Origin of the sequence: Flavivirga aquimarina (genome assembly GCF_030540835.1) — a bacterium.
Classification (GTDB): Bacteria; Bacteroidota; Bacteroidia; order Flavobacteriales; family Flavobacteriaceae; genus Flavivirga; species Flavivirga aquimarina.
In genome coordinates this window covers 1-43,240 of the sequence record NZ_JAUOEK010000179.1, presented here as the reverse complement: position 1 = coordinate 43,240, position 43,240 = coordinate 1, and the positions used below count along the sequence as shown (strand labels likewise).

At 32.1% G+C, this 43,240-nt stretch carries 43 protein-coding genes; 25 read left to right on the top strand and 18 right to left on the bottom strand.

Translation table 11 applies throughout. The features are described from left to right. Positions 1 to 191: 191 nt before the first annotated feature. From Q4Q35_RS19495 to Q4Q35_RS19455, 9 genes are all read left to right on the top strand, one after another. Positions 192 to 680, top strand: a complete 489-nt coding sequence (locus Q4Q35_RS19495; RefSeq protein WP_303279706.1) for a hypothetical protein — start codon at positions 192 to 194, stop codon at positions 678 to 680. A gap of 80 nt (positions 681 to 760) precedes the next feature. Continuing rightward, positions 761 to 2,191 carry an oligosaccharide flippase family protein gene (locus Q4Q35_RS19490; RefSeq protein ID WP_303279705.1) on the top strand — a complete coding sequence of 477 codons (1,431 nt, stop codon included), beginning with the start codon at positions 761 to 763 and terminating at the stop codon, positions 2,189 to 2,191. Positions 2,192 to 2,223: 32 nt separating this feature from the next. After that, positions 2,224 to 2,658 (top strand): dUTP diphosphatase, encoded by a 435-nt coding sequence (dut, locus tag Q4Q35_RS19485; RefSeq protein ID WP_303279704.1) that lies wholly within the window; start codon positions 2,224 to 2,226, stop codon positions 2,656 to 2,658. Positions 2,659 to 2,694: 36 nt separating this feature from the next. Beyond that, the gene (locus Q4Q35_RS19480; RefSeq protein WP_303279703.1) at positions 2,695 to 3,006 is read left to right on the top strand and encodes a GIY-YIG nuclease family protein; all 312 of its coding nucleotides are present in this window, start codon (positions 2,695 to 2,697) and stop codon (positions 3,004 to 3,006) included. Between the two features lie 72 nt (positions 3,007 to 3,078). Beyond that, positions 3,079 to 4,098: a sugar phosphate nucleotidyltransferase gene (locus Q4Q35_RS19475; protein WP_303279702.1), complete on the top strand. Its 1,020-nt coding sequence runs from the start codon at positions 3,079 to 3,081 to the stop codon at positions 4,096 to 4,098. 60 nt (positions 4,099 to 4,158) lie between these two features. Further along, the gene (locus tag Q4Q35_RS19470) at positions 4,159 to 4,317 is read left to right on the top strand and encodes a GIY-YIG nuclease family protein (RefSeq protein ID WP_303279701.1); all 159 of its coding nucleotides are present in this window, start codon (positions 4,159 to 4,161) and stop codon (positions 4,315 to 4,317) included. A gap of 84 nt (positions 4,318 to 4,401) precedes the next feature. After that, positions 4,402 to 5,763: a tetratricopeptide repeat protein gene (locus tag Q4Q35_RS19465; protein ID WP_303279700.1), complete on the top strand. Its 1,362-nt coding sequence runs from the start codon at positions 4,402 to 4,404 to the stop codon at positions 5,761 to 5,763. Then, entirely contained in the window at positions 5,763 to 6,530 is a 768-nt protein-coding gene (gene lolB1, locus Q4Q35_RS19460; RefSeq protein WP_303279699.1) for a lipoprotein insertase outer membrane protein LolB1, read from the top strand. The genes Q4Q35_RS19465 and lolB1 overlap by 1 nt, the downstream gene beginning before the upstream one ends. Beyond that, entirely contained in the window at positions 6,530 to 7,759 is a 1,230-nt protein-coding gene (locus tag Q4Q35_RS19455) for a murein hydrolase activator EnvC family protein (protein WP_303279698.1), read from the top strand. Before lolB1 ends, Q4Q35_RS19455 begins: the two co-directional genes overlap by 1 nt. Positions 7,760 to 8,129: 370 nt before the next feature. Here Q4Q35_RS19455 and Q4Q35_RS19450 read toward each other — a convergent pair whose 3' ends face one another. The 3 genes from Q4Q35_RS19450 to Q4Q35_RS19440 all read right to left on the bottom strand — a co-directional run bounded on the left by Q4Q35_RS19450 (position 8,130) and on the right by Q4Q35_RS19440 (position 10,085). Next, positions 8,130 to 8,342 carry a DUF6515 family protein gene (locus tag Q4Q35_RS19450; RefSeq protein ID WP_303279697.1) on the bottom strand — a complete coding sequence of 71 codons (213 nt, stop codon included), beginning with the start codon at positions 8,340 to 8,342 and terminating at the stop codon, positions 8,130 to 8,132. Positions 8,343 to 8,571: 229 nt separating this feature from the next. Beyond that, on the bottom strand, positions 8,572 to 9,081 hold the full coding sequence (locus Q4Q35_RS19445; RefSeq protein ID WP_303279696.1) for an acyl-CoA thioesterase: 510 nt from the start codon (positions 9,079 to 9,081) through the stop codon (positions 8,572 to 8,574). 68 nt (positions 9,082 to 9,149) lie between these two features. Then, complete coding sequence (locus Q4Q35_RS19440) at positions 9,150 to 10,085, bottom strand: HU domain-containing protein (RefSeq protein ID WP_303279695.1); 936 nt, start codon at positions 10,083 to 10,085, stop codon at positions 9,150 to 9,152. Positions 10,086 to 10,231: 146 nt separating this feature from the next. On the opposite strand from Q4Q35_RS19440, the gene dprA reads away from it, so the two are divergent. Then, positions 10,232 to 11,335 carry a DNA-processing protein DprA gene (gene dprA / locus Q4Q35_RS19435; protein ID WP_303279694.1) on the top strand — a complete coding sequence of 368 codons (1,104 nt, stop codon included), beginning with the start codon at positions 10,232 to 10,234 and terminating at the stop codon, positions 11,333 to 11,335. A gap of 413 nt (positions 11,336 to 11,748) precedes the next feature. Here dprA and trpS read toward each other — a convergent pair whose 3' ends face one another. Together trpS and Q4Q35_RS19425 are read right to left on the bottom strand one after the other, a co-directional pair. Continuing rightward, on the bottom strand, positions 11,749 to 12,717 hold the full coding sequence (gene trpS / locus Q4Q35_RS19430; protein WP_303279693.1) for a tryptophan--tRNA ligase: 969 nt from the start codon (positions 12,715 to 12,717) through the stop codon (positions 11,749 to 11,751). Between the two features lie 284 nt (positions 12,718 to 13,001). Beyond that, the gene (locus Q4Q35_RS19425; RefSeq protein WP_303279692.1) at positions 13,002 to 13,244 is read right to left on the bottom strand and encodes a GlsB/YeaQ/YmgE family stress response membrane protein; all 243 of its coding nucleotides are present in this window, start codon (positions 13,242 to 13,244) and stop codon (positions 13,002 to 13,004) included. A gap of 66 nt (positions 13,245 to 13,310) precedes the next feature. Between Q4Q35_RS19425 and Q4Q35_RS19420 the strand changes: the two genes are divergently transcribed. Continuing rightward, complete coding sequence (locus tag Q4Q35_RS19420) at positions 13,311 to 14,054, top strand: lysophospholipid acyltransferase family protein (RefSeq protein WP_303279707.1); 744 nt, start codon at positions 13,311 to 13,313, stop codon at positions 14,052 to 14,054. 145 nt (positions 14,055 to 14,199) lie between these two features. On the opposite strand, the gene Q4Q35_RS19415 is transcribed toward Q4Q35_RS19420, so the two are convergent. From Q4Q35_RS19415 to recA, 4 genes are all read right to left on the bottom strand, one after another. Then, a complete protein-coding gene (locus Q4Q35_RS19415; protein ID WP_303279691.1) occupies positions 14,200 to 15,846 on the bottom strand; it encodes a hypothetical protein in 1,647 nt (548 codons plus the stop codon). Then, positions 15,846 to 16,388, bottom strand: a complete 543-nt coding sequence (locus tag Q4Q35_RS19410; protein ID WP_303279690.1) for an RNA polymerase sigma factor — start codon at positions 16,386 to 16,388, stop codon at positions 15,846 to 15,848. Before Q4Q35_RS19410 ends, Q4Q35_RS19415 begins: the two co-directional genes overlap by 1 nt. A gap of 37 nt (positions 16,389 to 16,425) precedes the next feature. Further along, complete coding sequence (locus tag Q4Q35_RS19405; RefSeq protein ID WP_303279689.1) at positions 16,426 to 16,836, bottom strand: hypothetical protein; 411 nt, start codon at positions 16,834 to 16,836, stop codon at positions 16,426 to 16,428. 109 nt (positions 16,837 to 16,945) lie between these two features. Further along, positions 16,946 to 17,944 carry a recombinase RecA gene (gene recA, locus Q4Q35_RS19400; protein ID WP_303279688.1) on the bottom strand — a complete coding sequence of 333 codons (999 nt, stop codon included), beginning with the start codon at positions 17,942 to 17,944 and terminating at the stop codon, positions 16,946 to 16,948. A gap of 553 nt (positions 17,945 to 18,497) precedes the next feature. Here recA and trhO point away from each other — a divergent pair. The 8 genes from trhO to Q4Q35_RS19360 all read left to right on the top strand — a co-directional run bounded on the left by trhO (position 18,498) and on the right by Q4Q35_RS19360 (position 29,071). Further along, the gene (trhO, locus tag Q4Q35_RS19395) at positions 18,498 to 19,526 is read left to right on the top strand and encodes an oxygen-dependent tRNA uridine(34) hydroxylase TrhO (RefSeq protein ID WP_303279687.1); all 1,029 of its coding nucleotides are present in this window, start codon (positions 18,498 to 18,500) and stop codon (positions 19,524 to 19,526) included. A 1-nt stretch (position 19,527) separates the two neighbouring features. Beyond that, complete coding sequence (locus Q4Q35_RS19390) at positions 19,528 to 20,772, top strand: peptidase U32 family protein (protein WP_303279686.1); 1,245 nt, start codon at positions 19,528 to 19,530, stop codon at positions 20,770 to 20,772. Then, on the top strand, positions 20,772 to 21,002 hold the full coding sequence (locus tag Q4Q35_RS19385) for a ferredoxin (RefSeq protein ID WP_303279685.1): 231 nt from the start codon (positions 20,772 to 20,774) through the stop codon (positions 21,000 to 21,002). Before Q4Q35_RS19390 ends, Q4Q35_RS19385 begins: the two co-directional genes overlap by 1 nt. Positions 21,003 to 21,118: 116 nt before the next feature. Then, complete coding sequence (locus Q4Q35_RS19380; protein WP_303279684.1) at positions 21,119 to 22,294, top strand: PSP1 domain-containing protein; 1,176 nt, start codon at positions 21,119 to 21,121, stop codon at positions 22,292 to 22,294. After that, positions 22,281 to 22,766, top strand: coding sequence for a gliding motility lipoprotein GldH (locus Q4Q35_RS19375; protein WP_303279683.1), 486 nt, complete (start codon positions 22,281 to 22,283; stop codon positions 22,764 to 22,766). The genes Q4Q35_RS19380 and Q4Q35_RS19375 overlap by 14 nt, the downstream gene beginning before the upstream one ends. Positions 22,767 to 22,834: 68 nt before the next feature. Further along, positions 22,835 to 25,168 (top strand): penicillin-binding protein 1A, encoded by a 2,334-nt coding sequence (locus tag Q4Q35_RS19370; protein ID WP_303279682.1) that lies wholly within the window; start codon positions 22,835 to 22,837, stop codon positions 25,166 to 25,168. A 236-nt stretch (positions 25,169 to 25,404) separates the two neighbouring features. Next, complete coding sequence (locus Q4Q35_RS19365; protein WP_303279681.1) at positions 25,405 to 27,738, top strand: transglycosylase domain-containing protein; 2,334 nt, start codon at positions 25,405 to 25,407, stop codon at positions 27,736 to 27,738. Positions 27,739 to 27,997: 259 nt separating this feature from the next. Next, positions 27,998 to 29,071 (top strand): PA0069 family radical SAM protein, encoded by a 1,074-nt coding sequence (locus Q4Q35_RS19360; RefSeq protein WP_303279680.1) that lies wholly within the window; start codon positions 27,998 to 28,000, stop codon positions 29,069 to 29,071. 62 nt (positions 29,072 to 29,133) lie between these two features. Here the strand turns inward: Q4Q35_RS19360 and Q4Q35_RS19355 are convergent, their stop codons facing one another. Then, a complete protein-coding gene (locus Q4Q35_RS19355) occupies positions 29,134 to 29,733 on the bottom strand; it encodes a hypothetical protein (RefSeq protein ID WP_303279679.1) in 600 nt (199 codons plus the stop codon). 204 nt (positions 29,734 to 29,937) lie between these two features. Here Q4Q35_RS19355 and Q4Q35_RS19350 point away from each other — a divergent pair, with 204 nt between their 5' ends. After that, a complete protein-coding gene (locus tag Q4Q35_RS19350) occupies positions 29,938 to 30,810 on the top strand; it encodes an AraC family transcriptional regulator (protein ID WP_303279678.1) in 873 nt (290 codons plus the stop codon). A gap of 2 nt (positions 30,811 to 30,812) precedes the next feature. On the opposite strand, the gene Q4Q35_RS19345 is transcribed toward Q4Q35_RS19350, so the two are convergent. From Q4Q35_RS19345 to Q4Q35_RS19320, 6 genes are all read right to left on the bottom strand, one after another. Then, a complete protein-coding gene (locus Q4Q35_RS19345; protein ID WP_303279677.1) occupies positions 30,813 to 31,475 on the bottom strand; it encodes an HD domain-containing protein in 663 nt (220 codons plus the stop codon). 174 nt (positions 31,476 to 31,649) lie between these two features. Beyond that, positions 31,650 to 32,576, bottom strand: a complete 927-nt coding sequence (locus tag Q4Q35_RS19340; RefSeq protein WP_303279676.1) for an AraC family transcriptional regulator — start codon at positions 32,574 to 32,576, stop codon at positions 31,650 to 31,652. A gap of 16 nt (positions 32,577 to 32,592) precedes the next feature. After that, a complete protein-coding gene (locus tag Q4Q35_RS19335) occupies positions 32,593 to 33,585 on the bottom strand; it encodes an acyl-ACP desaturase (RefSeq protein ID WP_303279675.1) in 993 nt (330 codons plus the stop codon). Between the two features lie 9 nt (positions 33,586 to 33,594). Continuing rightward, entirely contained in the window at positions 33,595 to 34,332 is a 738-nt protein-coding gene (locus Q4Q35_RS19330; protein WP_303279674.1) for a lysophospholipid acyltransferase family protein, read from the bottom strand. A gap of 26 nt (positions 34,333 to 34,358) precedes the next feature. Next, positions 34,359 to 34,760, bottom strand: a complete 402-nt coding sequence (locus Q4Q35_RS19325; RefSeq protein WP_303279673.1) for a hypothetical protein — start codon at positions 34,758 to 34,760, stop codon at positions 34,359 to 34,361. 101 nt (positions 34,761 to 34,861) lie between these two features. Beyond that, on the bottom strand, positions 34,862 to 35,272 hold the full coding sequence (locus Q4Q35_RS19320) for a BrxA/BrxB family bacilliredoxin (protein WP_303279672.1): 411 nt from the start codon (positions 35,270 to 35,272) through the stop codon (positions 34,862 to 34,864). Between the two features lie 121 nt (positions 35,273 to 35,393). Between Q4Q35_RS19320 and Q4Q35_RS19315 the strand changes: the two genes are divergently transcribed. The 5 genes from Q4Q35_RS19315 to Q4Q35_RS19295 all read left to right on the top strand — a co-directional run bounded on the left by Q4Q35_RS19315 (position 35,394) and on the right by Q4Q35_RS19295 (position 40,927). Continuing rightward, complete coding sequence (locus Q4Q35_RS19315; RefSeq protein WP_303279671.1) at positions 35,394 to 36,167, top strand: DnaJ domain-containing protein; 774 nt, start codon at positions 35,394 to 35,396, stop codon at positions 36,165 to 36,167. 57 nt (positions 36,168 to 36,224) lie between these two features. Beyond that, on the top strand, positions 36,225 to 36,881 hold the full coding sequence (locus Q4Q35_RS19310; protein WP_303279670.1) for a hypothetical protein: 657 nt from the start codon (positions 36,225 to 36,227) through the stop codon (positions 36,879 to 36,881). Positions 36,882 to 36,888: 7 nt separating this feature from the next. Further along, a complete protein-coding gene (locus Q4Q35_RS19305; RefSeq protein WP_303279669.1) occupies positions 36,889 to 37,212 on the top strand; it encodes a TraR/DksA family transcriptional regulator in 324 nt (107 codons plus the stop codon). Positions 37,213 to 37,355: 143 nt separating this feature from the next. After that, positions 37,356 to 37,895, top strand: coding sequence for an RNA polymerase sigma factor (locus Q4Q35_RS19300; RefSeq protein ID WP_303279668.1), 540 nt, complete (start codon positions 37,356 to 37,358; stop codon positions 37,893 to 37,895). 11 nt (positions 37,896 to 37,906) lie between these two features. Then, positions 37,907 to 40,927, top strand: coding sequence for an energy transducer TonB (locus tag Q4Q35_RS19295; protein ID WP_303279667.1), 3,021 nt, complete (start codon positions 37,907 to 37,909; stop codon positions 40,925 to 40,927). On the opposite strand, the gene Q4Q35_RS19290 is transcribed toward Q4Q35_RS19295, so the two are convergent. Further along, complete coding sequence (locus Q4Q35_RS19290; protein ID WP_303279666.1) at positions 40,920 to 41,687, bottom strand: HEAT repeat domain-containing protein; 768 nt, start codon at positions 41,685 to 41,687, stop codon at positions 40,920 to 40,922. The genes Q4Q35_RS19295 and Q4Q35_RS19290 overlap by 8 nt on opposite strands. 319 nt (positions 41,688 to 42,006) lie before the next feature. Then, positions 42,007 to 43,023: a S66 peptidase family protein gene (locus Q4Q35_RS19280; protein WP_303279665.1), complete on the bottom strand. Its 1,017-nt coding sequence runs from the start codon at positions 43,021 to 43,023 to the stop codon at positions 42,007 to 42,009. Positions 43,024 to 43,240 lie beyond the last annotated feature (217 nt).

Genomic DNA, 43,240 nt, shown 5'->3' with positions numbered 1-43,240 from the left:
GAAAAATTGCAGTTAGAAAATTTGTAAAAAAGTAATATAAACCTATCTTAATTTATAGAATTCTATTTGTTGTGAAGCAGGTTTGAAAAACTTATGTGCTCTTTAAAAAGTCTCCAGACATGTATTTTGGAGGCTTTTTTTTATGGCATTCATTTTGCAAATAGTATATTTATAATATTAAATTAATAAAAATGAAATCATTAAAAAATATACTAAACTTATTATTGTTTTTATTAATCATCGTTGGTTTTTCACAATGCGCAAGTACCCAAAAATTAGAAGATAAGTTGCCCCTAGAAATAGATGATGTTTATTACCAACATTGGGTTTCGGGAGTTAAAGGAGGTGGAGCTGGTTATAATCTATATATTCCAATAAAATCAAATCCTAACCATATCGTTTTGGACAGTCTGTATTTTAAAGGACAGCAAGTAAAGTTAGAATTAAAGAATGAGTCGGTTTTCGTTGGGCGCTTTAAATCTAAAGCCAACAAAAAACACGATATTATTATGAGTAGCGATCCATTAGCAGAATATGGAAATAAAGCCCCAGAAGCGTCTAAAAGCATACCTTTTAAATTGAGTGATGCAGAATGCATAGTTAGTTATAAGAAAGGAAAGAAGACACTGTATTATAAGATTTCAAATATCACTAAAAAAGTATCTGCAAAATACCCCTAATGCACCATTAAAGAGGTGAAACATATCTTTTGGTTTACGTTAGCTAAAAACGTATTTTTAGCAGAATAAAAAACGAATCGTTGGGGCTACTCAAAACCTTTCTTAAAGACACTATTATTTATGGCTTAGCAATTGTATTGCCTCGCCTTATAAATGTTCTTCTGGTTCGTTTACATACAGATGTGTTGCCTAATGAAGCTTACTCAGAGAACACAGAGTTTTACGTCGTAGCGGCCTTTTTCAATGTGATTTTAACCTATGGTATGGAAACCTCTTTTTTTAGGTTTTTTAGTAATAATAAAGAAAAAGGAAAAGTCTTATCAACAGCAATAATTTCAATTGTTTTTAGTACTATAACCTTGGGAATCCTTTTGTTTGTATTTAGAGACTCCATTTCTCAAGTACTACACATTAATACGAGCTTCTATAGTTTACTAATAGGTATTACATTAATAGATACCTTAATAGTTATACCATTTGCCTATTTAAGAGTAACAGGGCAACCCATTCGATTTGCGTCTGTAAAACTTATAAATGTATTTATTATTGTTATACTAAACATCCTTTTCCTGTCTACTACATATGGATTAGAAAGTCTGCAAAACCTATTTAAAGTAGATGAAAAAGTAGAGTATATCTTTATAGCAAATCTTATAGCAAGTACTGTAGTCCTATTACTGGTTTCTCCATATTTCTTTAAAAGTAAGTTACAGTTCGATTTACAAATATTAAAACAACTACTCCATTATGGTTGGCCAATCATGATTGCAGGGCTAGCTTTTGTAATTAATGAGAATTTAGACAAATGGTTATTACCTGTTTATAAGGGAGAATATGTAAATGGAGCTTATAGTGCATGTTATAAGTTAGCAGTATTTATGACACTATTTATACAAGCTTTTAGAATGGGAGCAGAACCATTTTTCTTTAATCATTCAAAAGAAGATAATGCCAAAGAAACATATGCGACGATTCTTAAATATTTTACTATCGCTGGTACATTAGGGCTATTGATTGTCACAGCATATATAGATTGGTTACGACCCATATTTATAAAAAAAGAAAGTTATTTAATAGCATTAGATATTGTTCCTATTGTGTTGTTGGCTAATCTGTGTTTGGGAATTTATCATAATCTATCAGTATGGTACAAGCTTACAGATAAAACCCGTTACGGTATGTATATTTCTATAGTAGGAGCCATTATAACCATAGTTTTTAATGTTGTATATATTCCAATATTAGGTTTTATGGCTTGTGCCTATGCGACGCTTTTAGCTTACGGTATTATGATGCTTCTTTCCTATTTAATAGGAAAAAAACATTATAAAGTTCCTTATGCTATTGGAAGGATAGGGTTTTATCTTGGGTTTAGTACACTATTATCTTTTTTAAGTTTTTATTCTTTTGAAAGAAATATTCTTATAGGAACCGTATTTTTGTGTCTGTTTTTAGTGACTATAGTGTTATTAGAAAGAGATCAATTAAAAAGATTGTTTAATAATAAATAAAGTTTCTTCCCTTTGGGAGGACAGAAGATGGAATGCAAATTAAAATAATAAATAAATCCAACCATACTTTACCACATTACGAAACCATAGCGTCTGCTGGTATGGATTTAAGAGCAGATATTTCAGAGCCAATAACATTAAAACCTTTAGAGCGTATCATCGTAAAAACAGGTTTGTTTATTGAACTACCTATAGGATTTGAAGCACAAGTACGCCCACGTAGCGGACTCGCAGCAAAAAAAGGAATTACCGTTTTAAATGCACCGGGAACCATAGATGCCGATTATAGAGGTGAAATAGGTGTGATTTTAGTAAATCTTTCAAATGAAGAATTTACTATCGAAAATGGCGAACGCGTAGCGCAATTAGTGATTGCAAAACACGAACGCGCAGAATGGATTACTGTAGAAGAACTATCTGAAACGTCGAGAGGTGAAGGAGGATTTGGTAGTACGGGGGTGAAATAAATTCCTGCGTAGGCAGGAATCTCATGATAAAGAAGTATGAAACAATGGTATGTCTATATCATGACAAATAAACCTAATGGAGTATTATATATTGGAGTAACAGATAATATAGAAGAAAGAATAAAAGAGCATAAGTTAAAAGTATATCCTAAATCATTTACAGCAAGATACAATTGCGATAAATTGATTTATTTTGAAGAATTTGAAAAAGGAAGTGAAGCAGAAAAAAGGGAAAGGCAATTCAAAAAATGGAAAAGGCAGTGGAAAATAAATCTGATAGAAGAAATGAATCCAAGTTGGTCTGATCTTAGTATCAATTGGAATTTAAATTTTAATAAATTAAGATAAGAACTATGAGATTCCTGTTTTCACAGGAATAAAGTATAACCAAAAAAGATACCTGCCTACGCAGGCATGCATATGAAAATAATAGTACCAATGGCAGGACGAGGTTCTCGTTTGCGCCCACACAGTTTAACTGTACCAAAACCATTAATTCCAGTAGCAGGGCAACCTATAGTTCATAGATTAGTAAAAGATATTGCAAAAGTTTTAAAGCAACCTATCGAAGAAATAGCTTTTGTTTTAGGTGATCCGGCTTGGTTTGGAGACGATGTGGTTTCAAGTCTACAAGATTTAGCAAAAAGCTTGGGAGCTAAAGCTTCTATTTACCGTCAAGATAAACCATTAGGAACCGGTCATGCCATTATGTGTGCAAAACCATCATTGTCTGGACCAGCAGTTATTGCATATGCAGATACATTAATTAGAGCTGAATTCGATTTAGACCCAGCCGCAGATAGTGTTATTTGGACAAAACAAGTAGACAATCCAGAAGCATATGGTGTTGTTAAATTAAATGAAAATAGCGAAATTGTAGAGTTAGTCGAAAAACCTGAGAACTTTGTAAGTGATCAGGCAGTTATAGGCATTTATTATTTTAAAGACGTAGCCGTTTTAAAAGGAAAATTACAAGAAATTCTTGATGAAAATGTGATGAATGGTGGCGAATATCAAATTAACGATGGTATAAAACGTATGATGGCAGAAGGAAAAGTTTTTAAAACAGGAACAGTTGACGAATGGATGGATTGCGGTAATAAAACCATAACTATTGAAACCAATAAAAGAATGCTAGGCTTTTTAAAAGCAGATAACGATGAACAATTAGTATCAGCCTCAGCAAAACTGGAAAATTCAACTATTGTCGAGCCCTGCTTTATTGGTGAAAATGTTATTCTTAAAGATAGTATTGTTGGGCCTTACGTATCAGTAGGAAATAATACTGTAATTGAGAACTCTAATGTTAAGAATAGCTTAATTCAAACCCATACCACGATTAAAAATGCTAATTTAGAAGATGCTATGATTGGTAATCATGTTAAATATAACGGGGAATACAAATCTGTGAGTATAGGTGATTATTCAGTATTAGAGTAATTCCTGCGGAAGCAGGAATCTCATAGCAAAAATGCATGAAATATTGGTATGTCTATAATTATGACAAACAAACCAGAAGGAGTCATAGGTATAACAGATAATATAGAAGAAAGAATAAAAGAACATAAACTAAAAGAATACCCTAAGTCGTTTACTGCAAAGTATAATTGTGATAAATTGATTTATTTTGAAGTGTTTGAAAATGGAAATGAATCTTAGTTGGTCAGACCTTAGTATAATTGGGATTTAAATTTCAACAGATTAAGATAAAAGTAATGAGATACCTGCCTACGCAGGCATTAAATGAAGTATAAAATATACATATTATTTGTTGTTATCGGAATATTATGCTTTCCGCAGGCTAACTATGCCCAAGTAGATTTTAACAAAAAACCTAATGATGATTTAGGAAATGTAGAAGACGAGTTTCAAGAACATTTCTATGAAGCCTTGAAGCAAAAAGGCATTGAGAATTACGACAGGTCGGTTGAAGCTCTTTTAAAATGTATAGAATTAGATAACTCTGTACCTGTTTTATATTACGAGCTAGGTAAAAATTATGCGAAGCTTAAAAATTTCGGAGCAGCAGAAGAAGCGTTAAAAAAAGCCGTTAATAAAGAACCTGATAATGAGTGGTTTTTAGATGAATTGTATGGGTTTTATTCCTCACAGAATGATTATGATAAAGCCATAGAAACGGTTAAACAACTTGTTAAATACCACCCGGATTATAAAGAAGATTTAGCATCACTTTATCTTAGGTCTAAAAAGTATGACAATGCTTTAGAGCTTTTAGACGAGCTAGATTCAAAATTTGGAATTTCAGTGTCTCGAGATATGATGCGTAACCGAATTTATGAAGTAACGGGACGAAAAAAAGATCAAATAAAAAACCTTGAAATACGTATAGAAAATCATCCAGATAAAGAATCTAATTACCTGGCCTTAATTTTCCGATATAGCGAAAACAATGAAAAAGAGAAAGCCTTTGAGACAGCTAAAGAGCTGTTGAAAATTAATCCGAATTCGCAATTAGTGCATTTAGCACTATATAAGTTTTATTTAGATGATAACGATGCAGAAAAAGCTATTGAATCTATGAAAACAGTAGTTAAAAGCAATGAAATAAAACCAGAAGCGAAACTTAAAGTATTGACAGATTTTGTGAAGTTTGTTGGAGATAACCCACAATATGAGACCGATTTAGTGGAGGCTACAGCCATGGTTAGTGACAATAATAATAGCAAAACACTTATAGAGTTAGGACAGTATTATTTAACTAAAAAAAACAAAGAAAAAGCTTTAGAGTATTTTGAAACCGCATTAAAGTTGGAAACAAATAATTTTGGTGTTTTACGAAATGTCATGTTATTGTATATTGATCTTGAGAAGTACCATTTAGCTGAAGAAAAAAGTAACGAAGCACTTCAAAAGTTTCCGTCTCAACCCCTCTTTTATTTAGTACATGGTGTTGCTTTAAATCAATTAAATCAACCCAAAAAGGCTATTGAATCTTTAGAAACAGGATTAGATTATATTATTGATGATACTAAAATGGAAACAGATTTTTATAATCAGTTGAGTAAAGCCTATACCCTATTAAACAATACAGCAAAAGCAAAAACGTTTAGTGATAAAGCAAAAACATTAGAAAATTCGAATTAATGAAAATACGTTCTCAACTTACTTTATCCCTTTTAGTATTATTGGTATTTAATTGTAAAACATCAAAAACAATTAGCGAAGGTGAGGTTAATTATAAACTTTCTACGAAGCAGTTAATAAAAGAAAACGCAAAACAAGCACCTAACTTTGAAACGCTTAAGTCTACGCTTAAAATAACGTATATACAAAAAGGAAATTCGCAAACACACTCGGTTAGTTTTAGAGCAAAAAAAGATGAAGTCTTATGGATAAGCGCTACGTTTTCAATAGTAAAAGCATTAGTAACACCAGAAAAAGTTAGTTTTTATAATAAACTGGATAATACTTATTTTGATGGTGATTATAAGTATTTAAGTGATTTGCTGGGTACCGAATTAGACTTCCAAAAGGTTCAAAATTTATTGTTGGGAGAAGCTATATTCAATTTAGATCATAGTACTTATAGTAGTTCTGTAGATAACGGAACTTATGTGCTTCAACCCAAAAAACAACGAGAACTTTTTGAAATATTCTTTTTGTTAGACCCATCACATTTTAAAGTGAAATCACAGCAAATATCACAACCAAAAGAGTTCAGGCATTTAGAGATTGATTACGTATCACACCAAGAAGTTGAAAAACAGATTCTTCCGGAAAAAATAAAGGTTATTGCTCTGGAAACTAATGAAGAAACAGTTATAAATTTAGAGTTTAAAAATGTTACTTTAAACGAAGCGTTACGGTTTCCATTTAAGATACCCTCAGGTTTTAAAGAAATAGAACTTTAATGTTAAATAAGATACCCTCATATAAAATACTTTTTTTCCTAACTCTTTTGCTATGTAGTTCTTTTGCTTTTTCCCAAAATAATAAGCAAAAGGAGCTGGAAACACGGCGGCAGGAATTACGTAGAGAAATCCAGAAAATTAATGAATTACGTGCCGAAAATAAATCAAAAGAAAAATCGCAAATATCATTAATACAAGATTTTAATTATAAGATAAGTGTCCTGTCTAACCTGATAAAGGTTACCAACCAGCAAGCTAATTTGTTAACACGAAAAATTAATTCGAACCAAAAAAAAATAACGGAGCTTAGAAGCGAACTAGAAGAGTTAAAGGAGGCTTATGCAGCCATGATAGTTAAATCGTATAAAAGTAAAAATAAACAAAGCAGGATCATGTTTTTGTTATCATCCAATGATTTTAAACAAGCCTATAAACGATTACAGTACATAAAGCAGTATTCCGATCACCAAAAACAACAAGGAGAAACTATAAAGTCTAAAACATTCGAATTACAGGATATTAATAAAGACTTACAAAACCAAAAAGAAGATAAAAAGCGGTTAATTGCCGATAACAAAAAGATTCAAAAATCATTAGAATCAGAACGTAAACAACACGAGGTTTTAATGAAATCTATTAAAAGGAACTTGTCATTATATGCCTCTCAAATAAGACAAAAACAACGAGAAGCCAATAGAATTGATAGAGAAATAGATCGCATTATAAAAGCAGCCATTGCAAAATCTAATAAAAAAGCAGGAAAAACAGCGAGTTCAAAAACTTTTGCGCTTACAGCCGAAGAAAAAGTTTTGGCATCTAATTTTATAGCAAACAAAGGGAAGCTACCTTGGCCAGTTGAGAGAGGAGTTATAAGATTAGGTTATGGTACCCAACGGCACCCTATAGATAAATCGTTAACAATTAAGAGTAATGGGGTACGTATTGCTACGCAAAAAGGTGCTAAAGTTAGAGCTGTTTTTGATGGTGAAGTAAGCGAAATACTTAAAATGAAAAATGTAAACCCCATAGTAATGATTCGCCATGGGGGTTATTTAACTATATACAAGAACTTATCTAGTGTTAACGTTAAGAAAGGGGATAAAGTATCAACTAAACAAGTCATTGGAGAGGTTTTTACAAACCCTTCAAATGGTGAAACCATTTTGAGTTTTACACTATCCAAAGGTATGAATACAGAAAATCCGGCTTCATGGATTTATAAGATGTGATATTATATTTTTAGATTATCAGGGTTTTTCCAAGCTTTAATTTTTTTTCTATTGCCTCAAATTTTCTTGTTTGAATTGCAAAATTATATTTAGTAATAATTTAAAAACACCTCTTTCTTCCAGTTTTTCATTAAAAAACTGGAATTCATTCTCCTCTTAAATTAAGGAGGAGCACAGAAAAAAATAAAAAAGAGTGTTACATGTTAAAATTTAGATTCAAAAATATGAGTTGGACTTGTTCTTCCCTTTTATAAAGGGAGGACAATTTCGATTTATCGAAATTAAGAGGGTTTAAAAAGACCTGCCAGGTTTTTAAAACCTGGCAGGTCTGAAATATTTAACAAATGGGGTTATATCTAAACCACTTTAATTATATCCTAACAACCACATACCCTTTTCTTGTTTTCTTATAGTGGTTTCCATTCCAAAAATAATAACGTTTACCTCTAACTTTTACAATTTTGTAATGCTTAGGAGCTTTTTTTACAACAGTTACATTAGCTGGTTTAGTAACAACACGAGTAGCACAAGATGAAAAACTCATTGTACACAAAACGAAAAATAAAATAATAAATAGTCTCATAGCTTTTAAGATTTGTTTTTACTTTAAGACTTGATTAAGAGTTAAAGGTTTAATAAGAAGGTTATTAAGGGGCTTGGAAAGATATGTATTGTTGTAATATAATATGAGATTTCTACATTACGTTTAGATAAGAAGTAGTAACGGCTATCCTGTCTTGAGTACTTCGCCTATACTATAGTATAAATTGAGATCGAAAGGCTCAGTCAGGCATTATGAAAATCACTTAAATTTACTCAAATAGCGCCTTTAATTCCGTAGCCTCATTTGGTTTTATTTTTCCGGCTAATAAAAGGCTTAATTGTTTACGGCGCAATGCAGCATCAAAGCGTTCTTTCTCTAAATCGGTTTCTGGAGTTATTTCAGGAATCGCTATTGGGCGTCCGGTATCATCAACAGCCACAAAGGTATAAATAGCCTCGTTAGCTTTCGTTTTATCACCAGACTCTCTATCTTCTGTCCACACATCAATAAACACTTCCATAGAGGTTTTAAATGCACGAGACACTTTAGCTTCAACAGTAACGACACTTCCTAAAGGGACTGCCCGATTAAAAGCGACATGGTTAACAGAAGCGGTTACTACAATACGTCTGGAGTGGCGTCTTGCAGCAATACTTGCAGCGCGATCCATTCGTGCCAGTAATTCACCACCAAATAAGTTATTTAAGGGGTTGGTTTCACCGGGTAAAACCATATCGGTTAGGATGGTTTTTGATTGTTCAGGAGTTTTTGCCAGCATCGTAATGAATTTAATAATGCGACAAAGTTAAGTATTAAAGCAGTAAAATATTAGTGAATTCGTAAAAACTAATCTAGTTTTCTAACATGTAACCAAGCATCTCTATTATGAGTTCTCTTAATGACTCTCAACGCTTTTAAAGCCTCGAGTCTGTTTTCATAACTTGCATAAACAACTTGATGTAAACCATATCTATTAGCACCAATTTTTCTGGCTTTAAAACCAGCTTCTTTTAGTTGTGCTATTTTTTTATCACAGTTTTCTTCTATTCTAAAGGCGCCAGCAACAATATGATAATTTCCGGTTTGTTTATCGACATTTAGAGTAATGGCAGGAAGTGGGTTTAAATTAAATGTTGCCTGCTGTATTTTAGTTTCTAATTGCTGTGTTGCTTCTTCTTGAGCTAATTGATTGTGCGTTTCAATCTGATTTATATAATAATTAGACCCAACAAGACCGCCAAGTGCTAAGGCAATAAAAGCAATAGCAGCATATTTTAGGTATGGTCTGGTTTTACGCTTTTCTGGAGTAATTGTAATAGGAATTACTTTTTCAATGCTTTCAACCTTTTCTTTGTAAACCTCACGATTTACTGTTGGTGATACAAATTGAGACAGACCAAAAGAATCTGTTAAATAGTTGAGGTGATTAGAAGGTTCAAACAAAATTTTACCTTCATTATTAAAAACGATATCTCCAATATTTTTAAACGTGAGCGTTTCACCTTGTGTTAAATAAGATTTTAATACTTTAACCCGTTTTGCGATTTTTTTATTGGCAACTTCGAAAGGAATTTTCTCTATATCGGCAATATAATGTGCTAATAAACCATCATTTTTTTGAATTTGCTCATTAAATGACACCGTTTTTTTAGGCGGATAAAAAGCATTTGTACTGCCATGAATGGTTGCAGATGTGCGTTGTGTTAAAAAAGCTCCAAACTCTGGAATGGTAACACACTCATATCTATATAATAAGTCGCTGATGTAGGTTTCTAATTGCATAAAAACAAAGTTAGAAAATTATGCTTTCAGATAAAAATTTAACTTGAAGTTATTATTAACAAGATAAAATTCTTTTATTGCAGATCAATTTATGTATGTAACGTCTTACAATTTGAATAATGTAATTTTAAAACTAAGAGTATAGAATGACAGAAAATGATTTGCTTTATACTTTGGCTCTAAATCATGTACCAAATATTGGTGATATAACCGCAAAACGCCTTATCTCACATTGTGGTTCTGCCGAGGCAGTTTTAAAGGAAAAGAAGCAAAATCTACTTAAAATTGATGGTATAGGGCGTATTATTCTAGGTGACTTATTTGAAACACACCATTTAGAGGCCGCGGAAAAAGAAATAGACTTTATAAAGTCGAATGGAATTAAAGTGTCCTATTTTGAAGAAACAAGTTATCCTGAAAAACTAAAACATTGTATTGATGGACCTATTTTACTATTTCAATCGGGTACTATTAATTTAGAACAACAACATATTATTAGTATTGTTGGTACTCGAAAAATTACAACTACTGGCATGGCGTTTTGCGAGGCTTTGGTCGAAAATTTAAAACCTTACAATCCCATTATTATATCTGGTTTTGCATACGGAACAGATATTACTGCACATAGGGCAGCTATAAAAAACAATCTGCAAACAGTTGGTTGTTTAGCACATGGATTAAATCAAATGTATCCTCAAGTACATAAAAAGTATAAGGATGATGTGGAAAAAAACGGAGGCTTTTTTACCGATTTTTGGAGCAGTGATGCATTTGACAGAAATAATTTTTTAAAACGAAATAGAATCATTGCTGGTTTAAGTGAAGCAACCATTGTTATAGAATCTGCCAAAAAAGGAGGAAGCTTAGTTACCGCAGATATTGCAAATTCTTATAATAGAGATGTATTTGCCGTTCCGGGAAGAACTACAGATAGTCAGAGTATTGGATGCAACAATTTAATAAAACATCAAAAGGCACACATGCTTACTACGCCTTTAGATGTTCCTTATATCTTAAACTGGCAATTAGAAGAAGACAAGAAACCAGTTATACAAAAACAATTGTTTGTTGAACTAGATACTACAGAAAAAACCATCTATTCGTATTTAAAAGAAAATGAAAAGCAACAATTGGATGTCATAGCGATTCATTGTAACATGCCTATTTTTAAAATAGCAAGTGTATTGCTTACTATGGAACTTAAAGGTGTTGTAAGACCTTTACCAGGGAAATTGTTTGAGGTTGTCTAATTCCTGTGAAGGCAGGAATCTTTTTAATTTAAACTTAAATTTTCAATAGTAGATTCCTGCTTTCGCACACTATTGTCCGGTTTGTTATTGTAAGTACTCAATTTTGATTAAGTAGAGTTGATAACATTTTAACAATTACCTGATTAATAGTATATTAAGTGAAACATAAAATGCTAATTAATTTTGAAAATAACTAACGTGAATTCAAATCTTGAAATCTTAAAAGATTTGAAAAGTACTATTAAATATAGAAGTTTCAAGCATTGAAAAAAAATAAACCGGACGCTAGTGTGCTTTCGCAGGAATGACAGAAAACATTTCAGACAAACCTTTTATAGAGATTCCTGCTTTCACTTCGACTTTAGTTTATGCTGAGCATAGCCGAAGTACTCAGTGTGACACGCAGGAATGAGTTAATACCCAACCTTTTCTCGAACTCTATTTAAAACCTCGTCCGCTACTATTTTTGCTTTTTCAGCACCCAAAGCTAAAGCCTTATCAACTTCATTAAGATTATCCATGTAGTAATTATAACGTTCGCGTTGTTTAGCAAATGTTTCAACAATCAATTCAAATAAGGCTTGTTTCGCATGTCCGTATCCATAACCACCATTTTCATAATTGGTTTTCATAGTCTCAATTTGCTCGTCGTTCGCTAATAAACTATAAATAGCAAAACAATTACAGGTTTTCCAATCTTTTGGCTCCTCTAATGGCGTACTATCGGTTTGAATGGTCATTATTTGTTTTCGTAGTTTCTTATCATTTAAAAAGATATTGATAGTATTGCCTTTGCTTTTACTCATCTTTTCACCATCGGTTCCGGGAATAAGCATCGTATCTTTTTGTATATCGGCTTTAGGTAATACAAACGTTTCACCAACTTTAGCATGAAAGCGAGATGCCACATCTCGTGTCATTTCAATATGTTGCTCTTGATCTTTTCCAACAGGAATAATCTCTGCATCATACAACAAAATATCTGCTGCCATAAGCATGGGGTAGGTAAACAGTCCGGAATTTACATCTTCCAATCTATCGGCTTTGTCTTTAAAACTATGTGCAAGCGTTAAACGCTGATATGGAAAGAAACAGCTTAAGTACCAGGTTAGTTCTGTTACTTGAGGAACATCACTTTGTCTGTAAAACACACTTTTTTCAATATTTAAGCCAAAAGCCAACCATGTAGCCGCTGTAGAGTAGGTATTTAATTTTAGTGTTTCTGCATCTTTAATTTGTGTTAACGAATGCAGATTTGCGATAAATAAATAAGACTCATTTTTAGGATTTTCAGCCATTTTAATTGCTGGAATAATTGCTCCTAAAATATTTCCTAAATGTGGTGTGCCTGTACTTTGTATACCAGTAAGTATTCTTGCCATATTTTCATTCCCACAAAAGTGGGAATCTTAATTAAAATTAAACTTAGATTTTATTCTTCGAGCAAAGGTAAATTTTTTAACCCTAATTCTACAATATAACTTTACTATGAATATTGAAATTACGATAAGGCTGAATATTTCTTTAACTCTAGTTATGGTACAGTATAGACCTGCCAGGTTTTTAAAACCTGGCAGGTCTGAAAACAGACTTATGCTATTATGATCGACCAACAATAAAAAAAGTGGCGCGAGCCACTTTTTATAAATATATGTAAGCTTAAAAGCTATTTTTTAAATAAGCCTGCAACAAATAATATTACTGAGGCTCCTATGGCTCCAGTTAAAATATCGCCAACGATACCACCCATAAGAGAGATGTTTAGTTTAGCAAACAGCCAATTACCAACAATGCCGCCAACAATACCAATAATAATGTTTAAAAGTAGCCCAAAACCACCACCTTTCATTAGTTTTCCAGCTAACCAACCTGCAATAGCTCCAATTAATAATGAATAAAGTAAACTCATAATTTAGTAATTTTAAAGTTATTATCTTTTAAAGATAATCAATTTATAATAGTATTTTTGATACACGTGAAAATTGTAAAATACATATTTTGGATATTTTACCGTATTTGGTTTTACATTCTTGTAGCATTACCAATACTTATTTTATTTCCTATTCTTTTATTTTCTATTTTAAAAGAATCATGGTATCCGTTCTTTTTTAAGATTGCCAGAGTTTGGGCTAAAGTAATTTTATTTGGCATGGGGTTTAGGCTTCAAATTAAGCGAGACCAAACACCTAAAAAAGGTAAGAGCTATATGTTTATAGCCAACCATACCTCAATGGCAGATATTATGCTTATGTTGGTTTCGATTAAAAATCCATTTGTATTTGTTGGAAAAAAAGAGCTTGTTAAAATTCCTCTTTTTGGTTTTTTTTATAAACGTACCTGTATTTTGGTCGACAGAAATTCTCCTAAAAGCAGGCAGGCCGTTTTTTTAAGAGCACAGCGTAGATTACAATCCGGTTTAAGCATTTGTATTTTTCCAGAAGGGGGCGTTCCAGAAGAGGACATAGATTTAGATACATTTAAAGATGGTGCTTTTAGGTTGGCAATAAACCATCAAATACCCATCGTGCCATTAACTTTTGCGGATAATAAAAAGCGATTTTCATATAAATTTTTTAGCGGCAGTCCGGGAAGAATGCGTGCTAAGGTTCATAAATTTTTATCTACAGAAAATTTAACGATCGATGATACCAAGCTTTTAAATGAAAAGGCTAGAAATATTATATTAAAACAACTACAAGTTTTTAATAACAATAAATAAGGCATTTAACTAGAAGTGGGTATTTCAACACTTAAATATTATTTGCATTTTAATTAAACAAAAAACTGCTCAGGGGATGAGCAGTTTTTTTTCGATATTGACTTCCGAGCTTAATGAAAATCAATATCCAGATCTAACCAAAAACCTAGAATTTAATGGCGAACCCGGTGTAAACCCCTATAAAGTAAGGTTTAAAGTCGCCAGATGTATTATTAAATGTGTTAATTTGATATTTAAACATAGGCTCTAAATTCAAGTCTATTTTTTTAGACATTTGATAATTTAGACCCAATCCAAAATTAGCACTATAACTTATTTTGTTTATATTATTTGCTTTACCTAAAAGTTTTCTTTCGCCACCTTCTACCTCGGAGTATATTTTATTATTATCTAAAAAGAATGAACTAAAGCCACCAATAAGATTAACTCCTAATTTTTTGTTTGAAAGTGCGTATTGAAATTCCAAAGGAATCTCGATGTAGCCCATATCTTGATTAATAGAAATGTTATTTGATGATGGAAACGATTCGGGAGCGTCATTAGATGTGAAACTTTCACTACTAACAAGAGAGACCTTTTCTGGAGCGCTACTATTGTCAATATTAGTTTCAATAGCGTCGACATTTTGTAATGCAAGACTACTTGAGGTTTTACCTATAGTTTGAAAAATAACGGCACCGTTAGTATTATATCCCAAATTAACTTTATTAATACCAGAACGGATACTTAGCTTTTTGTTAATAGCATAGCTAGTAGAAATACCATAGCTCATATTAAGTTCACCACTTTTAGAATTATTATTGAATTGAGAACCTCCTATTGAAGAGCCTTTTCCTAAAGTATTAAAATAAACAGGTGCAGCATTTGGGGCGATACTCCACCTATTTGATTTCTCCTCTTCTTCAATAATATCTTTGGTTTTGTCTATGGCTTCTTCTATAGTAAGATTATTTTCTTCTACTGGATCATTGTTAATCACGACTTCTATATTTTCTTTTTCGGTTTTTGTGATGATATCACTGTTTTTTGAAGTACCATTAATGATTTCTTTTGTTCGTTCTTGATTAATTAATGCTGTATTTTTTTGTTGTACCGTTGGTCTGTCCTTTTCAGAATCGGAAGCCACAGCAGAACTATTGTTTATAGTATTTTGAAGTTTTTCTATATCTTTATTTTCTTCAGAATGTTCTGTAAAAGCTATATTGTTTTCCTCTTTATTAAGAGTTTTATTACGATCATTTTTTTCACTAGAATTACTTGCTACGACATGGTTGTTTTCTGTATCTAATAATTTATTAATAACATTTTGTGCTTTCTCGGCAGAACTGTTGGATGCTTTTTTGCCTTTATTATTTGAAGAAGATGTTTCTGCAATTGACGATTCTTTTGAAGGGGTTATTTTATTAGGTGAAGGTTCTTCTGTTTTGGTTTGCGATGATGTATTATCTAAATGGTTATTTTCATTAGAATCTGCATTAACAATAGTAGCATCTTCATCTACCTTATTCAAACGAGTAGAATTGTCTTTTTCAGGCTTTGTGTTTTCAGTATCTGTTACCTGAATGGCTGGAGTTTTGTCATTATTATTAAAATAAATAGTTCCAATAGTTAGTAAAAGTAATAATAATGCAGCAGCACCTGCATAGCGCCACCAAATAGGAATGACACGATGTTTTTTCTTTTTCTGTTTAAGCTTAGCTTCTATATTTTCCCAGACGGCATCGCTAGGAGTTGCTTCAAAATCTTTGAAGCTTTCCTGAAACAACCTATCTATATGTTTTTTATCACTCATTATAATGATTGTAAACTTTGTATCGCCTTATAATTCTCAATAGTCTCCTTCAAGCTATGTCTGGCACGCGCCAAATTAGATTTTGAAGTCCCTATATTAATGTTTAGCATATCGGCTATGTCTTTATGCGAATAACCATCTAATACATACAGGTTAAAAACCAACCTGTATCTATCGGGTAATTGTTGAATAATTTGCAAAAGATAATCAATGGATACTTTATCCTCATCAATTTCTAATTCAACATCCTCAATTGTATTTTCATTTATAATATCAAAAACCTTTTCGTTTCTGTATCGTTGTAATACTGTGTTTACAGTAATGCGTTTTAACCAACCTTCAAAAGAACCCTTGTTCTTATATTGTTCAATTTTTTTAAAAATTGTTAAAAATGCGTCTTGCAGATTATCTTCCGCTTCTGCATGGTTTCGCGAATACTTTAAGCATAAAGAGAATAATTTACTCGAAAAGAGTTTATATAATTCTCCCTGTGCTTTAGTATCATTAATTTTACAATTTTCTATGAGTTGGTTTAAACTCAAAATTAAACATGTATTTTATTAAATTAATACTTAAACTCTACTCAATTACTGGCACTTCAATTGTTAAATATTGATCTTCTCCATCTGTGTCTTCTCCTTGCCAAAACTTAAAAATATAAGAGCCGTTACTTGTAACTATAAAGTTAAAAGTTTCTTCTACCAATTCGTCGTCCAGAGTGTTACAATCATTACTTTCAAAAACATAATTTATAGGTGCAACTGTACGTTCATTGTTTTCTTTTAAATAATAAAACTCTTTAAAAGCATGACAAGTTGATGGTCTAAGATAAGAGACCGTAATTGGATATGTCTCTCCTAAAGTGAATTCATCAGGAATATCAACACTATCAACTGGTAAAATTTCAAAACTATAATTTGCACCATCATCATCAAGACTGCATGAAGCAAATAATAGCGCCGCAAAACAAAAAACAAAAAACTTTTTCATAGGTAAATATATTTAGGGGTTAAATACATGTTAGCTCTATATAGATGCGTTAGAAATGAAAAGGTTGCGTATAAAATTAAAAAATCCCGAATTAACGGGATTTTTATAATTATTCTGTCACTATTTTCCTAACTTTTCCTTCGAGTTCGTCCATGAGTTCGGGGTTGTCTTTAATAAGAGCTTTTACCGCATCTCTCCCTTGCCCTAATTTAGTGTCGTCATAACTAAACCAAGAACCACTTTTCTTTACAATTTCATGTTCTACAGCAAGGTCTAATATTTCACCAACTTTAGAGACCCCTTCACCATACATAATATCAAATTCTGCTGTTTTGAAAGGAGGAGCTACTTTATTTTTAACCACTTTTACTCGTGTTTTGTTACCAGCAACACTCCCATCGGTTTCTTTAATTTGAGTAGAGCGTCTTATATCTAATCTAACAGAAGCGTAGAATTTTAAAGCATTACCACCAGTTGTAGTCTCTGGGTTACCAAACATAACCCCAATTTTTTCACGTAACTGGTTAATAAATATAACGGTACAGTTTGTTTTGCTAATAGAAGCTGTAAGCTTTCTTAAGGCTTGAGACATTAAACGAGCATGTAAACCCATTTTAGAGTCTCCCATTTCACCTTCAATTTCACTTTTAGGTGTTAATGCTGCTACAGAATCAATTACTACAATATCAATCGCTCCTGAGCGGATTAAATTATCGGCAATTTCAAGTGCCTGTTCGCCATTATCTGGTTGCGATATAATTAAGTTATCAATATCTACTCCAAGTTTTTCGGCATAAAATCTATCAAAAGCATGTTCAGCATCTATAAAAGCAGCAATACCGCCAGCTTTTTGAGCCTCTGCGATAGCATGTAAAGTAAGCGTGGTTTTACCGGAAGATTCCGGACCATAAATTTCTATAACACGTCCACGTGGATAACCACCTACGCCCAAGGCAATATCTAAACCTAAAGAACCTGACGAAATAGCTTCTACATCTTGTACAGCTGCATCACTCATTTTCATAACTGTTCCTTTTCCGTAAGCCTTATCTAATTTATCTAATGTAAGTTTAAGTGCTTTTAATTTAGCGTCTTTTTCACTGCTCATTTATAAAATATTTTCTAAAGTTATGCTTGCTAAAATACTATATCTTTTATCATGATACAATAATAGTTTTCAACATAAATTTAGAAATATAAAAGCCTTTTTATTAATCTAAAAAATAAAAACAAGTAGGGCAACGCAACCTTTTTACATATTTTACATCTACTGATTAGAGGAGAAAAATTTTGCTATGAAAAAGATTAAATGAAATTTTTCGAATAAACAGTTTTAATAACCGCATTAGGTGTTTCAGTTACTGTTATTGTAAATAGTAACTGCGAAGCCGATGGTGACTGATTCGCTTTAATATAAGTTAGAGAAAATTAAAAATATTAATAACGAACTTGGTCAGGAAAAAGCACTTTTTGTTTATGGAAGTGCTTTTTTTATTATTGAAATCATCTTTTGGGATTTATTTTTTAGAAGAATAAATATTTCGAATTTCATCTTAGATAATTTACTTTTATAATTTCTGGTTTAAAATTGTACTTTTGCACTTCCTTTCCCTTTGGGGAAGTTATTATGAAAATTCTTTAACCTTATAAATTAGTATAGCATGCAACTGTACAATAAATTAAGCGCAAAAGAAAGAGCAGAATTAATCGATAAAGCAGGAAAAAATCGATTAACACTTTCTTTTTACCAATATGCCAAAATTGGCAATCCACAAGTTTTTAGAGATCATTTGTTTATCACTTGGGACGCTTTAGATGTTCTAGGGAGAATCTATGTCGCTCACGAAGGAATTAATGGTCAGTTATCATTACCCGCCGATCGCTTTAATGAATTTAAAACACATTTAGATACGATTTCGTTTTTAAAAGATATCCGATTAAATATAGCGGTAGAGCAAGACAATAAATCGTTTTTAAAGTTAAAAATAAAAGTACGTAACAAAATTGTTGCCGATGGTTTAAATGATGATACGTTCGATGTTACTAACAAAGGAATTCATGTAGGAGCAGAACAGTTTAATAGTCTTATTGAAGACAATAAAACGGTTTTGGTAGACATGCGTAACCATTACGAAAGTGAGATAGGACATTTTAAAAATGCCATAACACCCGATGTAGATACTTTTAGAGAGTCTTTAGATATTATAGAAGATGATTTAAAAACACATAAAGAAGATAAAAATCTTGTTATGTATTGTACTGGTGGTATTCGTTGTGAAAAAGCCAGTGCTTATTTTAAGCATAAAGGGTTTAAAAATGTATATCAATTAGAAGGAGGTATTATTGAGTATACCAGACAAGTAAAAGAAGAAAATCTAGAAAATAAGTTTTTAGGTCAAAACTTTGTTTTTGATGATCGGAGAGCAGAACGCATTAGCGATGATGTTATAGCTAATTGCCACCAATGTGGCAACCCGTTTGATGTGCATACGAATTGTGCTAACGAAGCTTGTCATTTATTATTTATACAATGTGATACCTGTAAAGAAGCTATGGAAAATTGCTGTTCTACCAAATGTATGGAAATAAACAGATTACCCTACGAAACACAAAAAGAACTGCGCAAAGGACAAGGGAATAGCAACGATATTTTCAAAAAAGGACGGTCTGAAGCTTTAAAATTCAAATAACATGCAGCATATAGAATTAATGGCTCCAGCAGGAAATTTTGAATCACTTCAAGCTGCTTTAGATAATGGAGCAGACTCTATATATTTTGGTGTCGAACAGTTAAATATGAGAGCAAGGGCATCTATAAATTTTACTTTAGATGATTTACCCGAAATTTCAAAGCGATGTAAAGCAAAACGTGTAAGGACGTATTTAACATTAAATACCATTATTTACGATCATGATCTATCTATCGTAAAAACGCTAATAAATAAAGCAAAGGAAGTAGGGATTACCGCTGTAATAGCTATGGATCAGGCAGTGATAGCCTCTGCCCGTGAGGTCGGTTTAGAAGTGCATATATCTACACAGATTAATATTACCAACATTGAAACAGTCAAGTTTTATGCACTATTTGCAGATACTATGGTATTAAGTAGAGAGTTAAGCTTACGCCAAGTAAAAAAGATAACTGAAGACATAGAAAAAGAACAAATAAAAGGCCCTTCGGGTAAACTGGTTGAAATTGAAGTATTTGGTCATGGAGCCCTTTGTATGGCTGTTTCGGGGAAATGTTACATGAGTTTGCATTCTCAAAATTCATCGGCAAATAGAGGCGCTTGCAAGCAAAATTGTAGAAAAAAATATACTGTTATCGATCAGGAAACAGGTTTCGAAATGGAATTGGATAATGAATATATTATGTCTCCCAAAGATTTATGTACTATAGATATTTTAGATCAAGTAGTAGAATCAGGCATTAAAGTATTAAAAATAGAAGGTAGAGGTAGAGCTCCGGAGTATGTTGCCAGAGTTATAAAATGTTATAGAGATGCCTTAGACAGTCTTGAGAATAATACCTATAATAAGGAAAAAGTCGTTTCCTGGATGCAAGAATTAGGAAAGGTTTATAACCGAGGCTTTTGGAATGGTTATTATTTAGGGCAAAAATTAGGAGAATGGAGTAAAGGTTCAGGGTCGCATGCAACGCAAAAAAAAGTATATATTGGCAAAGGCGTGCACTTTTATACTAAAGCTAAAATAGGAGAATTTAAAATAGATGCCTATAATATTGCTATTGGAGATACTATATTAATAACAGGACCTACAACAGGAGCAGAAGAAATGAAAATAAATAACATGTTGGTAAACGATGAAAAATTGACAGTGGGGACTAAAGGAGATACCATTACTATACCATTAGATTTTAGAATAAGACCCTCGGATAAATTATATAAAATTGTTGAAAATAAAGTAGAAGCTTAATGGTTGTTATAACATTACAACGTAATAAGTGTATAGGCTGTAATTATTGTGTAGAATTGGCACCTAATCAATTTCAAATGTCTAAGAAAGATGGAAAGTCTGTCCTGTTACATTCAAAAGACAAAAAAGGATTTTTTACTGTAAAATCTAACGATGATGTTATTTTTGATGACTGCGATAAAGCATCTAAAGCCTGTCCTGTAAAGATAATTAATGTGAAATTTGTTTAAAAGAAATCTTGACTTTTTAAAGTCAACATAATAATCATATCTTTACATTTCAAATTAATTATTAATCTTCATTCGTAATAATCTAAAATTATTAACGAGTTCAATATATAAAATATATGGCTTGTGCAAGCTGCTTAACTAAAGACGGCCAACCTAAAGGCTGCAAAAACAATGGTACTTGTGGTACAGACAGTTGCAATAAATTAACTGTTTTCGATTGGTTGGCAAATATGTCATTGCCTAATGGCGAAAAGCCATATAATTGGATTGAGGTACGTTATAAAAACGGAAGAAAAGAATATTACAATAATACAGCGAACTTAACACTTAATATTGGTGATATAGTAGCAACACAAGCAAAAGCGGGGCATGACATTGGTATGGTTACTCTTACGGGGGAATTAGTACGTGTTCAAATGAAACGTAAAAACATATCGGATAACGAGGAAGAAGCCTTAAAAATTTATCGAAAAGCAAGTCAAAAAGATATTGATATCTGGTCGTCTGCACGCGATAAAGAAGAGCCTATGAAAGTAAAGGCCCGCCAGTTTGCAATTGATTTGAAGCTGCAAATGAAAATTTCCGATATCGAGTTTCAGGGAGATGCCAGCAAAGCTACTTTTTATTATACAGCAGAAGAACGGGTTGATTTTAGAGAGCTTATAAAAGTGTTTGCTCGCGAGTTTAGAACGCGTATAGAAATGAAACAAGTGGGGTTTCGCCAGGAAGCTTCAAGGCTTGGAGGCATTGGGTCTTGTGGTCGTGAGTTATGCTGTTCAACATGGTTAACAGATTTCCGATCGGTAAGTACATCGGCAGCCAGATACCAACAACTATCATTAAACCCTCAAAAGCTAGCAGGACAATGTGGTAAATTAAAATGTTGCTTAAACTATGAGCTCGACACGTATTTAGATGCCTTAAAAGACTTTCCTAAAGCAGATACAAAATTACAAACAGTAAAAGGCACTGCAGTATGTCAAAAAACAGATATCTTTAAAGGTCATTTGTGGTATGCTTATGAAGGAGAATGGAATAATTGGCATAAGATAACTACGAGTCAAGCCAATGAAATTATTGAATTAAACAAAAAAGATAAAAAAATTGCCAGTCTTGAAGAATATGCTTCAGAATTAGCAGAAGATACTAAAGCTGAGTTTGAAAACGTTGTAGGTCAAGATAGTTTAACGCGTTTTGATAGTCCAAAACCCAAGAATAAACGTAAAAATAATAGAAGAAGAAAGCACAAAAACAAAAGAAAACCTCAAAACAGTAAAAATGCAGCAAAGTAAGATATTATTAGGTCTCTTAATTTCTTTCTTAGTCTTAGTATGCTGCGATTCTAATCGCGTATTCGATACCTATAAATCGGTTCCTAACAAGTGGCATAAAGATTCTATAGTTAGTTTTAAAGTAACGCCTCCAGATTCTATAAATGTATACAATCTATTTGTTAATTTAAGAAACACAAACGATTATAAATACAACAATTTGTTTTTAATTGTTGAAATGAGTTTTCCACATGGTAAAACTATTAAAGACACGCTAGAATATAGGATGGCAGATCCCAGTGGAAAACTTTTAGGAACTGGGCTTACAGATGTAAAAGAGAACAAACTTTGGTATAAAGAACAAGTCATTTTTAAAGAGGCAGGAGACTATACCGTTAATATACAACATGCCATGCGGGAAAACGGAAAAGTGAATGGTGTCATAGAACTTGAAGGAATTACAGATATTGGTTTTAGAATTGAAAAACCTTAAAAAAGTTCCCTATAATTCTGAATTTTGTCAGAATGATATCTAGTAAATGTTTAGTACTTAAAAGTTAAATGGTAAAAAAAAAGAAAGCGACAACGGCTCAGGATTTTTCAAAATACATACGTTGGTTTTGGATGTTATTTGTAGGGGGAGTTTTTTTTGTGACACTTCTTTTTTTGCTCGCTTCATGGGGTGCTTTTGGTGAAATGCCAGACCATACCGTATTAGAAAACCCTAAAACTCATTTAGCAACTGAAATCATTTCATCAGATGGAGAAACTTTGGGTAGATTCTATTTGAATGATAATAGAACCCCTGTGAGTTATGACGAGTTATCACAAAATTTAGTAGATGCCTTAATTGCTACAGAAGATGCGAGATTTAAAGAGCATTCTGGAATAGATGCAAGAGGCACTTTAAGAGCGTTTTTCTTTTTAGGAAAAAAAGGAGGAGCTAGTACTATTTCCCAACAATTAGCACGCCAATTATTTGTTGGTGTGAGGTCAAAAGGGTGGGATAAATATCTTCAAAAGATAAAGGAATGGATTATAGCCATTCGTTTAGAACGTCAATATACCAAAGAAGAGATAATTGCTCAATATTTTAATATTTACGATTTTGGTAATAATGGAGATGGTATTCGTAGCGCAGCAGAGATCTATTTTGGTAAAGAGCCAAAAGATTTGGATATGAAAGAATCTGCTATGTTGGTTGGGATGTTTAAAAGTTCTATAATATATAACCCGAGAAGACATCCAGTAAGAACAAAAAATAGACGTAATATTGTTTTACACCAACTAGAATACTACAATTATATTGATGAAGCAGTAAAAGATTCACTTCAAAAAACAGAGTTAGATTTACGCTACTCACCACAATCACATCGTGATGGTATTGCGACTTATTTTAGAAACTATTTAAGTAAGTTCATGAAAGATTGGATTAATAAAAATCCAAAACCAGATGGTACAAAATATAGTTTATACAATGATGGTTTAAAAATTTATACTACCATAGATTCACGTATGCAGCGATACGCCGAAGCAGCAGTACAACAACATATGCCTAGATTGCAGGCAGAGTTTTTTAATCAGAATACACCTGAAAGGAACCCTACAGCACCGTTTTTGGGGTTAGATAGAACAGGAATAAATGCTTTAATGAAGCGTTACATGAGACGTGGTGAACGTTGGAGAATATTAAAAAAAGCAGGAAAATCTAATGCTGAGATTGAAGCGTCATTTTATAAGCCAACACAGATGACCGTTTTTGAATGGAAAGACGGAAAAGCTTCAGAGGTAGATACTATTATGAAGCCTATCGACTCTATGCGCTATTATAAATCGTTTTTAAGACCAGGTATGATGTCTATGGATCCGTTGACTGGTCATGTAAAAGCATGGGTAGGTGGTATGAATTACAGGCATTTTCAGTACGATATGGTTAAACAAGGAAAACGTCAAGTTGGATCGACATTTAAGCCGTTTGTTTATGCAACTGCAATAGATCAGTTGCATTATTCACCATGCGATGAGTTTCCGAACACACCATTTTGTATAGAAAAAAACAAACATGGAAATTCGGAAGAGTGGTGTCCAGAAAACGCTAACGGAGAGAATGATTATGGAGGTACCAAAACGTTAAAAAATGCTTTAGCGACTTCTGTAAATACTATTACAGCAAGATTAATCGATAAAGTTGGTCCACAACTTGTCGTAGATTTGGCAAAGAAATTAGGAATTGAATCTGAAATCCCGGTTCTGCCTTCCATAGCTTTAGGAGTTTCAGAGATAAGTCTTTATGAAATGGTGGGTGCTTATTCTACTTTTGTTAACAAGGGCGTCTATACAAAACCTGTCATGGTTACCACCATTAAAGATAAAAATGATACTGTTTTGTATGAATTTAAACCGAAAACACGAGTTGTTTTAAGCGAAGAAATAGCTTATGTTGTGGTTAATCTTCTACGAGGTGTTACAGAAGGTGGTTCAGGATCAAATTTAAAGCATGATCACAAAGCTAACAGAATAGATTATAAAAAAATAATTACGGGTTATCCCTATAAATTTAAAAACCCTATAGCAGGAAAAACAGGAACGACCCAAAACCAAAGTGATGGTTGGTTTATGGGTATGGTACCTAATCTAGTGACAGGAGTTTGGGTAGGAGCTGAAGATAGGTTTGCACATTTTAAATCCATAACTTACGGACAAGGTGCTTCTACGGCATTACCAATTTGGGGTTTATATATGAAAAGCTGTTATGCAGACGAAACATTAAATATTTCTACGGAACCATTTGAAAAACCAAAGGATTTATCTATAAATGTGGACTGCTCTGATGTTTCAGAGATTATTGATGATGATTCTAGTAATGGTATCCCTGAAGGTTTAGACAAATTTTAATAAATGTGTTCAAAGAAAAAAAAGATATATTTTAGCAAAATTAGGTAAGATATTATGTTTTGGGGTGCTGAGGTTTTTAAAACACTTGTTACAGAACGGTGCTAATAAACAAGAAAATGGCAAGGTTAATGGTGTTATAGGGCTAGAAGGTATCACAGGTATTGGTTTTAGAATAGAGAAACCTTAAAACGAATAAATAGAATTATATCCAGTAAATTTTAATATTATAAAGTTAAATGGCAAAAAAAAAGCAAGAAACAACAACTCAAGATTTTTCAAAATACATTCGTTGGTTTTGGATGTTATTTACAGGAGGGGTACTTTTTGTAATACTTATATTTTTACTCACATCTTTTTTTGGAGATTTACCAGATCACACCGTATTAGAAAACCCCAAAACACATTTAGCAACTGAAATTATTTCTTCAGATGCAAAAACTTTAGGTAAATTTTATTTAAATGATAATAGGACACCTGTGGGTTATGGTGAGTTGCCACAAAACTTAATAGATGCCTTAATTGCTACAGAAGATGCACGTTTTCATGACCATGCAGGAATAGATGCCAGAGGGACACTTCGAGCTATTGTTATGCTAGGCTCTGGAGGGGGCGCAAGTACAATATCCCAACAATTGGCAAAACAATTATTTACAGGGGCGGCTTCTCGTAGTACTTTAGGAAGAATTACTCAAAAAGTAAAAGAATGGATTATAGCCATTCGTTTAGAGCGTCAATATACCAAAGAAGAAATTATTGCTCAATATTTTAATATTTACGATTTTGGCAATAATGCAGATGGTATTCGCAGTGCAGCAGCGATCTATTTTAATAAAGAGCCAGGTGAATTAAGTATGAAAGAATCTGCCATGTTGGTAGGGATGTTTAAAAATTCATCATTATATAATCCAAGAAGGAATCCTGTTGGAGTGAGAAACAGACGGAATGTTGTTTTGTATCAATTGGAAAACTACGATTATATCAATGAAACTATAAAAGATTCACTTCAAAAAACAGAGTTAGATTTACGATATACACCACAATCACATCGTGACGGTATTGCGACTTATTTTAGAGGGTATTTAGATGGTTTTATGAAAGATTGGATTAAAAAGAATCCGAAACCAGATGGTACAAAATATAATTTATACAATGATGGTTTAAAAATTTATACCACTATAGATTCACGTATGCAAAGATATGCTGAGGCTGCAGTGCAACAACATATGCCAAGATTGCAAGCTGAGTTTTTTAATCAAAACACACCTAAAAGGAATCCTACAGCCCCATTTTTAGAGCTAGATAGAAAAGAAATTGAAGCCTTAATGAAGCGTTCTATGAGACAAGGAGAACGATGGAGAATACTAAAGAAAGAAGGAAGGTCTGATGCTGAGATTATAGCATCGTTTGATAAGCCAACAAAAATGACTGTTTTTAAATGGGAAAAAGGTAAACCTTCTGAGGTGGATACCATTATGAAGCCCATAGATTCTATGCGATACTATAAATCGTTTTTAAGAACAGGTATGATGTCTATGGATCCATTAACAGGCCATGTAAAAGCTTGGGTAGGTGGTATGAATTACAGACATTTTCAGTACGATATGGTAAAACAAGGAAAACGTCAAATAGGGTCTACATTTAAACCTCTTGTTTATACAGCAGCTATAGATCAATTACATTATTCGCCTTGTGATGAATTTCCAGATACACCGTTTTGTATAGAAAAAGATAAACATGGTAATCCAGAAGAATGGTGCCCTAAAAACTCTGGAGGAGATAATGATTATGGAGGAACTAGAACTTTAAAGAATGCTTTAGCAAATTCTGTAAATACGATAACGGCAAGATTAATTGATAAAGTAGGTCCGCAACCTGTTGTAGATTTAGCAAAAAACTTAGGAATAGACTCAGAAATATTAGCAGTACCATCAATAGCCTTAGGTACTCCAGATATAAGTGTTTATGAAATGGTGGGCGCGTATTCTGCATTTGTAAACAAAGGTGTCTATACAAAACCTGTTATGGTTACTACGATTGAAGATAAAAACGGAACTATTTTATATCAGTTTAAGCCAGTAACACGAGATGCTTTAAGTGAAGAAACAGCCTATGTATCAGTAAAGCTGATGGAAGGTGTTACTCAAGGTGGTTCAGGAACAAGATTAAGACATACCCATGCAGCCAGCAGACCAGAATATAAAGAAATAATAACAGGTTATCCTTATGGATTTAAAAACCCTATAGCAGGAAAAACAGGAACGACCCAAAACCAAAGTGATGGTTGGTTTATGGGTATGGTACCTAATTTAGTTACAGGTGTTTGGGTTGGTGCAGAAGATAGAGCAGCACATTTTAAATCGATAACTTACGGACAAGGCGCTTCTATGGCATTACCTATCTGGGGGCTATATATGAAAAGTTGTTATGCGGATAAGACATTAAATATTTCTACAGAAGCTTTTGAAGAACCAAAAAACCTGTCTATAAATGTAGACTGCTCTAAAGTTTCAAACGAGGTTATCGATGATGATCCAAATGACGATATACCCGAAGATTTAAGCGGGTTTTAATAGAAAACATTTTTCGATTTGAGTTTACTTTCAAACATAAAATCAGTCTGAAATTTTTCATTCAATTGGGCAATCGTGATGTTTGTAAAATTCATTATAATATTTTTAAAAGTCTAAGGAAATTAACTACTTTTTAATAATCAAATCTTAATATATCAAGTTTGTTAATAACCCTTTTTCATTTTAACATTTTTCAATATAAATTATAAGTAATTTTAAAGAGCTTCTCAAAAAGCATTCAACCTTTATTTTTACTATAATGAACACAAAAACTGCCATAAAAGGACGTGGTGCGCAGCTTAATGTCCCTAACCGTTTCTTTGAATTAAGTCACGAAATGCGCGATGATTTTCTAGAATTTTGCCGGAAAGAAGGAGAAGAAAGCGATAAAAATAAAACATTATATCTGCCTGTTTTTCCTAAGACTATAGTAAATAAAGTGGAGAGTCCGGATATTGGTATGACGTACTCTATGAATGCATATCAGGGCTGTGAGCATGGTTGTATTTACTGTTATGCTCGAAATACACATGAGTATTGGGGCTATAGTGCTGGCTTAGATTTTGAACGGCGTATTATGGTAAAAAAAGATGCCCCCAAATTATTAGAAACACTTCTAAAAAAGAAAAGCTGGAAAGCACATCCTATCGTTATGTCGGGAAACACCGATTGTTACCAACCTGCCGAAAAGCAATTTGAAATTACAAGACAATGTTTAGATATATTTTTAAAATACAGGCACCCTGTAGCTATTATTACCAAAAATGCATTAATTCTTAGAGATTTAGATCTTTTAAAGGCTTTAGCGAAAGATAATTTAATAGGAGTAAATATGTCAATTACCTCATTATCGGAACATACGAGGCGTATTTTAGAGCCTCGAACAGCTACCATTAAAAAAAGGCTGGAAACCGTTAAAATTTTAAGCGAAAACGGTATTCCGGTAAATGTAATGTTGGCACCTATTATTCCTGCTATAAATAGTCATGAAATACTGCCTTTAGCTAAAGCGGCATCAGAGCATGGCGCTATGTCTATAGCACATACCATAGTGAGGCTTAATGGAGCTATTGGAGATATTTTTAAGGACTGGATTTATAAAACCATGCCAGATCGTGCCGAAAAAGTATTGCACCAAATAGAAAGTTGTCATGGCGGTCATTTAAATGATTCTCGATATGGCACTAGAATGAGAGGTGAAGGTAAAATTGCAGAGCAAATTAATAAGCTTGTAAAACTAGCAAGGCTAAAATATTTTAATAAAAAAGTAATGCCAAAACTTAATTTAGATTTGCATGACCAGTATAAAGAAGGGCAACTAAGACTTTTTTAAATAAAAAAAGTGGGCAACCACGCCCACTTTTACAAACTAAACTAAATAAGACATTAAACTAATTAATGATTAATGAATTTCGTATATACTTTGTTATTTGAATTTAGGATAATTTTAAAAATTCCTTTTTCAAGTTTATATAATTTTTGTATAGTTAAATCTCCCTCAACTTTTTCTGAGTGCAATAACCCAAATGTACCATCGTCATACTTTCCGTATATACTTATTTCTAATGGTTCAAGATTTGGGGCAAATTTTGATACATAAACCAAGTTGTTTCTTTCTTCAATAAAAGGCTTAAAAATAATGCCTTCATTGTTTTTGTTAAAAACTACTTTGCTGCCTTTTACAGAAAAAGGAATCGTTTTAATTTCAAGATCTTTATCTATTTCAAAAAAATAGTTACCATCAGGTAGTTCAGTTAAATCGAACCCCTTTTCGTAAGTACCAGAAGATTGAATAGTCTCTTTATATATAATGATACCTTTATAATTTTTAATAGATAATAAGTCTCCTTCTTCTACATTATCAATTGTTAGTGCACTCCCTTTAAGATCTTTTTCAATTACGAAAGAAGAAATTTCACTAGCGTTACCTATTACCGCAGTAAACACTGTTACTACTAATAGACTTTTTCGGATTTTTTTAATTAAATTTTTCATGATTTGGATTTTACATCATTTAACAATACAAAGGTATGTTAGAATAGAGCGTTGTAAAACATCAGATTTGGCCAATTTATATGCTATTTTACCTGTTAAATCAATGTTAAATATATGTAAAGTTAAAATAGCATATAATAATGATAATTGAATATAGGTTTTCAAATTTATATATAGTAATTTTGCTACTTAAATTACTATGATATGATTAACAAAAAGCCTACTTTAGAGAAACTTAGCCCCAGTTTTGGTAGCTCTATATTAGTTAAACAACATATGGTCAAGGTTGATAAGTATAATGCATTTTGGCATTTTCATCCAGAACTAGAACTTGTTTATGTAAATAAAGGACAAGGAAAAACGCATATAGGAACTCATTTATCTTATTTTAATAATAGTCAGCTTATATTAATAGGATCTAATTTACCGCATAATGGTTTTACAGACCGATTAACTGCTAATGGAACAGAAACAACCGTTCAGTTTGCTTCTAACTTTTTAGGAGATGATTTTGTTAATATTCCAGAGACGGTATTAATAGCTTCATTATTTGACAGGGCGAAAAAAGGCATTCGATTCAATGTAGAAACGAAAAAAATTGTTGGACCAAAGATTGATAAGCTTTTAGATTATGAAGGGTTTGACAGGGTTTTAAAATTTTTGGAAATATTAAACCATTTAGCTAAAACGGATGATTATGTGATTTTAAATGCAGATGGTTTTGCTTTTGAAACAGAACCGCAAGACAGTGCAAAAATTGATATTATTTATAAGCATATTAATAGAAATTTTCAAAATCATATTAGTTTAGATGAAATAGCCGATAAGGTAAGTATGACCGTTCCTGCATTTTGTAGATACTTTAAACGTGTTACAGGTAAAACATTTACTAAATTGGTTAACGAATATAGAGTGGTGCATGCAACGAAACTATTAAATGAAAGTCAAATGAGTATTGCTGATATTTGTTTTGAATGTGGGTTTAATAATTTTTCGCACTTTAATAAGCAGTTTCATGAGATAACCAACAAAAGTGCCTCACAATATAGAAAGGAAATAAAACTGATTATACAATAAAGCTATTCTTTTCCATTCCATTCATTATAAAATTGTTTAAGATACAACTCCATAAAGGCGTGTCTGTTTGTGGCGATTCGCCTTCCGGTTTTGGTATTCATTTTATCTTTTAAGAGTAGTAGCTTTTCGTAAAAATGATTGATGGTTGGTGCATTTGAAGCTTTGTATTCGGCTTTGCTCATATTCAGATTAGGCTTTATATCAGGATTATAAAGTTGTCGGTTTTTAAAACCACCGTAATTGAAGCAACGTGCAATACCAATAGCTCCAATTGCATCTAATCGATCTGCATCTTGTACAACATTTAATTCCGAAGATTTAAATGTAACACCCCTGTCTGTCGATAGACTAGATTTAAAGGAGATATTCTCAATAATATTTATAACATGCTCAATAATTGTAGAATCTATATTTAGCTTAAATAAAAACTCCCGAGCTATTCTGGATCCAACGGTTTCATCACCATTATGAAATTTACTGTCGGCAATATCATGAAGTAATGCACCTAAAGCAACAACAAGCATATCAACTTGCTCTGTTTTAGCTATAAGAAGTGCATTTTTATAGACACGTTCTATATGGAACCAATCGTGTCCACCCTCAGCATTATTTAACTGTTCTTTTACAAAGAATATGGTTTTTTGTATAATTTCTTCCATGTACATATAGTTAACCTGAGTTTCGATTTAATAATAAATATATCTAATTGAAAATCAAAACAATAAACTTATATGTCAAGTTGAGCCTTTCGGCTCCGCTCAAGGTGACAATATTATTAAAATGAATTTGTCTTAAATCGAACTCAGATACGGGCTCTAATTTACAAATCAAAAAGGTATTTATTCAATAGGGATATGTAAATCTACTATAAATTTATTTTCAGGGTGTTCACGAAAATCATTGTGATATATTTCAAACGGATTTTTATCCGATTTTTTATAACCATTATCATGCATCCAAACAAAAAGGCTAGTCCAGGCTTGTTCAAAATCTTTAGGTAATATTTCAAAACGACCAACAATACATGTGCCTCTGCTAATAGATATCTTATGTATTTCACCTTCATTTACAAAATCACTTTTTGTAATTAATGAAACACTCATGCGTACTTTATTTGGTGCCGTAATTTTAAAGCTATCATGAAAAATTCTAGCCAATTTAGCTTCAGAGTTTTGCATGAATCCTTTAGGAATCGCCCATTTTATTAATCTATCGAAAACCTGCTCAATACCGTCAACACCTATGTGTGTTATACAAGCAAAGTGTAATTCGGGGATGTCTTTAATTTCAATATCTGCATTCATTTTTATCCAGTTTAAATGATTATTAATGTTGCAAATATATTTTTCGAAAATCAAGTTTTCTTGCCCATTCTTGCTTTCCTCTTGACTTATCTTGCTAAACCTACCTGAACTTTGTTTTCTAAATTCAGAAGGGCTTACCCCGTAAAATTTTTTAAAGGTTCTGGTAAAAGAAGAATTGCTGTTAAACCCAAACGAAAGGGAAATTTCGGTTATATTAACATCCTTTTTATGCATTAATACAGAAGCTGCTTTTTCAATACGCCTTCTAGATATATATGCATTAAGGGTTTCTCCTATTATGGCTTTAAAAAGCCTGTGAAAATGAAATGGCGAATAAAGTGCTATTTTTGAAACAGTTTCTAGCGATAATAATTCAGAGTCTAGATTATCATCAATAAAATTTAAAGCGAGATTAATTCGACGAATATAATTTTTATCTAAAAAATTATCTGAAATCGCCATTTATAAAATCATAAATTTACTTCACAATAGCTGGTTCTACCCATTTGAATTGAAATGAATTTTCTGGAATTTTAATACGTTCAGATAAACGATGCATTCTTGCAGGGAGGTTCATTAAATATTCTCTGGCTTTTTCGGCTTCATCGGTTAGATTTGTAACCTTATCTATTTCCCAACGTGTTATTAGTTTTTGTAAAATATCTACATAATCTGTTGATGTATAAACACCTATACGTTGTGCTGTGTTAGAGAACTCTTCGAACGCTGTACTTATTTTGTTTCCAGATTCTCTTAAAAAGTGTGCGGGCATGGTTATTTTTTGTTTCATCATATAATAAAATGCCATCATCATTTGACTGGGATCTACTTTAAAAATACGCTCTACAAACTCTGAGTATGCATGATGATGCCTCATTTCATCACCAGAAATAATCTGGCACATTTTTCCTAATTGTTTATTGCCACACTTTTTAGCAATTTTAGCAACTCTGTTGTGAGAAATATAGGTTGCCAACTCTTGAAAACTAGTATAAACAAAGTTTTTGTAAGGGTCTCTGTCGGTTCCAATATCAAAACCATCTGCAATAAGATATTGTGTGGTTTTCTCAATTTCACGCATGTTTACACGTCCGGAAAGGTACAAGTATTTGTTAAGTACATCGCCATGACGGTTTTCTTCAGCTGTCCAATGGCGTACCCATTTTGCCCATGGATTTTCTCCATCGACCTGATTAACACCTTCTACATCCATTAACCACGATTCGTATGTGGGTAATGCTTCCTCAGTAATCATATCTCCAACTAAAACCACCCAAAAATCATAAGGCAGTTCTTTAGAAAGTTCTCTTATTTCACGTACTTCTTCAAAAAAAGTATCACCTTCAGAGTTTGGTAAAAAATCGGTTGGTTGCCAAATTTTTTCTATAGGTATTAAGTATTTTTCTATTAAGGATTCGACGTCTTTTTCCAAAAACTTCATCACTTCTAATCTAACATTCTTTAACGACATCTATATTTTTTATGGGTGAATATGTGCTTTAATTGTAGTTTCAATATTATTTATAAGCTCTTGCTTGTTGGCAAAGGTACTAACTTTTATAGGCTTATGTACGGTAAAAGTTATATGAGTTCCTAAACCCATAGGAAATTTTCCATAACGAACTGTTTTCCATGAGTTATTTATAGAAATAGGAACAACTAAAGCCGAAGGTATTTTTTTAAATAGAATCTCTAACCCTTTTGTTTGAAAGGATTTAGGATTACCGTCCTTGCTTCTTGTTCCTTCTGGAAAAATAACTGCAGCTCGTTTGTTTTTTTCAATGTATTCACCAAATTTCATGATAGCAGGTAAAGATTGTCGTGGATTTTTCCTATCTATTAAGGCAGATCCACCGTGACGTAAATTATATGATACACTAGGAATACCTTTACCTAATTCTATTTTGCTAATAAATTTTGGATGGTATTTTCTTAAAAAAACAGACAAAGGAGAGATGTCGTACATGCTTTGATGATTGCAAACGACAATAAGTGGTTGGTTGGTTTCAATATGATGAACATTACTAAATGTGAATCGAGTACCTAAAATATGGAGGCATCGCATTAAACACATGTTCATTAAATCGACACTTTTTTTATGCCCTTTATAACCAAAAACGTTAAAACTAACCCATTGGATAGGGTGAAATATGAGTATTGTTATTAAAAAACAAAGGGAATAAATAAAAGTTAATGGATATGACAACAATTTTTGCATGCGCAAAAATAAGTAAAAACTTAGTTTTAATACGTAAGTACACAGCTGTTATTTTCACAGCTTATACTAGTTGGTTGTAAAGCGGATGCACAATCTGAAACAATATTCCATTTTATATTAAAAACAGCTTCTTTTTGATTATAATCTTTAACCGCAGCTTGTAATTGTTCAACATCAATAGAGGTTGTATATATTAAATAAGACCATGGTCCGCCACAGGGTTTACTCCCAAGGGCAATAAATTTGCATTCTGATGTTCCATCACAGACGGATGCATCGGCTAAAGCTTCAACCTCAGCTCTTAATAAGCTAAGTTCCTCTAGTTCGCTTTCGTAGGTAGGGGTGCTATTATCATTAGATGAACAACCAGTAGCAACTAATAAAACAAAACAAACAAAAACCAATATAGGGTTTAAAGACAGTTTCATACCTCTTTTTTTAATAAGATGAAAAAATAACGAATAGGTTGCGTAATACTCATAAAAAAACCACAATTTCCGTGGTTTAATTTTTAATGAATATTATTCTTTTAACAATGTTCGTTGTAAGCATCTATCAAATTTTCCGCAATAAGTTCTGCTGGGCGTCCTTCTATATGGTGACGTTCTAGCATGTGTACCAATTCGCCGTTTTTAAATAATGCCATACTCGGTGAGCTTGGAGGAAACGGAATCATATAACCACGAGCTTTATCGACAGCTTCTTTATCAACACCCGCAAAAACGGTTACAATATTTACAGGACGTTTTTCATTTTGTAAACTCATTTTTGCTCCCGGACGCGCATTGGCCGCAGCACAACCACAAACCGAATTTACAACAACTAAAGTGGTGCCTTCTTTTGCCAAAGCAGCATCTACGGCTTCAGAAGTATGTAATTCTTCAAAACCAACATTTGTTAAATCTTCGCGCATTGGTTTTACTAATTCTGGTGGATACATATTTTTAAATTTTTATAATTAACAATTTTTTAGACTGCAAAGATACCAATTGTGTAACAAAATTGTGAATCAATCAACTAACAAATATTATATTTGGTCATAATTAAAATCTATTACTTACATGAGTTTTTCAAAATGGATAGGCGGTGCTTTGGGTTGGTCTTTTGGAGGCCCAATAGGGGCTATTATTGGAGTTGCATTAGGAAGCTTTATTGATTCGGTATCAAATGGTAAAGGCAGTCCTTTTTTAGAACAAGGACAACAAGGTAGAAGACCTACTTATAGAACGCAACCCGGACAACGCCCACAAACTCAATCTGGCGATTTTGAAGTGAGTTTACTTATTTTATCGTCTATAATTATAAAAGCAGATGGTAAACAAGACCAAAGAGAGTTGGATTTTGTACGTCAGCAATTTGTGAATATGTATGGTAAAGAGCGCGCAAATCATGCATTCAAACTATTCAAAGGTATTAATAATCAAAATAACATTTCGACCAGACAGGTTTGCTTGCAGATTAAACACATGATGGATCATCCATCACGTTTACAGCTCATGCATTTCTTATTTGGTATTGCCAAGGCCGATGGTACGGTAACAGATGATGAGGAACGACAAATTTATACCATGGCCGGATACTTAGGGATTAGTTCTCGCGATTACGAAAGTATTAAAGCGATGTTTTATAACAGTAGTGATAATGCTTATAAGGTTTTAGAAATTGATAAAAGTGCTACGGTTGACGATATAAAAAAGGCCTATCGAAAAATGGCTAAGAAATACCATCCAGATAAAGTAATACATTTAGGGAAAGAACACCAAAATGGCGCTGAAGAAAAGTTCAGACAAGTACAAATGGCTTATGAACAGTTGCAGAAGGAGCGCGGATTTTAGTTGTTAAGCGTATATAAGTATTAAGGCTGCTTCAAAAAAAATAAATTTTTAAATGAAATGAATAAGCGAAATTTTAAACTAGATTGGAAATATATAGTTAGAGAAGTTTTACTTATTTTCATTGGTATTAATCTTGCTATTTGGTTTAATAATTGGAATACTAATAAGAAAGCAAATCAAGATAAAGAAGTAGTTGTTTCCAAAATTAAAGAGGAAATAACTAATAACAGTATTGAATTAGATAAAGCTAGATTACCTAATCAAAAAATTGAAAAAGCATTTAAAGCGTATTCAATGATTTACAATAAGTCCTCTTCTGAAATTATCGTAACTCCTAAAGAACGGATACAACTTGAAAAGGAATATCCAAACTTTTTTAAAGTTAAAGATTCAATTCAATTTGAGTCACAAAAATATCTTTATACCGGAGATACTTTTATAGAATTAGAAATTCCGGACATTACTTCTATAGCTTGGGAAACGATACGAACCATTAATATTGCAAATGAGTTTGATTATAATTGTTTATATGAATTAGAGAGTATGTATAATCTTCAAGAAAGAGTAAAAAAAGAAATTGACAAAGCTGCTGATGCATTACAAGAAGGAGATCTTAAAAAGCTTTTTAAAATTTTAAATGTTATAAATCAACTTGATACTCAATTAAAATTGAATTATGATGATGTCCTAGAATCTATAGATGATTGTAAATAATACTTTTATGAATCAAGATGCCGTTAAAATAAAGTTATTAGAAGAAATTTCGAGGACCGAAAAGGCAATCTTAGACTATAAAGAATTGACAAAACCGATAGCTCCAGATGTTTCTATTGGTAGAGTAAGTAGAATGGATGCTATAAATAACAAAAGTGTTAACGAAGCATCTTTGCGTCAGGCTGAAATTAAACTTGACAATCTTAAACGAGTTCTTGATAAGTTTGGAACCCAGGATTTTGGTATTTGTTTAAAATGTAAACAACCTATCCCAGTAGGTAGGATTTTAATTCGTCCACAAAGTTTATTATGTGTTAATTGTGCGAGTTAATATGCTAAACTAGTACTATGAAAAAAGAAGCAATGTCTCAATTATACCTCATATCAATATGACAAGCTTGTGTGAATTTTAAAATATCGAAATAATTAAGGAGACCTTTTCACAATTTGACCATTAAGTAATAAACCAGTTTTATGAACGATACAAAAATCTTAGCGCTTTTTAAAGATGGTCAACGTGAAAAAGCTTTCAAAAAGTTATACAGCTTATATCCAAAAATTGAAGCTCTAGTAGTTTCAAAAGGAGGAAAAAAGCAAGACGCTTCAGATGTTTTTCAAGAAGCACTCATCATATTAAACAGGAATCTGGAAAAATCAGATTTCAAACTAACATCTTCATTTTATACCTATTTGTACTCAGTATCACGATTTATATGGAAGGATACTCAGAAGAAATTTTCTAAAGAAGAACTACATGATTTAAGTCAAAACGACGTAGAATACTTTCACAGTGTTTTAGAAGAAAAAAAATACAAACTCGCAGAACGTGCATTTCTCAAATTAGGAGAACGGTGTCGACAACTTTTACAACTGTTTTATTATAAAGCGATGTCTTTTAAAGAGATCGCTAATATGATGCAATTTAAATCTGAAAAGATTGCAAAAAACCAGAAGTATAAGTGCTTAACAAAAGCAAAAGACATCTATCGAGCAAGTAAAACAGTTCAATCTTAATTCGGGAAATCATGAAAAACAATATTCAAAATATCGAGTTGATCAATAAGTATTTAAACAAAAGACTTTCTGAAAAAGAAGTTCAAGGTTTTGAAGATTTATTAAAAACTGACACTGATTTTAAAGGTTTATACGAAGAGCATATCGTTTTTTTAGAAGGCTTAAAAAGACAATCTTTAAAAGGAGAAATTAAAAAAGCAAAACAATCTTATGTTAGAAATAAATGGTTTAAATATTTTGGATTTACTTCAATAGTAATCGCTTTATGTACAGTGATCTTTTTTAATGTATTTAACTCAGATAAAGAAACCTTAAAAAGTAAACTAAATTTCGAATTAGAATATGTCCAAAACTTTCAGGTTGCAATCGATTCAATTGTTGAAGTTATTGGGGAAAAAGGAACGATTGTTCGGTTTAACCCTAAGGATTTAGAAACAAGCCCTAATAAACCATTCATAGCAGATTCTTTAAACATTGAGTTAATTGAATTAATTAACAAACAGGATTTGCTTTTGGCAAATGCTCAAACATGTTCCAATAATAAATGGCTGGTTTCCGGTGGCGCATTTAAAATTGATATTAAAGCAAATGGTGAGTCTTTAGTTTTAAAAGAGGGTAAGACAATTGATGTTAGATTTCCAAGGCATACAACAGAAGGTGATATGCAAATATTTTATGGGGCAAGAGATGAGGAAAATAATATGAATTGGGAAGCCTCTGAAGTTGAATTAGAGGCCTTTCCATTTGTCATTTTTATTGGGAATTCTATAGTTTCTTTTATTGACGAAGAATTAACTAGACTGTATGGTGTTGATATGTATAAAAAAATGTATTTGATTGATAGTTTGGGGCGCATAGATATTGAGAAAAACTTTCCCAAGGTGAATTATTATGATAAAAGTGAGGATACTATAAGGGTGTATAAAGAGAAAGTGCTTTTAGAGGAAGAAAGAGTTAGTTCTGATGAAGAATATTATAGAATAATTGAAGTTGATTCTTTGGCTTGGTTAAAAAACAAAAGAGAAATTACAATTGATTCTGTTTTAATTAATTTGGAAGATTTTAGGTATTCTAAACGCTATAATATCGCATCTGCATCTGTTTATGAGCAAGTTTCTAAATTAGAATTAAGTAAAATGAAAGATGCGATTTCAAAAGAAAATTATAATAAATTAAAGAAAGAACAATATTATTTAAAAGAAGAGAATAAGAAGATATATGAAACTTTAGATAAAATTTATCAAACAATTCAATTATCCAAACTAGGTTGGATAAACATCGATAGGTTTGCCAGCGAAGAACAAAAAATAACAGTAAAACTCAATTTTAATGTAAAGACAAATCACAATGAACTTTATGTTGTTGACAAAAAAAATAACACAGTATTAAATGTGTATGGTAATGAGATAGATTTACCAGTTAACAGAAGTTTTTATATTGTAGCAATTGGAATTAAAGGGAAACATATTTATGGTTTCAAGAAATCAGTGCGGTTTAGTGAAAACGGAACTCTTAAAGTTGACTTTAAAAAGATTAATGAATCTCAAATAAGGTCGATTTTAACCTTAAATAGCTCAATTAATACTCCCGATCCTTTATCTAACAATGATAAACCGAAAAGTAATAAATCAATAGTTTTAGACTCAATCTCTAATCAAAATGATAAACAACTTAAAGAGGAGGAGGAAGTTTATAATCAAGTAGCAGCTAAATCAAAGGAAGGGGAGGTTTTTAAGTACAGTAAAGTTTCCCAAGTTTTTAGGGTTGATACTAAAAAAGATACTACGATAAACTGTAAAGAAAGGACAAAGTTAATTATAAAAGCAAACTCATTTACAGATAGCAAGGGTAATCTTATAAAAGGAAATATTGATTTAAATGTTACTGAATACTATAAATTATCCGATATGCTTTTGGCTAATCTTAGTACAACTTCAAATGGAAAACAATTAGAAACCGGAGGCATGCTTTTTATTGAAGCTAAAAAGGGTGAAGTAGATTTAAAGTTAAGAGAAAACTCAAGCATTGAAATTTCATTTCTAACTGCTAATAAAAAAGAAGGGATGCAACTTTTTTCTGGAGAGTGGAAAAATGGAGCTATTAATTGGAGTATTGAGGAAGATTTAAAAGAAGAAAGTATAATTGATGATGAGGGAATTATTGAAGTAGAAGAAAATACTCAAGTGCCATTTTCTATTGTGGAACAAGTGCCAATTTATCCAGGTTGTGAAACTTTAGATAAAGTAACTGCTAAAGAATGTACAACTGATGCTATAAATAAATTTGTTCAAAGAAATTTTAACACAGAAATGGCTAAAAATTTAGGTTTAACAGGAAGACAACGTATCAATACTATATTTAGAATTAACCAAAATGGCAATGTGGTTAATATTCGATCAAGAGCTTCCGATCCTGATTTAGAAGATGAAGCCAATAGAGTTATTGCTTTATTACCAAAAATGATACCAGGAAAACAAAGAGGAAAAGCAGTTACAGTCCCTTATTCTTTACCAATTATTTTTCGAGTTGAAGGTGATGGAGAATTTATTGCCAAAATAGGTAGTGATTTGAGAGTACGTAAGCGAATACGAGATTCCATAAATAATATAAGATTTAAAAACAGATTAAAAGGAAAGGAAAGTACAAAGGTAACAGCTTCCGAGGTTAACCGTTATATATTAAGAACTTCAAATTTAGGCTGGATAAACTGTGATAGATTTATAAGAAATAAACAAAAAATAAAGTATAAAATTAAAATAAATAATAACGGAGGAGCTAAAGTAAGTATGATTTTTAAGTCTATTAATTCTGTTTTACCAGGTTTTAGAAGGGGTAATGTTTTTGATTTTGAAATGGTTCCTAAAAATGAAGATATCATCCTAGTTGTTACAAAAAAAGACAATGGGAAGTTGTATTTAGATATAATTGAAACCACAACAGAAGAAAACCCTAATATAGAATTCAATTTTAAAGAAGCAACAATTGCTGAACTGAAAGAACAATTAAAAAAGTTAGATAAATTATTTAACTAATTGGCTTATAATTCCCATCAATAAACTCAATAGCCTCTTGCTGCGTTAAAACAGCAAATTTTTTATAACGATTGTGTACATCAACAATTTCATCCAAAGCTTTTTCAACAAGTGCTTTATTTTTCCAAGTGTTAAGGTGAGCAACCACGGTTTTTAAGCAACCATTTTTATAAGCAATTTGCCCTAAAACATGGATTAGAGTATCGGTAACCCGATTGGTATTGTCAAATTCCAGTTCTCTTAATAGTGGTAAAATGTCTTGAGGATGTGTGCGACCTCGTAATTCAATACCGTGACAAACTTCACGACGCACCTCTTTATCAGGATGTTTTAAGTAGGTTTTTGCCCAAGCTAAAACAGGAACGGGGTTTTTCTCTCCCATTTTTTTAACAGAACCTATTACGGCATTTCTAACAGAATGATGTTCGTCAAATAATCCAGTATCAAAAAAAGCTTGCACTTTTTCAAAATGAAATTTACCAATTTCGCCAGCAGCATTTACGGTAGTTTGACGTATTTTTTCAGGGTTTGATTTTAATAATTCTTTTAATGTTGAAAGAATCGTTTTTTGTAATTCTGGTTTAGAATAAAATATCTTACCAATAGCTAAATAACCTGTTTTACGAATATAAGTGTCTTCATCTGAAAAACATGTGATAATATTTTCAACTCTATTCGAAGTTAAATCATGAGCAATGTCTTTATTGATTTTTTCAACAAGTTGATTTCGTACTTCTTTTGATAAATCATAAAAACTCATAATAATAGTTTCAAGATAAAAATAAAATAAATTTCATGAGTGTTAACTAATTAATTACTGATTCGAAAAACTTTGAGACAGAAAAAGAACGGCTCATTAATTACTTAAACAAAACACAAGACTTAGGAGAATCGTATTTTGATAATAGAGAATCGCATTCTTTTGGTAAACTATCTAAACAAGAGTGGAACAATATGTTTTATAAACATATAGATCATCATTTAAATCAGTTTGGAGTGTAAGAACGTTTTCTTTGCTTCTATCAACAAAAGCACTTTGATCTTCTTATATTCTTTTTTTAAGATAGAAAAACGAGCTATTAATTTTGAAATATAATTGAAGACTTATTCTTGTCTACTGTCAACTGTATTATTCTACCCAGAATCATAGCACGATTATCCTTTTCATGCCCTGCCGGCATATTAAATGCAATAGGAAAATCATAATCAGATAAAGCATCTAGAATTAGTTGTTCGATGGAAGTCCCCCAAAGTGTCGTGTTTTTTCTAAGCTTGGTCATATCCCCAACAATAACACCTTTACAATTGTCAAAATAGCCAGCACGTTTTAAACTCTGTAACATACGATCTATATGATATTTATACTCACCAATTTCTTCAATAAATAAAATTTTCCCAGAAACATCAATACTTGTTTTAGAACCCAGCATGGTATGTAGCATAGTTAAGTTACCCCCAACAATAGGAGCCGAAGTGTTTCCTGTTTTGTTGTATTTAGAGCCTTCTAAAGTATAACTGAGTGATTTTCCGAAAATCGCATCTTTAAAAGTTGAAAGTGTTTCTTTAATAGTTCCTAAATCGTCTTGCAAACTGGTACACATCATGGCATGAATAGATTCTACACCTACATTGTGAAATTGATTATGAAGAGCAGTTATATCAGAATAACCAATAAGCCATTTTGGATTTTGTTTAAATTTGGTGTAATCCAATTTGTCTAATATTCTAACCGTTCCGTAGCCGCCGCGTGCGCACCATATAGCACTAATTTTAGGATCGTCTAAAGCATTTTGAAAATCTTCACAACGTTCATCATCAGTACCAGCAAAATGATTGGCCTGATTAAAAACATGTTTACCAACAATAGGGTGCAATCCCCAACTTTTTAAAAGCGTTTTGGCTTGCTGTACTTCTTTAGTTCTGTTTTTTAAAACACCCGAGGGTGCTACTATGGCAACCGTATCGCCTGCTTTTAAATATGGTGGTTGTATCAATGTATTTGTTTTAGTTGATGAAGTATTTTGTGCTGAAAGACTGTTTTTTGTAAAGAAAAAAACAGCACAACACAAAGCCGTAATTAATAAGATTTTTGACATAATGTAAATGTACATTTTTTTTCTAAATCGCAGTCAAAATGTGTACTTTTACGGCTTCAAAATGATTCGTCATTCTGAGACCCGTGTTAAAATTTAACTAGCGTAAGCAATGACGTAGTCGAAATGATAGTTCCATTGTCCTCCTGAGCGCAGTCGAAGGACTTGTTAGTTATTACCTTTAAAGCGTTTCGACTGCGCTCAACGTGACATATTAGAT

Bases quoted from the DNA above. Each gene is read 5' to 3' on its own strand.
- trpS (WP_303279693.1), bottom strand. From the start codon at position 12,717: ATGGCAAGAATACTTACTGGTATACAAAGTACAGGCACACCACATTTA.
- Q4Q35_RS19310 (WP_303279670.1), top strand. From the start codon at position 36,225: ATGAATAAGCGAAATTTTAAACTAGATTGGAAATATATAGTTAGAGAA.
- Q4Q35_RS19415 (WP_303279691.1), bottom strand. From the start codon at position 15,846: ATGAGTGATAAAAAACATATAGATAGGTTGTTTCAGGAAAGCTTCAAA.
- Q4Q35_RS19330 (WP_303279674.1), bottom strand. From the start codon at position 34,332: ATGCAAAAATTGTTGTCATATCCATTAACTTTTATTTATTCCCTTTGT.
- trhO (WP_303279687.1), top strand. From the start codon at position 18,498: ATGCAACTGTACAATAAATTAAGCGCAAAAGAAAGAGCAGAATTAATC.
- Q4Q35_RS19335 (WP_303279675.1), bottom strand. From the start codon at position 33,585: ATGTCGTTAAAGAATGTTAGATTAGAAGTGATGAAGTTTTTGGAAAAA.
- Q4Q35_RS19340 (WP_303279676.1), bottom strand. From the start codon at position 32,576: ATGGCGATTTCAGATAATTTTTTAGATAAAAATTATATTCGTCGAATT.
- Q4Q35_RS19300 (WP_303279668.1), top strand. From the start codon at position 37,356: ATGAACGATACAAAAATCTTAGCGCTTTTTAAAGATGGTCAACGTGAA.
- Q4Q35_RS19370 (WP_303279682.1), top strand. From the start codon at position 22,835: ATGGTAAAAAAAAAGAAAGCGACAACGGCTCAGGATTTTTCAAAATAC.
- Q4Q35_RS19315 (WP_303279671.1), top strand. From the start codon at position 35,394: ATGAGTTTTTCAAAATGGATAGGCGGTGCTTTGGGTTGGTCTTTTGGA.
- recA (WP_303279688.1), bottom strand. From the start codon at position 17,944: ATGAGCAGTGAAAAAGACGCTAAATTAAAAGCACTTAAACTTACATTA.
- Q4Q35_RS19480 (WP_303279703.1), top strand. From the start codon at position 2,695: ATGAAACAATGGTATGTCTATATCATGACAAATAAACCTAATGGAGTA.
- Q4Q35_RS19290 (WP_303279666.1), bottom strand. From the start codon at position 41,687: ATGAGTTTTTATGATTTATCAAAAGAAGTACGAAATCAACTTGTTGAA.
- Q4Q35_RS19350 (WP_303279678.1), top strand. From the start codon at position 29,938: ATGATTAACAAAAAGCCTACTTTAGAGAAACTTAGCCCCAGTTTTGGT.
- Q4Q35_RS19495 (WP_303279706.1), top strand. From the start codon at position 192: ATGAAATCATTAAAAAATATACTAAACTTATTATTGTTTTTATTAATC.
- Q4Q35_RS19360 (WP_303279680.1), top strand. From the start codon at position 27,998: ATGAACACAAAAACTGCCATAAAAGGACGTGGTGCGCAGCTTAATGTC.
- Q4Q35_RS19355 (WP_303279679.1), bottom strand. From the start codon at position 29,733: ATGAAAAATTTAATTAAAAAAATCCGAAAAAGTCTATTAGTAGTAACA.
- Q4Q35_RS19455 (WP_303279698.1), top strand. From the start codon at position 6,530: ATGTTAAATAAGATACCCTCATATAAAATACTTTTTTTCCTAACTCTT.
- Q4Q35_RS19305 (WP_303279669.1), top strand. From the start codon at position 36,889: ATGAATCAAGATGCCGTTAAAATAAAGTTATTAGAAGAAATTTCGAGG.
- Q4Q35_RS19465 (WP_303279700.1), top strand. From the start codon at position 4,402: ATGAAGTATAAAATATACATATTATTTGTTGTTATCGGAATATTATGC.
- Q4Q35_RS19320 (WP_303279672.1), bottom strand. From the start codon at position 35,272: ATGTATCCACCAGAATTAGTAAAACCAATGCGCGAAGATTTAACAAAT.
- Q4Q35_RS19450 (WP_303279697.1), bottom strand. From the start codon at position 8,342: ATGAGACTATTTATTATTTTATTTTTCGTTTTGTGTACAATGAGTTTT.
- Q4Q35_RS19280 (WP_303279665.1), bottom strand. From the start codon at position 43,023: ATGTCAAAAATCTTATTAATTACGGCTTTGTGTTGTGCTGTTTTTTTC.
- Q4Q35_RS19405 (WP_303279689.1), bottom strand. From the start codon at position 16,836: ATGAAAAAGTTTTTTGTTTTTTGTTTTGCGGCGCTATTATTTGCTTCA.
- Q4Q35_RS19440 (WP_303279695.1), bottom strand. From the start codon at position 10,085: ATGCAATTAGAAACCTACATCAGCGACTTATTATATAGATATGAGTGT.
- Q4Q35_RS19345 (WP_303279677.1), bottom strand. From the start codon at position 31,475: ATGTACATGGAAGAAATTATACAAAAAACCATATTCTTTGTAAAAGAA.
- Q4Q35_RS19475 (WP_303279702.1), top strand. From the start codon at position 3,079: ATGAAAATAATAGTACCAATGGCAGGACGAGGTTCTCGTTTGCGCCCA.
- lolB1 (WP_303279699.1), top strand. From the start codon at position 5,763: ATGAAAATACGTTCTCAACTTACTTTATCCCTTTTAGTATTATTGGTA.
- Q4Q35_RS19470 (WP_303279701.1), top strand. From the start codon at position 4,159: ATGACAAACAAACCAGAAGGAGTCATAGGTATAACAGATAATATAGAA.
- Q4Q35_RS19295 (WP_303279667.1), top strand. From the start codon at position 37,907: ATGAAAAACAATATTCAAAATATCGAGTTGATCAATAAGTATTTAAAC.
- Q4Q35_RS19375 (WP_303279683.1), top strand. From the start codon at position 22,281: ATGCAGCAAAGTAAGATATTATTAGGTCTCTTAATTTCTTTCTTAGTC.
- Q4Q35_RS19425 (WP_303279692.1), bottom strand. From the start codon at position 13,244: ATGAGTTTACTTTATTCATTATTAATTGGAGCTATTGCAGGTTGGTTA.
- Q4Q35_RS19385 (WP_303279685.1), top strand. From the start codon at position 20,772: ATGGTTGTTATAACATTACAACGTAATAAGTGTATAGGCTGTAATTAT.
- Q4Q35_RS19390 (WP_303279686.1), top strand. From the start codon at position 19,528: ATGCAGCATATAGAATTAATGGCTCCAGCAGGAAATTTTGAATCACTT.
- Q4Q35_RS19380 (WP_303279684.1), top strand. From the start codon at position 21,119: ATGGCTTGTGCAAGCTGCTTAACTAAAGACGGCCAACCTAAAGGCTGC.
- dut (WP_303279704.1), top strand. From the start codon at position 2,224: ATGCAAATTAAAATAATAAATAAATCCAACCATACTTTACCACATTAC.
- Q4Q35_RS19365 (WP_303279681.1), top strand. From the start codon at position 25,405: ATGGCAAAAAAAAAGCAAGAAACAACAACTCAAGATTTTTCAAAATAC.
- Q4Q35_RS19445 (WP_303279696.1), bottom strand. From the start codon at position 9,081: ATGCTGGCAAAAACTCCTGAACAATCAAAAACCATCCTAACCGATATG.
- Q4Q35_RS19325 (WP_303279673.1), bottom strand. From the start codon at position 34,760: ATGAAACTGTCTTTAAACCCTATATTGGTTTTTGTTTGTTTTGTTTTA.
- dprA (WP_303279694.1), top strand. From the start codon at position 10,232: ATGACAGAAAATGATTTGCTTTATACTTTGGCTCTAAATCATGTACCA.